This is a genomic window from Pseudoalteromonas prydzensis, assembly GCF_001661495.1.
Taxonomy (GTDB): Bacteria; Pseudomonadota; Gammaproteobacteria; order Enterobacterales; family Alteromonadaceae; genus Pseudoalteromonas; species Pseudoalteromonas prydzensis.
The window spans coordinates 57,124-105,058 of record NZ_BDDT01000014.1 but is presented as its reverse complement, the minus strand read 5'-3'; the positions used below and the strand labels follow the sequence as shown (position 1 = coordinate 105,058).

The window sequence follows — 47,935 nt, the reverse complement described above, 5'->3', positions numbered from 1 at the left end:
TAGCTGATAGCTGATAGCTGATAGCTGATAGCTGATAGCTGATAGCTGATAGCTGATAGCTGATAGCTGATAGCTGATAGCTGATAGCTGATAGCTGATAGCTGATAGCTGATAGCTGATAGCTGATTTTTTACCCACTCATCTTCTATAATCCGTGATCTGACCAAATAATTGCCCCCTACACTCGACTATCATAAATATTAGGTTATAATGCCGCGTCTATTGTTTAACATAGTGCCCGAAGGGCAGAGCAGCATTGGTATCTTATAGTGAATATGGCGTAGAGAAGTTGTTTAAATGACTTCAAACGTACCAAACCGCATAGTGATCACCGTGTTTGTAAGGAAGGCGAACAGTCGCCAAAATTGAAGATTGAGGTATATCATGCAAGTTTCTGTTGAGACGACTCAAGGCCTTGAGCGCCGTCTGACCATCACCGTTCCTGCAGAGAACGTTGAGACCGAAGTAAAAAAACGCTTACAACAACTGTCTAAAACCCAGCGTATTGATGGTTTCCGTCCAGGTAAAGTACCAACGTCTGTAATCAACAAACGTTACGGTGGCGCAGTTCGTCAGGAAGTAGCTGGTGAATTAATGCAACGTAACTTCTACGAAGCAATCGTAGCTGAAAAAATTAACCCAGCTGGCGCACCAACATTTGCTCCTAAAGCACTTGAAGCGGGTAAAGATTTAGAATTTGCTGCAACATTTGAAGTTTACCCTGAAGTTGAAGTTCAAGGTTTAGATAAAATTGCTGTAGAAAAACCAGCTGTATCAGTGACTGACGAAGATTTAGCAAACATGCTAGAAACACTTCGTAAGCAACATGCATCATGGGCTGAAGTTGACACAGCTGCTGGCGAGAAAGACCGTGTAACGGTTGATTTCGTAGGTACTATCGACGGTGAAGTATTCGAAGGCGGAAAAGCTGAAGATTTCCCATTAGAACTTGGCCAAGGTCGTATGATCCCAGGTTTTGAAGATAACATCGTAGGTAAAAAAGCAGGCGAAGAAGTTGTTTCTGACGTAACTTTCCCTGAAGATTACCACGCTGAAAACCTTAAAGGCAAAGCAGCTCAATTCACAATCACTGTGAAGAAAGTTGAAGCGCAAGAGCTACCTGAATTAAGCGAAGAGTTCGCAACTAAATTTGGCGTAACTGAAGGCGGCGTTGACGCACTTAAAGAAGAAGTTAAAAAGAACATGACACGTGAACTTGACCAAGCGGTTAAAGCGAACGTGAAAGACCAAGCAATCAAAGGTCTTTTAGCTAACAACGAAATCGACGTGCCTAAAGCGCTAGTAGATCAAGAAATTGATGCACTACGTCAGCAAGCTGCACAACGTTTTGGTGGCGACGCTAAAAACATGCCTGAGCTTCCAGCTGAATTGTTCCATGAGCAAGCGGTTACTCGCGTTAAAACTGGCCTTTTATTAGGTGAAGTAATTAAAGCGAACGAGCTTAAAGTTGACGAGTCAAAAGTTGAAGCGTTAATCGCAACAGTAGCTTCTGCATACGAAGATCCAACTGAAGTAGTAGAATACTACAAAGCAAATGATCAACTTATGCAGCAGATGCGTAATGTAGCAATGGAAGAGCAAGCTGTTGAAGCTATTTTAGCTAAAGCGAATGTAACTGACGTTGAAAAAGCATTTGATGACATCATGAATCCGCAGCAAGGTGCTTAATAAGTCATTGACTTAAGTCCTCGCTAACGATTAAATGGCTCGTGTTACTCTGTTTTATGCAGCGTGCCCGAGCCATTTTAGTTTGTGGCCTTCAATTTTGCCAAAAAGATAACTATGCTTTTCTTATAATAAGGATAAGTATAAGCGCATAAGGAATAAAATAAGTATGAACACTGGTATTACAGATCCTCTAAATGCATTAGTTCCAATGGTTGTTGAACAGACAGCAAAAGGCGAGCGCTCGTATGATATTTATTCGAGACTATTAAAAGAGCGAATCATATTTTTAACGGGCCAGGTTGAAGATAACATGGCGAATCTAATTTTAGCGCAAATGTTATTTTTAGAGTCAGAAAACCCAGAAAAAGATATCTTTTTATATATCAATTCACCGGGTGGTTCAGTGACTGCGGGTATGGCAATCTACGACACCATGAATTTTATTAAACCAGATGTAAGTACAATTTGTGTTGGTCAAGCGGCTAGCATGGGGGCATTCTTATTAACAGCTGGTGCAAAAGGCAAACGCTATTGTTTACCTAATTCACGCGTGATGATTCACCAACCATTAGGTGGTTTCCAAGGTCAAGCATCTGACTTTGAAATACACGCCAAAGAAATCCTGTCTATTAAAGACAAATTAAACCGTTTAATGGCAGAGCATACTGGCCAACCATTAGATGTGATTTCAAAAGATACAGACCGCGATAACTTTATGAGCGCAACTCAAGCCGTTGATTATGGTTTAGTTGATGCGGTATTTACTAATCGCGAAAGTAAGTAAATATAACAGCGAGTAGTTAACGCTACTTGCTGAAGTCGTTTACACTGTGAAAACCAAAGATTTTTGGTATAGTAAAACGTATTGAAATAGCTGCTAAGTAGTTTGGCAGCCAACGTATAAGATGAGGTAGCTGAATGTCTGACACTCCTACAGACGGCGACAAAAGTAATAAATTGTTATACTGCTCTTTTTGTGGCAAAAGCCAGCATGAAGTTCGTAAACTCATTGCAGGGCCTTCAGTATACATTTGTGATGAATGTGTTGAGCTGTGTAATGACATTATCAGGGAAGAGATCAAAGACATTGCGCCTAAGCACAATACCTCTGATAAACTGCCTGCACCAAAAGAAATTCGTAATCATTTAGATGATTATGTTATTGGTCAAGATCACGCTAAAAAAGTATTGTCAGTAGCGGTTTATAACCACTACAAACGCTTACGTAATCAAAGCACCAAGGTCGACATTGAGTTAGGTAAAAGTAATATCCTACTTATTGGCCCAACAGGTAGCGGTAAAACATTATTAGCAGAGACATTAGCGCGTTTACTTGATGTGCCATTTACTATGGCTGATGCAACCACATTAACCGAAGCCGGTTATGTGGGTGAAGATGTTGAAAACATCATCCAAAAGCTACTGCAAAAATGTGACTACGACGTTGAGAAAGCACAACGTGGTATTGTTTACATCGATGAGATTGATAAAATTTCACGTAAATCTGACAACCCATCAATCACCCGTGACGTATCAGGTGAAGGCGTGCAACAAGCACTACTTAAATTGATTGAAGGGACTGTGGCATCAGTGCCACCACAAGGCGGACGTAAACATCCACAGCAAGAGTTTTTACAGGTCGATACCTCTAAAATCTTATTTATCTGTGGTGGTGCATTCTCCGGTCTTGATAAAGTAATTGAACAGCGTAGCCACAAAAATACCGGTATTGGTTTTGGGGTAAACGTAAAAGAATCTGCGGCAAGTCGTTCTTTAAGTGATACATTTAAAGATGTTGAGCCAGAAGATTTAGTAAAATACGGTTTGATCCCAGAGTTTATCGGTCGCCTACCAGTAGTGGCAACGTTAACTGAACTTGATGAGTCAGCTTTAGTGCAAATTTTAAATGAGCCTAAAAACGCCTTAACAAAGCAGTACGGCGCATTATTTGGTATGGAAGACGTTGAACTTGAATTCCGTGATGACGCACTGCGTGCTATCGCTCATAAAGCGATGGAGCGTAAAACAGGTGCACGTGGTCTTCGTTCAATCGTTGAAGCGGTGTTACTCGATACTATGTACGAACTTCCTTCAATGGAAAACGTCAGTAAAGTCGTAATTGACGAAACCGTGATCAAAGGTGAATCAGATCCTATTTTGATTTATCAAAGTGCCAGCCAAGATAAAGCGGCATCTGAGTAAAATTTACTCATTTTGATATTAAAAAGGAGCCTAGTGCTCCTTTTTTTATAATTTATTTAATCCAGTTACGTTAAATTGTTGAACTTTACTTAGGTTATCCCCATATACTTGAGTAATCTTTAAAATAAATGAAGAGCGAAGAGAAAAATAATGACGCTTGAGAGAACAGATCGAGTCGAAATCCCGGTGCTAGCACTGCGCGATGTCGTGGTATATCCGCACATGGTGATCCCGCTTTTTGTAGGCCGTGAAAAATCAATTAAATGCCTTGAAGCGGCAATGGATAAAGACAAACAAATTTTCCTGGTTGCGCAAAAAGACGCGAGCGTGGATGAGCCTGAGCAAGATGATATTTACCGTGTCGGTACCATCGCCACCGTTTTACAACTGCTTAAATTACCTGATGGCACAGTCAAAGTACTGGTTGAAGGCACACAACGCGCGAAACTAGAAAGCTTTATTGATAATGAAGACTTTTTTGTTGCTAACGCCCAGTTTATTGGTTCAGAAGAAATCGATGAGCAAGAGCAAGATGTGTTTATACGCAGTGCTATTAACCAGTTTGAAGGTTATGTAAAGCTTAACAAAAAAATCCCACCTGAGGTGTTAACCTCGGTTAGTGGCATTGATGAAGCGCCGCGTCTTGCTGATACTATGGCAGCGCACATGCCATTGAAAGTGCCAGAAAAGCAAAAAGTACTCGAAATCACCAATGTCACAGAGCGCCTAGAATACTTAATGGCGTTGATGGAAGGTGAAATCGATTTATTGCAAGTTGAGAAAAAAATCCGTACCCGCGTTAAAAAGCAAATGGAAAAATCGCAGCGCGAGTATTACCTCAATGAGCAAATGAAAGCCATTCAAAAAGAGCTTGGTGAACTTGACGACGTACCCGATGAATTCGAAGCGCTGAAAAAACGTATCGAAGAATCAGGCATGAGCAGCGATGCACAAGAAAAAGCCAATTCAGAGCTTGCTAAGCTTAAAATGATGTCGCCAATGTCGGCAGAAGCCACTGTCGTGCGTTCATACATTGACACATTAATTAATGTGCCATGGAAAAAACGCTCGAAAGTGAAAAAAGACTTAGCGGGCGCACAAAAGATTTTAGATAGCGACCATCACGGTCTTGATAAAGTCAAAGAACGCATTATTGAATACCTCGCCGTGCAACAGCGCACCAATAAACTGAAAGGGCCTATTTTATGCCTTGTCGGTCCGCCAGGGGTAGGTAAAACATCACTGGGTCAATCGATTGCTCGCTCAACAGGGCGTAAGTATATTCGTATGGCACTAGGTGGGGTGCGTGATGAAGCGGAGATTCGTGGTCACCGTCGTACTTACATTGGTTCAATGCCAGGTAAGCTGATTCAAAATATGAGTAAAGTGGGCGTTAAAAACCCATTATTCTTATTAGATGAAATCGACAAAATGTCATCTGATATGCGTGGCGATCCCGCTTCAGCATTACTTGAAGTACTTGATCCAGAGCAAAATAGTCATTTTGCGGACCACTACTTAGAAGTTGATTATGACTTATCTGATGTAATGTTCGTGGCAACATCAAACAGCTTTAATATTCCCGGCCCGTTACTGGATCGTATGGAAGTAATTCGTTTATCGGGCTACACCGAAGATGAAAAGCTAAACATTGCTAAAGAACACTTAATTGTTAAACAAGTTAAACGCAATGGCTTAAAAGACGGCGAACTGATCCTTGAAGACAGCGCAATTATCGGCATTATTCGCTATTACACCCGTGAAGCGGGCGTGCGTAATTTAGAGCGTGAAATTTCTAAGTTATGCCGTAAAGCGGTGAAGAATATATTGCTCGAAAAAGGCACAAAAACCGTCACTATCAATGCTGATAACCTTGAAGAGTTTTTAGGTGTACAACGCTATGATTATGGTAAAGCTGAAGATGGCGACCGTATTGGTCAAGTAACTGGCCTTGCATGGACCGAAGTGGGCGGTGACTTACTGACCATCGAATGTGCTGCAGTACCAGGTAAAGGCAAGCTAAGTTACACCGGTTCACTGGGTGATGTGATGCAAGAGTCGATTCAAGCAGCTATGACAGTTGTGCGAAATCGTGCTGATGCATTTCGCATTAACAGTGATTTTTACGAAAAACGTGATATCCATGTACACGTACCAGAGGGTGCAACGCCAAAAGATGGCCCAAGTGCCGGTGCGGCGATGGTAACTGGTTTAGTGTCAAGCTTAACGGGTAACCCTGTACGAGCTGATGTGGCGATGACGGGTGAAATCACATTACGTGGTGAAGTTTTACCAATTGGTGGCTTAAAAGAAAAGTTACTAGCTGCTCACCGTGGTGGTATTAAAACGGTTATTATTCCAAAAATTAACGAACGTGACTTAAAAGAGATCCCTGACAATGTATTGGCAGGACTTGATATTCATCCAGTTACGTGGATTGATGAGGTTTTAAAACTGGCTTTAGTACACCCAGTTGAGAGTTTTTCGGTCGAAACACCTAAAAACCAGTAAAAAAGCGAAAAAAAGTGCTTTAAAGGGCTTTTCAAATCTAGATGATATGATAAGTTAAGCACTGGTTTTCAAGCCTAGGCCTTATGTGGCCTAGGCTTAAGAAAAATTACAATCGTATGAGCATGAAAAAGTTTGCTCTAAAATTTTCAAAATAGTGATGTTAGTTTAAAAAACAATCGCTCTTGATAATAACAATGAAAGAGGATGATATTGTGAATAAATCTCAATTAATCGATCAAATCGCAGCTGATGCTGACATTTCTAAAGCGGCTGCGGGTCGTGCACTTGATTCATTCATCGAGGCTGTTTCTGGCGCTCTTAAAGATGGCGATTCAGTAGCACTTGTTGGTTTTGGTACTTTCTCAGTACGTGAGCGTGCTGCACGTTCTGGCCGTAACCCACAAACTGGCGAGACAATTCAAATCGCTGCAGCGACTATCCCAGCTTTTAAAGCGGGCAAAGCGCTTAAAGACGCATGTAATAGCTAATCACTGCTCTTTAGTGAGTTAGTTTTGGCAGTGTAAGAAGTTAATCGCTTTTACAGCTTAATTAACTATCTTTCTCGCCAACTGCTTCAAGTGAAAAAGCGTATCTGGTAAGATACGCTTTTTTTACATAAGCAAGGCGATTTCTGCCTCGAATAGAATAGAGATAAATAAATGCTTGAGAAAATCAGAGAAGGTTCGCAAGGACCGGTAGCTAAAGTTATTTTAGGCGCGGTGATTTTATCTTTTGCCTTAGCAGGGATCGGTGGTTATTTAGGTCAAACCACAGAGCAGCCCGTAGCTGAAGTAAATGGAGTTAAAATTAGCCAAACCGAATTTAGCCGTGCGTTCCAAAACGAACGTGCACGTTTAGAGCAACAATTTGGCGAATACTTTGCACAAATTGCAGCTGATCCAAATTACATGGCACAAATTCGTCAAGGCGTTGTTGACCGTCTAGTACAACAAGAATTGCAAACACAACTAGCGGCAGAACTCGGTTTACGTGTTAGTGACGACAGTGTTAAAAAAGCGATTTTAGAATTGCCATACTTCCAAATTGGCGGCCAGTTCAACAACGATCGTTACTTACAAGTCATTCGCCAAATGAACTTCCAGCCAGATGCATTTCGTGAATATTTACGCGAAGAAATGACCCGTAGTCAGCTAATTTCAGCCGTTGCAGGTACTGACTTTGCCTTAAATAGTGAACTGGCCAGTGCTGTAGCACTACAACAACAAACACGTAGTATTGATTATGTTGTGATCAGTAAAGAATCGTTACAAGAAAATGTCGCTGTAAGCGAGCAAGAAATTGCCGATTACTATGACTTGAATACATCACAATTTTTAGCGCCAGAGCAAGTATCAGTAAGCTACATTGATTTAAATGCAGCTAACCTAACACTTGATAGCAATGTAAGCGAAGCAGACGTTAAAGCGTATTACGAGCAAAATAGCGCGCAATACATTGAACCAGAAAAACGCCGTGTAGCGCATATCTTAGTTGATAACAGCGAAGACGATGATGCCGCCAAAGCAAAAGCAGAAGACTTATTAGCACAACTACAGCAAGGTGCTGACTTTGCTGCATTAGCTGAATCATCATCTGATGATATCGTTAGTGCTGAAATGGGCGGTGATTTAGATTGGATCGAACGCGACATGATGGACCCTGCGTTTGAAGATGCGGCATTCGCATTAGCAAATAAAGGCGATTATTCAGATGTAGTACAATCTGAGTTTGGTTACCACATCATTCAGTTAACTGATATTCAAAGTGAACAGGTTAAAGCTTATGACGCTGTTAAAGCTGATTTACGAACTGAACTTGAGCGCACTGCAAAAGTAAATGCATTCTATGAAAAGCAAACAGAAATGGGCGCTATTGCATTTGAAATTTCAGATACCTTAGTTGATGCTGCAGAAGTTGCCGGTGTTGAAGTACAAACGACAGAACTTGTAGACCGTAATGCTTTACCAGCACCGCTTAATACACCAGCGGTAATCGCTGCTATCTTCTCGCCAGATGTGCTTGAAGATAAAATGAACTCAGAAGTTATCGAAGTGGGCGATGAGCATGTGGTATTAGTGCGTGTTAAAGAGCACAAACCAGCTGCAACAAAACCACTTGCTGATGTCTCTGAGCAAATTAAAGCACGCTTAGTTAGTCAAAAAGCATCAGAGCTTGCTAAAGAAAAAGCAACAACACTGTATGCAGAAATTGAAGCAGGCAAGAGCTTAAATGACCTAGTAACTGAGCAAGGCTTAGAACTACGTCAAGAAGCAGCACTGACTCGCCAAGCTTACACAGTATCGCCTGCTATCGTGCAACACGCCTTTAAAATGGCTCATCCAACTGATACAGCAGTGGTTGAAAAAGTTGAATTAAACAACGGTGATGCAGCAATTGTAGCCTTAAAAGCCGTGACTAACGCCACTGTTGAAGGTGAAATTGAAGCGCAACTTAAGCAAAATATTACCATGGCCCAAGTTAACAAAAACTACATGGTATTCATTGAAGCTTTAAAAGCAAACGCAGAATTAAACTTACCTAAGGCGCCAACCGCCACAGAGTAATAGTTAATTAAGCAAACCTAAAAAAGCGCCGAAAGGCGCTTTTTTTGTGGGTGCATTAAAAGGGGCTAGGCGCTAGGGGATTGGCTTGTAGGCGCGAGTTTACCTCGCGCAATGATTGTATTTTTTTAAGTACTGTAGTGATATCTTAATTGCGCGATTAAAAGTGTATCGTCTTGGTACTTGTATACGATTCTATGCTCATCATTTATGCGGCGAGACCAATATCCAGATAAACCATGTTTTAATGGCTCAGGCTTACCTAACCCTTCATGTGGGCTGCGTTGAATATCTTTAATTAATAAATTTATACGTTTCAGTACTTTTTTATCATGACCTTGCCAATAAAGGTACTCTTGCCACGCATGAGTTGAAAAGATTAACTTCACTCAAGTAACTCTTTTTGCGTGCCTTCACCTTGCTCAAGTTCGGCAATTGACTCTAAAAGCTTGCGGGCATTTGCAGGGGATCTAAGTAAATAAGTGGTTTCTTGCATGGCGTTATAATCTTCTAATGACATCATCACCACCGGACTTTCACTCTTGCGGGTAATAATAATCGGCGCATGATCATCGCACACCTGCGCCATGGTACTCGCTAAATTAGCGCGAGCAGCAGTATAACTAATAGCATCCATAACAACTCCAAAATGTTCATGTACGTTAATTTGTACAGTATAGCCTATGCACAAATAATAAGTCACTTTAAATTAAGACACAGGAGTTAGTTACAAGGCTAAAGGCTTAAAGGTTAAAGGTTAAAGGCGCTAGGTAACTAGGGACTAGGGGAGTGTGGCTTGTAGGCTCGAGTTTACCTCGCGCTGCTTTTATGTAACACGCGTAGGTTGGGTAGAGTGCAACGAAACCCAACGAAAAAATACCCTGTCAGTCTGCACCAATGCACTGCATTATCGAGTGTTTTTATTTCTTCGATGTATTCTGAATTTTGGGAAAGCCCTTTAAGTGATTTATTCACAAAGAGGTTAAGAGACGCTGCGCTTATGAGAGAATATTAAAAACATCAATAATTGAGGTGGAAATTAGACCGCCTAGTGTTATGAGCAACCGTTGATAACCTTAGTCTATTTTTCATAATTCTAATTTAACAAGTGCATCTTGCTCACCTTGATATAAATACACTGGGACGATTTCATGCTTCCCATTATTTTCTCTAAGCTGAAAGTAATTTTCAGTACACTCATAAGAATACGAGTTGTTTTCCCGTGGTATGATTTTTAGTTTATTTTCACCTTCATATTGAGAATAAAGTGTACCTTTTTCGAACGAAATGGTTAAAGTTTTTGAATCGGAAGAACGATAACTGCCAACTAAAGATGCTGCTATAGCCTTTATTTTTTGACTATTTACTGGCTTAGGGGATAAATTTAGTTGTAGTGCTATCATGTCTAATAAAGCGGGGCCTGGGTGTTTTGTGTCGATGTTGGTTAACGCTGTAGCGGTTAAATCTTCATTTGGAAAATAGACATGCCAAGCAAAAAATCCGGGAACCTGACCTTGGTGGCTAAAGCTATCTAATCCACTTATTTTGTATATATCTAAGCCATATCCATAATCCACATGCGCATTATTATTTAATAATGCCTTGGAGGTCATTAGATTATAGTTTTCTTTTGAAATTATCTGCCCTGACTTTAATGCATTTTGCCAAAGGTGCATATCAGCAAGTGTAGAAGCAATAGCGCCCGCAGAATAGATCCAACTACGATCAACATTCCATCGCCTTTCTGTTGAATCTTCCGGATTAATATACTTTTTAGGCTCATTGCGACTAGTAGTGTAGCCGTTTACTTCCCCAGCAGATGTTCCTTTAGTAATAACAAAAGTATTATCCATTTTCAGAGGTTTAAAAAATGTGTTGGACATGAACTGGTCATATGGAGTCCCAGAAGCAATTTCAATGACTTTTCCCAGAAAGACGTAACCCAAATTTGAATAACTATATTTTTTACCAGGCTCTGAGTTAAGAGGTTGTTTACTTATACTTTGTATAACTTGATCAATAGAAGCATATTTATCATAAATTTTACTTACTGAAGGGTCCCCTAAGTAATCTGGCAGACCAGAAGTATGGCTTAAAATTCTATCAATCGTTAAGTATCTAAACTCAGGGTTAATATCAGGAATAAATTTCGCTAATGTATCTTGTAACGATAGTTTTTTTTCTTCCGATAGTTTCAAGATTGCTACAGCAGTAAATGTTTTCGTGACAGAACCTATTTGAAATATATCATCTACGTTAAGAGGCCTCTCAGTATTAATATTTGCCAAACCAACTGCACCACTATAAATATGTTTACCTGACTGTTCTAACCTAACAGCCATACCTGGGGCTTCTGAAGAGTTATGGCACTGCATTAATTCAGCAAAGTTGTGTTGTTGTGCGATAGCTTTTATTCCATACAACCCTATACAAAGACAAAAAAATATATTTTTTCCCATAAACTATGTTCCCTTAATCATCTAGCATGCCTGTAAATAAAAAGTACGGTTAGATTACGCTTGTAGTCTGTAATATTGCATATATCACAGTTGTTTGCAATTTAATAAATAAAATTTCTATTATTCAATGGCTTATTTTAATTTTGATGAAAGTATACTTGCTCATAATGGACAAGTGAATGTAACAGCTTTATCAGAGAGCATTTTTTATCTTAACTTGGTAACATTCTTATTTTAGTATTTTCTATTAATAGTAAAGGGTAAGTTATTGCTAAATATAAGTATTATTAGAAGGGGAGGTTGTTTTTATATAAAAGCTTCTTTTATTATATTACTTAGATGGTACGAGTTAAATCAACTAGCCACTCAATGTCTACTTTATCAGGGGAAGCTCAGTTTCTAACCACTCAACGGAATACAAGTCAATAAGCACAAAAAGAAAGACTTCGATCATTATTACTAGATTGCGACTATGCTGATCAATCTCATCTTATTAGAGTTTCAGATCACACCGGCAAAATACAAAAAGTGATTAAAAGCTGCAGGCACAACGCTACCTGCAGCTCGATAAACTTTGCAACGACAAAGAATATAAAAACTGGGTTAATTCATTACTACTTATTCGCGCAACGTGCTACCAAGGTTTCGCTTAAAAATTGATTTACCTCAGTTTTCACTTTTTTGTTAAAACTGTAGTGACCCGAATTAAGTGCGATATGTTTAAATGGATGAGAGAAACTAGCTTCATGTAAACCAGCTTCTATATATCCAGCCATTCTGTACGATGGCCAAATTTCATCGTGTTTGGCAGAGACCAGTAGCACTGGCCCATTGGTTTTTTCAACCGGGATACGAGCGGCTGCAATTGCTTCAGGAGTTGCCTCAGCCAATGCAGCCTCAAAGGCAGGTGTAAACTCACCCGTTACATTCCCCTTTTGCATTTTCCATGACAGCAGTGGTGCATCAATGTAGTCCAGAGCATTGCCGCTGAGCGTCCAACTCGAGCGAGAAGACAAGGTCTTAACAGCATTCCAGCTTACGTGACTAGGCATGATGGACACAACATGGTTTATCTCATCAAAGTGCGCACCGAGTAACAATGCAAGCTCTGCTCCTTTAGAAAAGCCATATACCGCCACGCAGTTTTGGTTTATCTTTGGATCTGCACTCAATGCTTTTATCCGTTTGGCTATGTCATCCAAAGATAATTCAGCTGCACTGTTCGGTGTATTTTCAGTGCCATAATAACCAAGTGCCGCTACTGAGATACCAATATCATTAAACCCATCTAAAAATGGTTTCCACTGAGGATTAGCGAGTGTATTTCCCCCTTCGCTGCCACCTAACACCACAACCAGTGGGTGAGTCTGACCATCGTCGATAAACTGGCGCTTAACATCAGGAATAGTCGTATTTGAACAGGCCGCAAGAATCCCTACCAAAGAAAATGGCATCATAATTTTAATCATTTTATTACCTTTTTTTGAGTTAGCTGAGCCCTGTGTTGCTCAGTTGTTGTTTGAGTAGTTTTGCACCGCCCCGGCTGGTCACAACTTGCAAATTGCTATCACGCAATTTTACAAGGTAACCCCCTGTAACCCAGCGTTCAAACGCAGTTATCGCACTTTGGTTTACAATGGCATGACGGTGAACTCTTAAGAAATGTGTTGGTAATTGGTGTTGGATCTCCTCAAGGGAGCCATCAATGGGATATTGCTGTCCATTGCTAAACGCGATGGCTTGACCGTATTCCAGCTTTATAAGTTCGATATTACTGACATCAATTAGCGATGTTTTCCCCGCTATCTTACTCGTTAAAGTAGCGACTGACCCTGTCGTTATAACACGATTGACTCTCGATAAAGCGAGCGCTAGGCGTTCAGTACTATACGGTTTGAGCAGATAATCAACCGCACCGAGCGTAAAGGCTTCAACCGCAAACTCACTGTAAGCCGTGGTAAAAATTATCGCACCTGAAAACCCCACCCCTTGTAGTTCTTCGACCAAAGTGACACCATTGCATTCGGGCAAGTTAATATCTACAAACACAATATCTATCACAAATTCTTGATGTGCATCAAGAAATGCTAATGCCGTGTTACAAGTTAGTACTAGATTGTGCTTAGTGATCTGGCCAAGTTGTTCAGTTAACTTATCAATGGCAGGTTGTTCATCTTCCACAATCGCAATGTTCAACATTACTTTGTTCCTCGTGTGAGTGAAAAGCTGACAACTGCACCGCCAGTGTGCATGTCGTTACAAAGCCTAAGGTCGGCATTTTCTTCCAACTTTAACCTTGAGCGGGTGATCGAAAGACCGAGTCCCGCGCCTAACGAACCCAATATGTCCTGCTCCTTAAAGCCCATCCCATTGTCACTGATTTTGAACACTAACTGGTTCGCTAACTTTTTGATTAATACATCAATGTGAAGCGGCCTGCTGTTGCCATGTTTTACTGCATTTTCTAAAATCGGCTGTAAAATCATTGGCGGAATTACTTCGCTCAACAACGCGTCGTCGATATCAAAGTCGATGAGAAGCGCATCCCCAAATCGGCTCTGCTCTATCTCACACCATTGATTTAGTGCGACAAGCTCATCTGCAACGGATACTTTGCTCGGTATTTTTCCGTTTGTTACTGAATGCGTTAATGAATACCTTAATACCGCAGCGAGGTTATGAACCAAAGACTGTGCTACTTCTGGTTGTTTTGGTACAAAGGCTGCGATTGTGTTGAGGCTGTTGAACATAAAGTGCGGGTTTAACTGGCTGTGTAATAACTTAATTTCAGCAAGTTGGCGAAGCTGTTTTTCTTGTTTTAGCAACTTTTGGGAAAGGTAGAACTTAACCACCACAAAAATACCGCTAGACCAAGGCAGTGCGATTGTTAGCGCCTCAAACAGTGAAAATGCATGGGTATTTAACATTCCACTTCTGAGTACACCCCAATATAAGCAGCCCATTACCATCAACCCGTAAAAACCGATATATTGCAGCGGCCAATTGCCTATCTTGAAACGGATAATGAGTACGTAACTTATCATCATAGGTAGCCAGTAGATCAGCACAACAGCCAAAATAGAAGAAAGCGCGATATTCGCCGACAACAGCATGCCCCGCTGCGTCCAATCAGTAAGGCTGATAGCAAAGCTTATTGCGGCAACGATAGCTAAAATTGCGAAATATTCGTTTCGCTGCAATGTGAGATTGACCATAATCAAGACAAGTAGTTAATGAATATGTTCATGGTACGCATTTAGCGTCGAAAAGCACCCTGAATATTGCTGAATGGTCTCTTTTCAATGCTAAATGGTTATTTGCTTTAGTCGCACTGTTACATCCAAGTAAGCGCTAAAAAAAGAAGAGATTAACTCACTTTAAATCGTAAACACAGCTACCTGCTTGACTGGAACTTTCTAATGGGTGACCCCATTTTATTCCCAAGGTTAAAGGTGCTAGATAACCAGGTGCTAGGAGCTAGGTAACTAGGCACTAGGGGAGTGTGGTGTTGTAGCCTCGAGTTTACCTCGGGTTCTTTTGTGTAAGACACGAAGGTTGGGAAATGTGCAACGAAACCCCAACGAAATTGCTTTTATAACTTCAGCAACCAGTGTTCAACTTCACTTATATCATTACTACCAAACACCATTAAACTTGAATGTGAGCGATTTTTAAATACAACTTTCTCTACCTGTTCGTTTTGAATTGACGAAAAATAAGCTGGAGGCGAAAGAGTGTCTATATTTGAGTTTATTAGCAGTACAGGCTTCTCAGTCCCTTTGAGCTTATAAAGCAAGTCAGTTTCCTGAATCGTTACTTTTGCGTTAATCATCGTTTGATTAACAATATCACCTAGCTGATTTTGAAACAGTTTGTTCAGTAGAGGAGATTTGTAAGGTAAGTATTCTCTGGCGGCCAGCTCAAAGCTCATCATGGGTGCCAGTAAAATAGCTGCGTTAATGTATTTTGAAGATAACAGGTTTGTAGCTGTAAGCGCCCCCATAGAATGACCTACTGCAATAGTACGTTTATCTGTTTGTTTTAAAGATAACTGTGTAAGTAGTTCGTTTAAAATAGTATGTTCTTTTGCAGCGAAGGCAAAAGCTTCTGTTGATTCCCCATGACCAAACAGGTCTGGGATCACAACGTCCATGCCAAGAGCTCTAAAATAGATAGCCGTAGCCATCATTACCTCTTTGCTACCACCGTAACCATGTAGTAGCAATGCGGTGCCTTTAAACCGATTAAATGTAGCAGGTAGCATTCTATGTGAAATAGTATTTTCAACACCATTACCTGTTGCATGAAGGTTGTAATAGGGTGCACTTCCAGTTGGAAAATCAGCAGCTTGATAAGCTGAAGCAGCCAAGTATGTAATGCACTGCGAAGAATTAGCGGAGCAAAAAGTATGTTTTTTAAAACCAATTTCACTTGGCTTTACTTTTATAAATTCAGTCTCAGAAAGATACACGTCAGGGTTAGACATGACGTAACTCCCCATTGAAGTGCATCCTGACAAAAAGAAAATACAAAGCACTAGCATGAATAGGTGTGTTAAATTTTTCATTATTTTAAATTTGAGTATAAAGATCGAAATAGCATCGAGCTAAAAGCAAAGAATGGGGAATGCTATTCATGATGCATTATTTCCATTATCCAATTTACATAACTTGAAATCCTTACTTGGTAAGCGGTAGTGTCATACAATCCAGCTTTAAAATCGGAAATGTCACCATATGCAAATTGCCAGCTAGAAAGCCCCACTAAAAAAGGTTTGTTCTCTCGATAGATTATAGAAGGCCCACCACTATCCCCTGAGCCATGCATTCCTTCTAAAGCCAATACTTTGGGTGGTTTGTCAAACTTGAATGTCAGCCAATTTGCTTGCGCGCCATCTACAATATTCTGAAATTGATTTAATTGTTTTGATGATTTAGTTTCAAGCACTTCGCCTTTGAGTCCATCACCAGTAGCGCCTTTACCAAATACAGTGATTACTTTGCCTGCCTCATTTGTATTTTTATATAGACTAACAGGCTGAACACTGCTTACTGGGCTCGATAACTTGATTAATGCGATGTCGCTTCTAGCTTTTAAAAAGCTCATTAAAGGTGCTAAATCACCACTTAATAGACTTTTACTCGGTTTTTTAAATTCAGGGTGAATAAACACGTTTTCTATTTGATAGTGGTTTAAACCAATTTTTAACTCTTTACCTCTATAGTCATAAAAAATAGTGTGTGCCACAGTGACAACCCATTGTTCATGAATTAATACTCCGTGCCCCTCGTGAGGCAAGTCAATGAGATATTTCGGTGCATCATTTAATAAGTAGTTTTCAGCGGGAACATCATGCCTTTTGATAACAGCATGACTAGCAATAGAAAAAATACACAAAAAGAGGAGAAGCCAAGCTTTCAAAATTCGTCCATGATTATTTAGGATGGAGCTTAATGCTATCTTTCAGTCGCACTAAAAGCAACTCGATTAAGATGTAGAAATAATTCACAAAGAGATTAAGAGACGCTGCGCTTATGAGAAAACATCAATAATTGAGATGGAAATTAGACCGCCTAGTGCATTGATGCGGCCATTCAAAAAGAAAGTGGCAAAACGCAAGAGGCGACCACATATCCCTCTTACGGAAGATGAACCTCCCATTGCATTTTCAGTTAATAAAAAGCGCATGATGGGGGGCTGGAGGCTGGAGGCTAGAGGCCTCAGGCCACCCGATTATATGTAAACTTACACCAAACTAATTATCTGGCCATCCTGGATATCGTAGTTTAACTTTATCTATAAACTGCCAAATTGGTGTTGTTAATGGAGCAACTAAATCATCTTTAAAATAAAACCTTAATCGCTCTTCTATTTCAGTGATATTTTGCCAAGTAACATTATGAAAACAAGTTGAATCAGAGATAACTAGCGGCTGACCATCTGGATCCGGTTGAATTATATTCAGGATTAATTGAACTTCACGCTGCCTTACATTAACTTGAGTTTTATCTCCATTTTCAATATTCATCACAAATCCATGTTTAACATATAACAGCTTATTAGTTGCCTTTTGCGAATTGCCAAAAGTCTCTGTTTGCGTATAAAACCCAATTTAAACTTTTTGGAACCATATAGAAATATATAATTTCAGTAGAGCTTTGAAACTTATCAAATTTAGACCATTTTAAATTTAGCTGTACGCTTAACCTTTTAGTTAAACCTGAGTGTTTATATTTACGTTCAAGGGTCTCAAATACAAACACCGTTTCGCCATATTTAGATTCAGAAACACTTGAAAATATGAGATTGAATTGTTCTTTAGATAACCAATTATGCACTTCGGAGTTAGAGTTTTTAATAATTTCCCAAGAATTAGAAGTAAGACTTAATTCTTGGTCATTTTCAGTATCGATAATCGATTTTAATTCATCAAAGTGCAACTGATACTCCATAGGCAACTAACGCCGTTGTAAATTACAGTTTTGGAGGAGCCCGTTGTGCTATTAAGCACAAAAAGGAGCGATGGAAAAACTGTCAATTTGACAACTTTGTGTACGCCCGACATGGGCATTGACTTATGAGGTGAAAGTCCTCTGTAGGAAGATCACCGTTTAAATAACATACTGTTATTAAACGATAACTACTAGCGAATGGCAAGGGCTAAATCGCGAGAGATAGTCTGAAGGAAGCCGCTAGCAAATCTGTGAGCTGATGAACAAAAACATCATATGAGGCGTAGGCTGGAGACGAGCTAGCACAAGATAGCGAAGTCATGTGATCTAACGGCCACCGTAAATGATGCAGTTGTGCAGAGAAAGTCGATGCATCTTATTCGGGGAGATCTGATAAACACGCATCCGCGCTAACGCTTGGAGATTACCAGTTAGGGACTGGTTGTTCAACCCTTGGCGCTTTGGTTGCTGCGACCTACAGCGAGCGAAATAGCAGTAAACAAGCGTTAGTTTTAGACGCGCTTTATCGAGTAATCGCTAGAGTGATTTATCAGAAGTCAGCAGACGGCATAGTAGCCAAACGCCCATCGTAATGGAGGGGACACGGTGAAGGCCTGAACATCTTAACCAGAGGAGACACTACAAATGAACTTGAATTCACATAGATCACCGTGTTGTGATAGTGATGAACAGCGTTCGACTGTGAATAATACCTCGAATGAATATAACCAAATAGATCATGACCTTATGGCAAAGGTACTAAGCAACCACAATATTAGCGCAGCATGGCAACATGTTAAGCGCAATAAAGGGGCTGCGGGTATTGATAATATGAGTATTGAGGAATTTAATGACTTCGCTAAGTTACATTGGCTGGGTATTAAACAACAATTACTTAACGGCACTTATCAACCCTTGCCAGTCAAACGCGTGATGATACCCAAACCTGATGGCGGTGAGCGAATGCTTGGGATCCCTGCTGTTATCGACAGAGTGATCCAACAAGCCATTGCTCAAGTGATCAGCCCTTACTTTGAGCCTCAATTTTCACCACATAGTTATGGTTATCGCCCTCATAAAAGAGCCAGTCAAGCAGTGAACCATGTTCAGTCTTGTGTTAAACAAGGTTATAAAACAGCGGTTGATATCGACTTGTCTAAGTTCTTTGATGAAGTAGATCATGACATGCTGATGAATCGTGTTAGCCGTAAAATCAAAGACAAAGCACTCATGCACCTACTCGGTAAATACTTACGAGCGGGGATCGCAGAGCGCGAAACAGGTCTGTGGTTTGAGTCAACCAAAGGAGTCCCTCAAGGTGGGCCATTATCCCCTTTGCTTTCCAACATCTTACTCGATGAATTAGATAAGAAGCTAACCTACAAACACCTTAAGTTTGCACGTTACGCTGATGACATAATCATTTTAGTAAAAACGAAAAGCGAAGGATTAATAATCCAGCGGGAAATTACTGCGTTCATCACTAAGCGATTAAAGCTCAAAGTGAACGAATCGAAAAGTCGGGTAGGTCCTGTATCAGGCTCAAAATTTCTCGGGTTCACATTCCGTTACGGTCAAGTGCAGATCCACGAACAGGCACTAAAGAAATTTAAAGTGACTCGCCATATCGTGTGGTATCACCAGTACCAAAAGTAGGCGCTTGGAAGCGAAGGCCCTTGTAGAAGCTCAAAAACAAAAGGTATTAACATTGCGCTAGGCAATAACTACTTAGCTTCACAAGGTTTAGTGTCATTGAGGGATATTTGGATCAATATTCATTACGGGAGATGAACCGCCCATTGCACTTCCTACTAATAAAAGGCGCATGAAGGGTGGTGTGGGGGCTGGAGGTTAGAAACCTCCGGCTACTCGATTAGCTTTTTTACCACGGGTGCTTTATTGGAACATCTATATCATTGTCCATGATAAATGAAACCAATTCTCGATAACTTGCCAGTAAGCTTCCACGATTGCCCCAGTTATTTTGTTCATCAGACACGTTTGGATTAATAAACGTAGCATTAGGTGAAATATAATAGTTTAAATATTCAGGGTCTAGCGATTGAATAGTATGCTCCCAATCAGCATCAAAAACCAAGTCAAACATACTTAAAAATCTTGAGATTAAAGAATTAAAATGTTGAGATTTATCATCATTAAGCTTCAACTTGTCTGCTTTTAGAATATTGCGAGATAAACCAAGTATTTCTTCTAATAGCTCACGCTCACTTCGAGGATGTGATTCATTATTCGAAGTGTCACGAGCTAAGAGTTCCATCACACGTGTTTCAAGCTTTGGCCAAAAAGCTTCAAATACATCACGAAGTACGTCATCAGCAAGTACATTATCAGTATTTGAATTATTAATTGTAGTAACAAGAGCATACATGTCTGACTTATTAAAAAGCGTTGTTTGAAATTGAGTCAGTGGCCCTGATATATCAGCATTACCTAAGCCAAAGAGAATTGGGCATACTAGAGAAGCATCAACTTTTTTTGATATAGCTCCTGCCTCAAACATTATCCAAGGGCTATTTAAATTCTCTTTTGTTATACAAAAAATACCAACCGAAGAATTGTCTAACTCATCTGCAATATCAGATGACCAGCGGTTTCCCTTATCTATATCGCTAGGAGTAAAATATGGTTTTACCGTTTGTAATACACTTGGTAACCAAGCTCGTATAGCTTGTGCTATATCTTTACTTTGATCTCCTGACCAACTAATAAATACTTTCAAAACAACTCCATATTTGAGAAAAAGCGAACAGCTTAATGAACACCATTTTTGTGGTTTGTAACACCCTAAACGGCGTGTATTACATATGCTGATAATTCCACCAATAATTACTTTTGTAAACAAGTAATTAAAATAGCTAGGAATTAAGCTTGCCATTGTGTACCCAAATGTTGGTTAATAATGCTATCGGACAAATTAGATTCTTACTCATCACAATATGAGTAAGTTTAACCTTTTCAATGACTGGTTATCGCTCTAATCCGTCTACCAATTCACAAACTAAATTTTGGGTTTCGTTGCTCTCTACCCAACCTACAGTGATAAATTCAACGCCGGGCTGCTCTGGCTTTTCCTAGGACCTTTCACCTAGCACCTAGAACCTTTTTCTTCAACATACAACCATAGGCAAAATTTAACGCCGGGCAGCTCTAAAACTGATAGCTTACGGCTTACAGCTTTTTCTTTTTCAACAACTCAACAATTTCTGGGTGACTTTTGATTTTGGATTTTGAAATATATCTCTAGTTTTACCGTATTCAACGATTTCACCGTGATCAAGTACCACCAGTTGGTCGCTAATATGACGTACAAGACTTAAGTGATGGGTGATGAGAATATAGCTAAGTCCAGTGTCTTGTTGCAGCTTAAGTAATAAGTTTACAGTTTGTGCGCGCACTGATGGGTCTAGTGAGGAGAGGGCTTCGTCGAGCACCACCACTTTAGGGTCGAGGATTAACGCGCGGGCGAGGGCGACGCGTTGTAACTGACCGCCGCTGAACATGTGAGGGTAATAATGTTGATGGTCATTCAGCAAGCCAACCTTATTCAAGGTGGCTCTAATTTTTTCAGCGCGACTTGGTTTGTCTAAGTTGGTGTTATATTGCAGGCAGTCGTTGAGCATTTCGCCGATGGTGAGGCCTGGGTTTAATGAGGCTTCAGAATCTTGGAAAATCATCCGAATATGGCGACATTGTTGATCCCGTATGCCTTTGTCTTCAATGATAGTGCCATCAAGCAAGATTTGCCCTGTGTCGGCACTGTCAGCACCGGCTAACAATTTTGCGAGGGTACTTTTCCCTGAGCCTGTTTCGCCGATAATGGCCAGCGTTTCACCTTGCTCTAAGCAAAATGAAATGTTCTTTAGTACGTCAAATTTTCTACGTGAGAACAGCCCCGCTCTAAGATTAAAACTTTTTGATAGGGCTTGAACTTTTAACAGAGGCTGCATTATTTCATCGCCTTAATCAACGGAAAATGACACGCATAGCTGTGGCCATGCTGCTTAGTTATAGGCGGTGTGACCACGCAAGCTTTTTGTGCTTTTGGACAACGAGGGCCAAGACGACAGCCGATCGGCAAATGCTGCAAAGTGGGTATGGTGCCTTTAAGTGCATAGAATGGTTCTTTATGGGCAAGCCCTTGCTCGTAATCGGGCAAGCTTTTTAGCAGCGCTTGTGTATATGGATGACGCGGGTGGCTAAAAATACGTTGAGTTGGACCTGCCTCGACCATTTGCCCGCAGTACAGTACATGCATACCATGGGACCAATTGACGATTTCTTCGAGTTCGTGGGAGATCATTAAAATAGACATATTTTTAAGCTGATTTAAACTTTTTAATAATCTAAATACTTGTGCCCGGGTGGTGCTTTCAAGCGCTGTAGTTGGCTCATCAGCAATTAACAGCTTAGGTGTACGGGCAATGGCCATGGCTATCATTACTTTTTGACACACGCCTTCTGAGAGCTCATGAGGGTAGCTTGACAGTACTTTTTCGTGATCTTTGATACCTACTTTGTGGATCAAGGCTTTTACGCGGTCTTTACGTTCGCGGTTACGCTTTAAGAAAAAGCCCGAGCCTGACATTTGGGGTAAGGTTTCGGCAATTTGCTCAAATATTTTCGCAGTAGGATCAAGGCAGCGGCTGGGATCTTGATAAATCATAGCGATATCGCTGCCAACAATTTTCCGTCGTTGTTCGCTTGATAAGCGCATTAAGTCAACCCCGCGCCAGTGCATGCGGTCTGCGGTTATGTGCCAGCGCTTATTTAAAACGCCAACAATGGCTTTGGCGATTAAGCTTTTCCCTGAGCCGGATTCGCCGACTAATGCATGAACTTCGCCTTCTTTAAGGCTCAAGTTTACTCTATCAACGGCGCGGATCACGGTATCTGAGGTACGCAGCTCTATGGTTAAGTTTCGTATATCAAGTAATTGCATTTAGTCAGCCTTACGTGCTTTGAGCACTTGGCGTAGTCCGTCACCCACTAAATTGGTCGACAGCACCGCTAAAAAGAGTAATACCCCAGGCAAACCAACGGTCCAAGGAGCCAAATAAATTAAACCTAGGTTTTCAGCTAAAATTGCCCCCCATTCTGTGGTGGGCGGTTGTGCGCCAAGTTTTAAAAAACCCAATGCTGAAATATCTAGAATAGCGGTAGACAGTGCCATAGTAAAAATAACCACAATGTGCTCATAAATATTGGGGAAGATCCCCCGCGAGAGGATATGCCAATTAGAGGCGCCATCGAGTTTAAAGGCGGTGATGTAGTCTTTACTTAGCTCCGTCACAATCAAGTTACGTACTGAATGAATAAACTGCGGCAGCAGCGCTAAAATAATCGCCCAAACGGTATTCATCAGACCGGGGCCTAATATCGCAATAATAATAATCGCCAATAATAAAGACGGTATCGATAAGGTGATATCGAGCAGGTGATTTAAAAAGCTTGAACGAAGACCACGGCTAATACCGGCAAAGGTGCCAACTAAAACCCCGATGATAGTAGTGATAAGTGCTGCAATCACTGATAAACCAAAGGTATAGGTTGCACCATTCATTAATCGTGATAATACGTCGCGACCTAAGTCATCTGTGCCGAGTATAAACCGCACGTCGCCCATTTCATGCCATGAAGGGGGGATCAATAAGGCATCACTGTGTTGCTGGTTTACGCCATAAGGTGCAATCAGTGGTGCGGCGGCAGCCAAAATTGCGAAGGCGATAAAAATCCATAACCCAACTAAGGCGGGGTGATTGGATTTAAACTTGCGCCAAAATCGCGCCAGTGGCGATTTGTTTGACTCTTCTGAAAATAAATTAAACTTTGCCATGCGCTTGATTCCGTGACAGCGGGTCGAACAAGGTATAGGTTAATTCTGCAATAATCGTAGCCAGAATTACAAACATCGATACCGCTAATAAACCACCTTGAATTGCAGGGTAATCGCGCTGGTAAATGCTATCAATCAACCAACGGCCAATGCCTGGCCACGAGAAAATCACTTCCGTGATCATGGCTAGGGTGATCAAGGTACTAAATTGCAAACCAATTTGTTTTATTACTGGTAACAGCGCATTACGCAGGGCGTGATGAATAATTAATTGGGCACGGTTTAAGCCTTTGGCTCGCGCGGTTTTAATATAGCTTTGATCTAGTACGTTTAACATTGAGTCGCGGGTAAAACGCACTAATACCGTGGTTGGGTACATTGCCAGTACGATGGTGGGTAAAGTTAAGTGATGCAAGGCATCCACTATTGCCATACCTGAGTAGGGGAAATCGGCCAGTATAATATCTAATAAAATAAAACCAGTTTCAAAAGGTATCTCGTAGAGCAGCCCCATCCGCCCAGACATGGGAAACCAACCTAGTTGCAATGAAAACACCATAATTAATAATAATGCCAACCAAAACACAGGCATTGAGTAACCCACTAAAGTTGTCGAATTAACCAGTTTATCTGGCCAGCGGCGGTGGTATGCAGCTGCAAATATTCCTGCTGGCACGCCAACTACTACCGAGATAATTAATGCATAAATACTCAGCTCTAGAGTTGCTGGGAACAGATCAATAATATGGCTAAAAACGCTATCACCAGAGGCAAACGATACGCCCCAATCGCCTTGAACAATACGCGCTAGAAAAGCAAAGTATTGGATCAAATAATTATCATCAAAATGATACTTTTCTTGTAGTTCACTGGTTTGTGAAAAGCTGGTATTACTGATGCCACTTAAATTACTGAGCGGATCACCAGGAAACAAATAACTCAGTGAGAAAGTAAATAAGCTTAAGGTAAACATCATAAATAACAGTAAGCCTAAGCGACGTAAAATATAATGTAAAACCATTATTTTTTCCTCGCGTTAGCTAAGGAAATTGCACCAAATGGGCCAAGTGGAATGCCTTCTACATCGGCACTGCTGGCTTGAAAACGCATACCATGGGCAAGGGGCAGTAGTGGCAATTCACGTATCAGCATAGCTTGTACTTGCTGATAATAGGTTTTACGTTTGGCTAAATCGGTGGTGTCGAGTGCCTGTGTGAGCAGTAAATCAAACTCAGGGTTGCACCAATTTGCAGGGTTTTTACCACTAAAAGCTGCTGTGCAACTTAGCAGTGGGCTGAAAAAGTTATCAGGATCCGGTGTATCTGCAGCCCAACCTAATAACACGCTATCGTGGCGATGCTCACCAATACGCTGAATAAAGGTATTCCATTCATATTCAACAATACTGACATTTACACCAATTTTACGTAAATCGCTTTGCATTAACTCAGCCATTTTACGTGCATTAGGATTATAAATACGACTCACCGGCATTGCCCAAATGGTCATATTAAAACCATTCGGAAACCCGGCATCAATTAATAACTTTTTAGCCAGATCCGGATTAAAGCCTGGTAACTTAGGTTGTGCTTGATACGCCCATGATGTGGGCGGTAATAAAGATTGTGCACGGATACCATTGCCGTAATAAACGGCCTGCATGATTTTTTCAATATCGATGGCATGGGCCAATGCTTGGCGCACACGTAAGTCATCAAAAGGCGGGCGCTGGGTATTAAACGCCCAATAACCTACGTTTAAGTTGGTTTCTTTTTGCACGTTGATGTCGTCACGTTGCGCTAGAATACTCAGCTGCGCGCTGCTTGGATGCGCAGTAACATCGCACTCTTTTGTCAGCATTTTTGCAATTCGCGTTGTACCATTCGGGGTGATGTCGTAAACCAACTGCTCAAGTACCACTGGGTGCTTCCAATAATCTGGGTTGCGGTAATAACGCACTAAATGATCGCGACGATACTCTTTATAAATGTAAGGGCCAGTACCAACAGGGTACTGATCAAACAAATTAAGCTGCTCACGTTGTTTTAACTGCATGGCGTATTCGCGCGATAACACCACGGCAAAATCTGTCGCCATATTGGCTAAAAAGCTGCTCTCGGCATTAAAAAGCTCAAATCGTACTTGGTAGTCAGACACGCGAACAATTTGGCGGATCAGTTGATCAATACCCACACTTTGAAAATAAGGGTAATTGGCATCACCAACAAAGTGATAGGGGTTGTATACATCGAATAAGCGGCTAAAGGTGAAGATCACATCATCAGCGTTAAAGTCTCTACTGGGGGTAAAGTAAGCGGTGGTATGAAATTTTACCCCTTTACGTAAGGTAAAGGTGACCGATTTACCGTCTTTACTTATTTTCCAATCAGTGGCCAGCTCGCTTTTAAATTCAGCCGTAACCGGGTCAATACTGATCAAACGGTCATATAATTGATTAGCAATAATATCAATGGTAGAGCCTGTGGTCGTCACTTGGGGATTAAACGACACAGGGTTAGCCTCAGCGCAATAAACTAAGCCCTGATTCTTTTCTTCTAACGTTTTTTCTTTGGTGTCTAAGCAACCTGTTAGGCATACCGTTAAGATACCAAGTAATAATTTATACACTCGTTTAGCCTCTGACTATTATTGTTGATCTAACAAGTTGTATTTTTTCAAATAGCCTCGTAGTTGATGATACGTCAAACCAAGTACTTCTGCAGTTTTCTTTTGATTAAATTGACTATATTCCAGCGCTTTTTTTATTAAATCTATTTCAAACTCATTGGATAGGTCTTTTAAACTACAAGGAAACTGAAATTGCGGGCGGCTTGTTGCAACAATCTGCTCATCGCTGACAACGGCAATAGGCGCAGCTTCTACAGCTTTTGTAGGCAGTTTTTTAATTCGCTGTTTTGGCCTAAAACGACTTTCAAATGGGTCTAAAATAATCTGGTGAACGGGAATATGTTCGCTGCCATGACGATATAAGCTACGCTCAACCACATTTTTAAGCTCACGAATATTACCCGGCCAGTCATAGCCTTGCAGTATTTCCATGGCGCTGCGGGTAAATCCGCTGAATAGTTGCCAGTCTAAATCTCGGGCCATATTCATCGCAAATTGCTCGGCCAGTAACATGATGTCTTCCTGACGCTCGCGCAGCGGCGGTAAGGTAATAACATCAAACGCGAGCCTGTCGAGTAAGTCGCTTCTAAATTCGCCTTGCTCGGCTAGATAAGGGAGATCTTCATTGGTTGCGCAGACTAAGCGGGTATCAACCTTGACGGTTTGCTTGCCACCTACGCGTTCAAACTCTCCGTACTCAATAACCCGTAGCAATTTTTCTTGCACCATGGCGGAGGTATTTGCTAATTCATCCAAGAACAGGGTGCCGGCATTAGCGCGCTCAAATCGCCCTTCGTGGCGTTTACTTGCGCCAGTGAATGCACCGCTTTCATGACCAAATAATTCACTTTCGAGTAGGTTTTCATTCAGTGCGGCGCAGTTGAGCTTAATGTAATTTTGCTCCCATCGCTTTGATAAAAAGTGCAATCGCGCGGCAATTAGCTCTTTACCAGTACCGCGTTCACCAATAATCAGCACTGGTTTATCTAAACTTGCCAGTTGTGAAACCTGATCAAGCACCGCTAAAAAGCTGTCTGATTGGCCGAGTAAATTATCTTGTTGGCGAAATTGGCTCATATTCCCTAACTCTTAGTCATTTTTACTAACAGTTAGTGTATTTCATAATCAAGGAGAACTAAAGGAATTTGTATTTTTAGTTTAACATTATGAAATTATTACTGTATTTTGTGTTTTATAAAGTTGGCAAGCATATTGTAATAGTAACTGCAGACCAATTAAGTTAAACACTACAGAGGTAAATGTTATGGGAATTTTTTCGCGTTTTGCAGATATTGTTAATTCTAATATCAATGCCATTTTAGATAAAGCAGAAGATCCTGAAAAAATGGTACGTCTTATCATCCAAGAGATGGAAGACACGTTAGTAGAAGTACGTTCAACCTCTGCAAAAACATTAGCAGAGAAAAAAGAACTCGTACGTCGCGTTGACACACTTAAAGAGCAAGTTGCACAGTGGCAAGATAAAGCTGAGCTGGCGCTGAGCAAAGATCGTGACGATTTAGCCCGTGCTGCACTACTTGAAAAGCAAAAATCAGCGCAAGCGGTAACCGCGGTTGAAGAAGAGCTTAACCACGTAGAGTCGCACATTGATAAGCTGCAACAAGAAGTAAGTACGTTACAAGACAAGCTTGCCGACGCTAAAGCACGTCAAAAAGCGATTATTCTGCGTCAACGCTCAGCTGAGTCGCGCCTTGAGGTGAAAAAAGCACTCGACAGCTCTAAAGTTGAAGATGCATTAAATCGCTTTGAACGTTACGAAACTAAGATTGATGGACTAGAATCACAGGTAGAATCGTACGACTTAGGCAAAAAGTCATTAGCTGATGAAATTGCTGATTTACAGCAAAATGAAAAGATTGATGACGAACTAGCAGCGCTTAAAAAGAAGCTTGCTGATAAATAATAATAAATGGGGGCATAGCCCCCAGTGCTTAAACATATAACGGATTGATAGGAGAATATCATGTTCGATGCAGAAGTTTTAATGCCACCAATCATAATTTTTATGGTTATTGTCGCTCCGCTTTGGCTTATTCTACATTACCGTAGTAAAAAGCAAGTTAGTCAAGGTTTGAGCGAGCATGAACATCGCCAACTTGTTGAGCTTGCACACAAAGCCGAAAAAATGGCGGAACGAGTTGAAACATTAGAAGCCTTACTTGATCAAGAGGCCCCACAGTGGAGGCGTAAAGTATGAGTACTAAACGTGAACTGTTAAGAGACCCAGTACGTGGCAAAATAGCTGGTGTATGTGCCGGACTCAGTGATTATTTTAATATGGAATTGTGGTTAGTACGTATTATCGTAGTAACGGCAGTGTTATTAGCGGGTGGCCCGCTGTTTGTAGTTGCTTATATCGCCGCTTGGTTTATTTTAGATAAAAAGCCAGCTAATACTCATGGTAAGACTGATACACAGCAACACGAAGATCCACTTGAAGTAAAATTTAAAGTATGGCAAAAAGGTGAGCCACCACGTCGTGCTTTACAAGATTTAAAAGACCGTTTAGGACGTGTTGATACGCGTTTACAAGAAATGGAACGTTATGTTACTTCAACAGAGTTTACGGTTAGCCGTGAAATCAATAAGCTATAAAGGATTTAATAGCACTTTAGACTAAGTAATTATGTAGCTGAAGTGCTAGCTCATTATGATAAACACTTCATCTGCAAAAAACGCCTTTAATAAGCTTAAAGGGAAGGCTGAAAAAGCCGTACACCGTAGCTTAGACCAACATGTGAAATTAGCGGTTACTGGCCTCAGTGGCAGTGGTAAAACCGCTTTTATTACCGCCTTAGTGAAGCATTTGACTAGCCAAGCGACTGATAAAAACTTACCGTTTTTTGATGTGATGCAGCAACAGCGTCATATCGCTACAAAAATTGTACCGCAGCAAGCGCTAACCATTCCGACCTTTGATTATACAAAGGCTTTGAGTGCATTATTACCGCTAGAAGGCCAGCCACACTGGCCTGCCTCAACTGAACGTATAAACACTTTACGCCTTGCCATTAAATACCGCAGTGACAGTGGTTTACGGGGCCACTTTGCACCGCAATCAACCTTGTATTTAGACATTATTGATTACCCTGGTGAGTGGCTGCTTGATTTACCTATGCTAGAGCAAAACTATCAACAGTGGAGTGAGCAGCAATATGCACTGTTACAGCGCGCTCCACGAGTTGAAAAGGCACAGGCATTTTTAACTGCGCTTAGTGAACTTGATCTAAATGCCCCCGTTGATGAACACGCGTTAAGCGAGATTGCCGCGCATTATCAAACGCTGTTAATCGGTCTTAAAAAAGACACTAAGCTTGCCATGTTGCAACCAGGGCGGATGTTGATGCCTGGTGAATTACAAGGCGCGCCACTGTTGTTGTTTTTTCCTGTTGCCAAGTTTACTGATGAAATTATTGCGGGCTCGAACTTTGCGCATTTAAAGAAACGCTTTGATGCGTATGTCAAAGAGGTGGTTAAACCGTTTTATAGTCAACATTTTCGCAATTTTGATCGGCAAATCGTGTTGGTTGATGTGCTTAGTGCGCTCAATGAAGGGCCAGAGACATTACAAGAGCAAGGTGATGTGATCAAACAATTACTTGCCCATTTTAACTATGGCGAAACGGGCTTTTTAAAACGTTTATTCAAACCAAATATCGATAAGCTGTTATTTGCCGCTAATAAATCGGATCACATCAGTAGCGCGCACCATAAAGACTTAGCCTTGCTGCTTGATTCGTTAGTGCATGAGCAAAGTAACCATTTAAAATTTGATGGTGTTAAAATTGAAACCATGGCGATGTCATCAATTGCTGCAACGATGCCAAAGCAAGTGGTTGAACAAGGCAAAACCCTTAATTGTATTTATGGTAAGCCGTTATTAGAGTCGCAATGGTTGACTTATTTACCGCCGCAGCCACCACTGCGAATTCTGGGTAAAGACGAGTGGCCAAGTCATGGCTTTGAATTTTTATCCTTTGCGCCAATGCCAAGCCCAGATAAGCAGTTAAAACACATTCGTTTGGATCATGTCATGCAGTACCTGTTAGGAGACAAATTAACATGAGCGAGACCACATCAGGATTTCAAGCTGGTAGACGTATTGATACCAGTGAACAGCCTTTAGAGAATGAACTCACCTTGACCCCAGCAAAAGTAATTGATCAAGGTGACTATGAAGATCAACACGTAAATGACGCGCCGCTGGACGAGGAAATTGATTTAGCGCCAGTTTATAAAAAATCAAAATGGCAAACGCTTAAAGCTGTCTTTGTTATTAGCTTTATAACTTTAGTGTTAGCTGAATTTATATTTTCTATGGTTGTGACATTTCAGCAATCTATCATCTTAGGCAGCGTATATTTAATTGCAGTGCTGAGCGGGGTGTTGTTATTAGGCAAGCTATTATGGCGTGAGTATAGAATGTTGCGTAGTTTAAAGCGCAATCAATTGCATCGCCATGAGGCAGATAGACTACTGAATAGCGAACAAGTGGGAGGCGCATTACCTTGGCTTGAAAAGCTCAATAAACATCAGCAATTAACCGGCTTTGACGAGTTTAAAGCCAGTATTGATAGCCATCATAGCGATAAAGAGATCATGACCTTGTACGCCGATAGCTTGTTAGTGAAACAAGATACCCAAGCGAAAAAGCTGATCAACCGTTTTGCTACTGAGTCTGGTTTATTAGTGGCGCTTAGTCCTTTGGCACTGGTGGATATGATGGCGGTGCTGTGGCGGGGCACTAAACTGATTGAGCAAATCGGTAAGATATACGGTATCGGATTTGGTTATGCTAGCCGGATCAAGCTTTATAAAATGCTGATCAAACAAGTGATGTTTGTTGGCAGTGCTGAGTTAGTATCTGATTTAGCGGCAACAGCGCTCAGTGCGGAATTATTAGGTAAACTATCAGGGCGCGCAGCACAGGGCTTGAGTGCAGGGATATTTACTGCACGTATTGGCTATAAAGCCATGGAATTAAGCCGTCCATTACCGCGACTTGAACATAAGCGTAGTTTACTCAAAGGCACCGCGCAGTTGATTGCGAGTAAAATTGTATCTCGTAAAAAAGCGACAACAGAGAGTTCAGCAAGCACAAACTGACAAGATATCTGTACAGTGACTTTGGGTCACTGTACAGAAGATAGCCATCTGAGCATCCGGCATGCTTGTGATCTAGAAGCTGATACGCTTTGATTATGATATTAATAATAATCAAAAAGATCAGACAATGAACACACTCCACATCGACAGTCAATGTATCCACGGACCAGAAAAAGCCAACGATCCACATGGCGCGCTAACCGCACCCTTATACCAAACATCAACGTTTCACTTTAGCAGTGCCGCGCAAGGGGCTGCGCGTTTTGCCGGTGAAGAGCCCGGCTATATTTATACCCGTTTAGGTAACCCAACCACCACAGAGCTTGAACAAAAGGTTGCCCAACTGGAAAGCTGCGAAGCCGCAGCCGCCACCGCAACGGGAATGGGCGCTGTATCAGCATCGGTATTAAGTTTTCTCTCACAAGGCGATCACTTAGTGGCATCAAGCGCTTTATACGGCTGTACGTTTGCGTTCTTCGCGCATATGTTACCGCGTTGGGGAATTGAGGTGACCTTTGTGGATATGACCGATGAACAACAATTACGTGATGCAATTAAGCCAAACTCAAAAATGATTTTTGCAGAAACACCAGTCAACCCAACCATGGCAGTGATTGATTTAGCGTTAATAGGCCAAGTGGCAAAACAGCATAACTTGATTAGCGTAATAGATAACACCTTTCTTACCCCGTTACTGCAAAAGCCAATGGATTACGGCATTGATTTAATTGTTCACAGCGCCACTAAATATTTAAATGGCCATGGCGATGTGGTCGCAGGGTTAGTGTGTGGCTCAGATGAACATATTAACTTAATTAAAATGACGGTACTTAAAGACATTGGTGCAACCATTAGTCCCCATGATGCCTGGCTAATAAACCGTGGTTTAAAAACATTAGCCATACGAATGCAGCGCCATTGTGAGAGTGCGCAAGTGATTGCTGAGTTTTTAGAGCAACACCCACAAGTGAATACCGTTTACTATCCGGGGCTTGCCTCTCACCCTGGGTTTAAGTTTATTGGTAAGCAAATGAAAGCGGCCGGTGGCGTGATTGCTTTTGAGCTAAAAGGCAACTTAAAAGATGGCGAACAGTTCATTAATAATACTCAGCTGTGTACGCTTGCTGTGAGTTTAGGTGATGCTGAAACACTGATCCAACACCCTGCATCGATGACCCATTCTCCGTATTCACCAGAAGAAAGAGCCGCAGCAGGTATCAGCGATGGCTTGATCCGGTTATCCGTTGGTCTTGAAGATGTTAACGACATAATTAACGATCTTAACCATGCCTTTACTTGCATTGGTTGATTTGTAATTTTAAGTTTACACCTCAGTCGCTTTTAAGGCCTTTAAAATAAAGACTGTAAACTTTTCGAGCTTTAACTGTAATTAAATCTATACAAAAGTCAGGTCGGTGCCAATTGTTGATATTAGCCCAGCTATTAAACTTTGTCTTACATTTGCTTAGTATCCCCTTAACACGTTGACACCGATACCGGTTTAACAGCAAGAAGGTTATTATGGCTAAAGCAAGTAAATACACCTCTAGGACACCAGATGAAAATGGCGTGATCCATTGGAGCGAAGAAGAAAATAAAATATGGTCAGAATTAGTCGCACGCCAATTAAAATGCATTGCAGGCAAAGCGTGTAATGAGTATATGGAAGGCCTTAAAAAAATAAACCTTCCTCATGATCGTATTCCGCAGTTAAGTGAACTTAACGAGGTATTATTAGCGACAACGGGTTGGCAAGTAGCACCTGTGCCGGCGTTAATTGATTTTGATGAATTTTTTCGTCTGTTAGCGAACAAGCAGTTTCCCGTTGCTACGTTTATTCGAAGCCGAGAAGAGTTTGATTACTTACAAGAGCCGGATATTTTCCATGAAATATTTGGTCACTGCGCTATGCTTACCAACCCTGATTTTGCTGAGTTTACTCATAAGTATGGTCAGTTAGGGTATGCGGCTGAGAAAAAAGATCGTGTTTATTTAGCGCGTATGTATTGGTTTACTGTTGAGTTTGGCTTAATGCAAACAGATGAAGGTTTGCGCATTTATGGCGGCGGCATATTATCAAGCCCTGGGGAGACACAATATGTGTATTCAGATAAGCCTGAGATCAAGCCAATGAACGTACTAGATGTACTACGTACGCCGTATCGAATTGATATTATGCAGCCTTTGTACTACACCATTAATTCTATCCATGATTTATTTGATATTTCACAGTTGGATATTATGGCGTTAGTTGCGCAAGCAAAAGAATTAGGGTTACATGACCCAAAGTTTCCTCCTAAAGAAAAATTAGCAAGTTAAGGATTTAAGATGTCATCACTAAGCGCACAAAAATGCGAAGCCTGTCACGTAGACGCTCCAAAAGTATCAGATGCTGAGTTAGCTGAACTAATTAAGATGATCCCTGATTGGGTGCCTGAAGTACGCGACGGTATTATGCAATTAGAGCGTGTTTATAAATTTAAAAACTTTAAACAAGCTATCGCATTTACTAACAAAGTAGGTGATATGGCTGAAGATGAAGGTCATCATCCCGGCCTATTAACAGAATGGGGCAAAGTAACAGTAACCTGGTGGAGCCACTCAATTAAAGGTTTACACAAAAATGATTTTATTTGTGCGGCTAAAACGGATGACGTTTTCGCTGCTCTATAAATAAAACACAGCATATTGTTCTGCCCAAAGAACATAAAAGGCGCTTAATTAGCGTCTTTTTTATTATTTAAACTAGTGACCAGAGTGCGTAAATAGGCAGTAAGCCAGCCCAAACACTGAGTATTATGACTAGTAACGCACTCTGCCAAAGTGGTAGTTTTTCCGGCTTAGGTTGTTGCCAGTTTTTATCAACTAATATGATCGATTTAAAATCAGCTTGAAAATTTTCTTCCACGCTGTAAATACGATTATCAAGCGTGTAATCAATGGCATCTCTTAAAGTGGTTAAACCGGCTTTATTGCCTAAAATGCAATCGGAGTCGACTTCATTATAAATTTTGATCCAAGGTTTATCTGACATTTATAGTCCTTTCCAGTGCCACGAAATTATTTAATGGTTTTAATAGTATTACATTATCAGAAAATCCCTACAGTCTGCAGCTTGAACATTTATATTATTTTATATCGCAGCAACGTTAACCCTCGCGGCGAAGTTTGCTACAATCGTGCGTCTTTATTCAAATTTTAGAAGGTAGTTGCGGGTGGTTAACCTAGGTCAATTGTTTGGTGAGCTAAAAACGTGTTTAAGAAAAGATCAATTCATCTTTAAAAAACGCCTTCACGGCATAAAAAAAATAACCGATGCAACAAAACAAGCCGCTGTGATTGAAAAAATCACTGCCGATATTGCTCGTAGCCAACAATTGCGTGAGGTGCGCTTAGCCCAGTTACCTAAAGTTACTTACCCAGAGCAACTCCCTGTCAGTCAGAAAAAAGACGATATTAAAGAGGCTATCGCCAATAACCAAGTGGTGATCATCGCCGGTGAAACTGGCTCAGGTAAAACCACGCAAATTCCAAAAATGTGTTTAGAACTTGGTCGTGGTGTTGATGGCTATATAGGTCATACTCAGCCAAGACGACTTGCAGCGCGCAGCGTAGCGGATCGGATTGCCCATGAAATGCAGTGTGAGCTTGGCCAGCAAGTCGGTTTTAAAATTCGTTTTAGTGACCAAGTATCTAATAACAGCTACATAAAGTTAATGACTGACGGTATTTTACTGGCGGAAATTCAACAAGACCGGTTTTTAAACCAGTACGACACCATCATTATTGATGAAGCCCATGAGCGCAGTTTAAACATTGACTTTATTTTAGGTTACTTAAAAAACCTATTGCCAAAGCGTCCCGATTTAAAAGTGATTATTACCTCGGCGACTATCGATCCAGAGCGATTTTCAAAGCACTTTAATGATGCGCCAATTATTGAAGTATCAGGGCGAACATTCCCCGTTGATGTACGTTACAGGCCACTTGTTGAAATTGATAAAAATGACATGGAAGCCGAGGGCGATCAGCTGCAAGGCATATTTGATGCTGTTGATGAACTTTGCCAAGAAGGTCCCGGTGATATACTGATCTTTTTAAATGGCGAACGTGAAATTCGTGATACGGCTGATGCATTAAGCAAACGTAATTTAAAAGGGGCTGATGTATTACCGCTTTATTCGCGATTATCAAATGCAGAACAAAATCGAATTTTTGCCCCGCACAGTCGCCGGCATATTATTTTATCGACCAACGTTGCTGAAACCTCACTGACCGTGCCAGGAATTCGTTACGTAATAGACCCAGGTACCGCGCGAATTAGTCGTTACAGTTATCGTACTAAGGTACAGCGCTTACCTATTGAGCCGATATCACAAGCCAGTGCCAATCAGCGAAAAGGCCGCTGTGGTCGTGTTGAAGCGGGTATTTGTATTCGCTTATACGCTGAGGATGATTTTAATTCACGCCCAGAATTTACCGATCCAGAAATACTGCGCACTAACTTAGCGTCGGTTATTTTAAAAATGTTGGGTTTAGGCTTAGGCGATATGGCGCAATTTCCATTCGTACAAGCCCCAGATAGCCGTAATATTAACGATGGTTTAACTTTGCTGGAAGAGCTTGAAGCGGTTAAACCAAGTCGCAACAATAGCAATACGCAACTTACTAAATCGGGTATTGAATTGAGCCGTTTACCGGTTGACCCGCGTTTAGCTAAAATGGTGCTGACAGCGCAAAAACTGGGAGCACTGCGCGAAGTTATTATTATTGTGGCGGCTTTGTCGATTCAAGACCCTCGCGAGCGTCCGCAGGAAAAGCGCGCTGCAGCCAATGAAAAACATGGCCGTTTTGACGACCCTGATTCAGATTTTATCGCCTTTTTAAATTTGTGGAACTACCTAGAAGAGCAGCAAAGCGAGTTGAGCAATAGCCAATTCAGAAAGCTGTGCCAAAAAGATATGCTCGCTTATATGCGTATTCGAGAATGGCAAGATATCGTTTATCAGCTCAGTACTGTGTGTAATGAAATGGGCATGAAAGCCACCACCAATGTTGCCGATGGCGATAAAATCCATCAAGCGCTACTGAGCGGCATGTTAAGTCACATTGGCTTTAAAGATGATAAGCAAGTTTATAAAGGTGCGCGTAATAGCCAGTTTCATATTTTTCCAGGCTCTGGGTTATTCAAGAAAAGCCCTAAATGGCTGATGTCGGCAGAGCTGGTTGAAACCAGTAAACTATATGCGCGTATTAATGCGAAAATTAATATTGATTGGGTTGAACCACTTGCGCAGCATTTAGTAAAACGCAGTTACAGTGAACCCCATTGGGAGAAAAAGCCCGGTGCGGTCATTGCGTTCGAGCAACAAGTGCTGTACGGGCTGATTATTGTCTCTAAGCGCCGCTGTGTGTATAGCAATATCGACCCAAAAGTGAGTCGCCAGTTGTTTATCCGCAGTGCTTTAGTTGAGCAAGACTTAGGTCAAAATGAAGGTTTTTTACAATTTAATCGTGAATTAATTGAAGACATTCAAACTTTAGAAAATAAGAGCCGTCGTCGTGATATTTTAGTTGATGAGCAAACTTTGTATGAGTTTTACGATAGGAAAATTCCAGCTCAGATCAACAGCCGCGCGGCATTTAACAAATGGTACAAAACACAAAAGCAGCAGGATAAACAGTATTTGCACATGACCCGTGATGAGCTAATGCAACACGGCGCCAATAGCGTTACTGAATTTGATTACCCAGATGTATGGCAACAAGGTAATTTGATGTTGCCGCTGAGCTATCACTTTGATCCCGGCCAAGCGGTGGATGGTGTGGCAGTGCAAATTCCGGTGGCTTTATTAAATCAAGTGGAAGAAACAGGCTTTGATTGGCATATCCCGGCATTTCGACATGAGTTGATCACTGGTTTAATTAAGTCGTTACCAAAATCGTTACGTCGTAACTTTGTGCCAGCCCCAAATTATGCGGATGCCGTACTGGCTGCCATTGAGCCAATGCAAGGTAGTTTTATTGAGGCGTTAAGTACGCGATTATTACGTATGACGGGGGTGAAAGTGGAGCCGGCGGCATGGGATCTCACTACATTGGCAACACATTTACGCTTACAGTTTGAAGTGCGAGATGATAAAGATACTGTACTTGCACGAGGTATGGATTTAGCGAAACTCAAAACGCAATTACAAGGTAAAGTAACGCAAACCTTGTCTAAAGTTGCGGATAAAGGCATTGAGAAAAGTGACCTGCTGCAATGGGACTTTGGTAAGTTACCGGTATCCTATGTGAAAAAACAAGGTCAGTATGAAATCAAAGCATACCCTGCGCTGGTGGATAAAAAGTCGTCTGCGGCGGTTGAATTATTTGATAATGAGGTTAAAGCCCAAGCCGCACACCAACAAGGTTTGCGCCGTTTAGTGTTACTAAATGTACCGTCGCCGATCAAATATTTACAACAAAACTTACCCAATAAAGCAAAATTAGGTCTATATTTTAACCCGTTTGGTAAAATTGCTGATTTAATTGATGACTGTATTGCCGCAGGCGTTGATAGTCTATTGGTAAAATTAGGTGATGTTCGTACCGAGCAGGCGTTTGAGCAAGTAAAAGAGCAAATTCGCGGCGAGCTGGGTGATGTGGTTGTGGGCATTGCAACTCAAGTTGAACAAGTACTCAGCATTGCCCATGCACTGCATAAAAAGATGAAAGGCCGTGTTGATTTAACCATGATCACTGCGCATGGTGATATTAAAAGCCAACTTGAATCGTTAATTTTTAAAGGTTTTGTTTCAAGCCATGGGGCTGACAAACTCAGTGACCTAATTCGTTACTTAAAAGCGATAGAAAAGCGTCTAGAAAAGTTGCCTGTTGATCCAAATCGTGACAGATTATGTGTACTTGAATTAGATAAAGTTGCGCAAGAGTATCAAAAACTGCTGAAAAAAGTGCTAACTGGGATGCCTGTACCACAACAATTACAGGATATATTTTGGATGCAACAAGAGCTAAGAGTATCTCTTTTTGCACAAACGTTAGGCACACCGTATCCGATTTCAGCAAAACGTGTGCTAAATGCTTTGCAAGAAATTGATTGAGTTAGATATCACTGAGTTTATCTAAAAGGAAACATTCGTAAGATGAGAAGGAACTGTATTAATTATGCGCTCATCCGCTAACAAACCTCCGCGTTTACTGGTTGTAGACGACGAGTACTTTAATTTTGAGATGCTCAAAGTTGCTTTATCAGCAAACTTTGAGCTCAGTTATGCTGAATCAGGTAAAAGCTGTTTATCGTCAGCAATTGCTAATCCTCCGGATGCTATTTTACTGGATGTATGTATGCCCGGGTTGGATGGCTATGATACTTGTAGAATGCTGAAAAACACCCCTGAAACGCGGGATATTCCAATTGTGATGGTGTCAGGCTTAGAATCTGCACAAGAACAACAAGCTGGCTTTGAGGCCGGTTGTGATGCGTATGTAGTAAAACCTTTTTCTGTAGTGGGGTTGTTGGAAAAAATAAATACTGTGGTGTAGGAGGTCAAATGCTCAATGAAGATAAACGTAACTTTAGACGTATGCAGTTAAATGCCCGTGCCAAACTAACGACTCTTGAGCCTATTGCTGATCAACAATTTGATGTCGTCTGCGTTGATTTAAGTGCAACTGGCTTATCAATACAGTTAGATGAATTACTTGAACTGGGCACCATAGTAAAGGTTAATATTGACTCTACTAGCCCCGCTATTGCACCACTTAATGCCACTGCTAGAGTAATTCGTGCCAGCAAAGAAAGTGATGGCACGGTGACCGCAGGGCTTGAAATAATGCAGTTTAACTAGCGAGACTAGTACACTTTACAGATCAAGCCTTTTAAGTAAAAACCTTCCGGGTAGCTACCTGCAATTGGGTGATCCGCTGCTTGATTTAAGCGTTCCATGATCAATAAATCTTTGCCAGCATCGAGCGCCGCATCGGCAACCACTTTTTGAAACAAGTTTTGATCCATTAAGCCCGAGCATGAGAAGGTTAACAAGGTGCCACCAGGTTTTAAAATTTGCATGGCAATCATATTGATGTCTTTATAGCCACGACATGCACCAGTTAGCTGCGCTTTATTATCAGCAAATTTTGGTGGGTCCATCACAATTGTGTCAAATAGCACGCCGTCTTCACGATATTGACGGAGTAACTTAAAAACATCTTGTTTAACAAAATCAACACGGTTTAAATCTAACTCGTTGTGTTCAACATTACGTTTTGCGGTATCCAGCGCTGGTTGTGATACATCGACGTTGGTTACATGTTCACAGCCGCCGCGCAGTGCATATAATGAAAATGTGCCGGTGTAACTAAAACAGTTAAGCACTTTTTTATCTTTTACAAAGCGCTCTAACGCTGCTCGGCTATCACGTTGATCAAGGTAGAAGCCAGTTTTATGGCCTTCAAGAATATCGACTTCAATTTTAAAGCCGTTCTCTTCGATTAATACCGGCTGTTCTGGTTTGTCACCCCATAATACGCCCATGGTTGGCTCTAAACCTTCTTTGCTACGTACATCGACATCAGAGCGCTCATACACGTTACAACCTGGGAAAATAGCGAGCAGGGCACCAACAATTTCACCTTTATGGCGCTCTGCACCGGCACTTAATAACTGACACACTAAAAAGTTGTCAAATTTATCAATGGTTACGCCTGGTAAAAAGTCAGACTCGGCGGCACATAAACGAAACCCGGTTAAGCCACCCTCAGCAATTACTTGCTCGCGAGCAGCTAATGCGCGACGTAAACGACGCTCAAAAAACGCTTGGTCGATGACTTCTGTTTCATCAAAGCTCCACACACGCGCACGAATTTGTGAGTGCGGGCTGTAAGCTGCGGTGGCTAAATATTTACCATTGTTATCGTGAATGGTTACTGTGTCACCTAAACTCGGTTTACCTTTTATTTTTTTGATGGCTTTTGAAAACAACCAAGGGTGTTTTCTTTTTAGTGATTTTTCACGACCAGCTTCTAGGTATACGACAGATGACATTAGGCTTCTCATTACGGATAAATAAGAGCGTATTTTAGTGAAGCAGGCTCGAACATACAATGAATGTTTTGCACAACCCCCTATAACCGCGGTAAAGTAATGGTAATTCAATGCATTAATTTGAAATTACAGAATTTATGGAACAACGTTTGCCCGTTTTAGCATTATCTGAGCCGTTACAACAGCTAGAAAATCATTGTCGTGCCTTCATTATGTCGTTAGTAAGTGCTGATGTCGCCCACGATATAACTCATATTGAGCGCGTGGTAAGAGTCGCTAAGCAATTATGTGTTGCTGAGCAAGCGGATATGAACATTGTTTTACCTGCTGCATGGTTACATGATTGTGTTGCTGTGGCTAAAAATCATCCCGATCGTGCCAGAGCATCGACAATGGCTGCTGATAAAGCGATCACCTTCTTAACGACGATTGACTATGATCCGCAATTTTTTAAAGCCATTCATCATGCTATTGCTGCTCACAGTTTTAGTGCCAATATCGCGATTGAAAGTGTTGAAGCGCAAATAGTCCAAGATGCCGACCGAATGGATGCACTTGGCGCGATTGGGGTTAGCCGCTGTATGAAAGTAGGGGGCTCAATCGGGCGCAATTTATATCATCCGGACGATCCATTTTGCGAGCAACGCAGTCCAGATGATACTTTGTATACATTAGATCACTTCTTCATCAAGCTGTTGCATATTGCAAAAAGTATGAATACACCGTCAGCAAAGGCAGAAGCGGCGCGTCGTACTGAGTATATGCGGGTGTTTATTGAACAACTTAAATCGGAGATAGGCTAATGGCAATACCTGCTTTATCTGGTGTCGACCATTGCCACTTAAATGTGGTGGATCTTAAGCAAGCTGTGAGCTGGTACAAAACGGTATTAGGCTTTGATATTGTGCCAGAGCTGGCTTTTTGGGATGAAGGGAAAGGGCCGTTAACTTTAGAAGATGCACAGGCGACCATCCGTTTAGCGCTGTTTGAGGCCGAAGGCAAAAGTAAAGGTATTGCCTTTGCTGCATCGGGTGAGCAGTTTATTGCCTGGTTAAAGCACTTACATGCGCTCAATATTAAAACCGTAATTGCAGATCATCAGGTGACCTATTCGGTTTATTTTCAAGATTTAAGTGGCAATAGCCATGAAATTACCTCTCATGACCATGTTTACATCGCTGCGAATATATAACCGCTCTACACCGCTAATTTTGATAGAGAGAATACACTTCTAAAATTGCATCTAGTTGGCCCTCAAATAAAGCTACCAGTTGCGGATCAAAGTGTTTGCCGGCTTGTTCGCGCATATGTGCAAATGCTTCCTCAACGCTCCAAGCTTGCTTGTATGGGCGTTTTGATGTGAGGGCATCGAATACATCAGCAATCGCAACAATTCGCCCTTCAATAGAAATTTGCTCGCCTTTTAGACCCTTTGGATAACCAGAACCATCCCATTTTTCATGATGCTCCATGGCAAGTAAGTGTGCCAGTTGCAATAATGGCGATGGTGAGTTGGCTAATATTTTTGCGCCAATTTGCGCATGCTCTTTCATATACTCAAACTCTTCACTGGTTAATTTACCTGGTTTGAGTAGGATTGCATCGGGTATACCAATTTTACCTACGTCGTGCATCGGGGCGGCTTGTCTTAGTAGCTCAGCGTGTTGTTCATCCATACCGTAAGCCAGGGCTAAAATTTTACTGTATTTACTCATCCGCGCAATATGTTCGCCGGTATCGGTATCTTTGTATTCAGCGGCGCAGCCTAAGCGATGAACCAAGTCAACATGGGCTTGCTTTAATTGTTCTGCTTGTACTAAGGATAAGTGAGTTTTAACCCGGGCGCGCACGATTGCTGGGCTGATAGGCTTGGTAATGTAATCTACCGCACCAATTTCAAAGCCTTTAAATTCATCACTCTCATCGGCAAGGGCGGTGACAAAAATGATCGGAATATGTTGTGTTTGCGGGTTTTCTTTTAAACGCTGGCATACTTCAAAGCCGCTCATGTTCGGCATCATAATATCGAGTAGAATGAGTTTGGGTAGCTCTTTTGCAACGAGTGCAAGCGCGGCATCCCCCGACTTTGCAAAAGACAGGCGATATTGATCCCCTAAAACTTCGCGCATTACTTTAAGGTTTGCGGGCTCATCATCAACAACTAAAATACGTGCACGTTCAGTGTTAAAATCCATCAGTTAGCCTCCATCATTTGCAGTTTGGATAAGGAGCGAAATTAACGACTCTAAGTTGGCTTGAGCAGCATAAAAATCAAACTGGTCAAAAAGCTCAATGATATCGTCAATATCGCTTTGATAATTGAGCGGAGCGTGCGTTTTAATTGTTGTTAATAGCTCATCATTCAATTCTGCATTTTCAGCATGTTGATGTAATTGCTCGCATAGCGTTTTAAATTCAGTTATTGAAATCAGCTGCGTTTTTTGTTCGTTATCTTCAAGTGTAGCTGGTTTACAGGCTAAGGTGTTTTCGCGCAGTAATACGTTTACGCTGCTCAGCTCTGTCTGCAGTTGTGCAATAATTTCAGCTTGTTGTTGCGCTGATGGTGCTTTTTCTAGCGCAGAGAATAATTTCATCATGGTGGGCAGACCTAAATTACCTGTTAGCCCTTTTAACGTATGCAGGCTACTTTGTGGATCACTCAATGCATTAACTCCGCCGCTAAAAAGGGTATCACAGAGTATTTTCTGCTCATCAACAAAGCGTTGTATTTGCGTTAACTGCTTACATTTACTCCCCCAAAGTTGGCTGCCTTTTTTGAAATCAATGTGTTTTGCTTTGGGATCACTTTGTTCAATTAGTACTGCTTTTTTTAGCCCGAGGCCAAGCACTTGCGATATTTCTTGATTGAGTTGATTAATATCAACAGGCTTATTTGCAAAGCCATTCATCCCTGCTTTTTTTGCGGTGAGTTTATCTTGTTGTAAAACACTAGCAGTGAGGGCAATGATCGGTGTGTTTTTCAATTGTCGTTGTTGTTCTATTTCGCGTATTTTTTGGGTTGCAGAAATGCCATCGCATTGTGGCATGTGTATATCCATTAAAATAACGTCAAAATCGTGCTTTTCAAACGTATCTAGGGCTTCAAAGCCGTTACTGGCTGTGCTTATTATGTGATTATCACGAGCAAGCAAGAGTTGTAATAACTCGACATTTTGCTCAATATCATCAACCACTAAAATACGCAGTGGCGGTAACTGTGTGTGTAAGCCATTAAAATAGTTTATTTGAGTTTCATCACCGGGCTCTAGCGGCACTGAAAAGTAAAAGCAGCTGCCTTTATTTTCTTCACTGACGACGTTGATCATGCCACCCATTAATTCAACTAATTGTTTGCTAATGGTGGTCCCAAGGCCTGTACCACCAAAACGCCGTGTTGTTGTGCCATCAGCTTGTTCAAAAGGCTGAAATACCGCTTGAAGACGATCTTTGGCGATGCCAATACCGGTATCTTGCACTTCAAAAAATAACTGATTGTTTTGCGTGGTACTAACCGTGACATTCACAGCACCTTGGGCGGTAAACTTCACTGCATTACCAATTAAGTTAGTTAACACTTGGCGTAAGCGATCAGGGTCGCCGTAATAGGTGCTTTGTACAGATTCTTTAATTGTAAGAGTTAACTCAAGATCTTTCTTTTTTGCTTCTAACCAGAAAGTGGAAATAATGCTATCAAGAACCGCTTGCAGATTAAAGTGTACTGGCTCAACGGTGAGCTTACCTTTTTCTAGTTTTGCTGAGTCGAGAATTTCATTTAACAGTCGTAACAGTGAGCGTGCAGCATTATTAACGGTGATTAAATGTTTTTGTTGGTTTTTATCAAGTGGGGTATCCATCAGTAAGTCACTAAAACCAATGATTGAATTCATCGGTGTACGAATTTCATGACTCATATTCGCCATAAAAGATTGTTTAGCTTGGGCTGCTTCTTCAGCGGCTAGTTTGGCAAGCTTTAACTTGTCTTCGTATTCACGGCGCTCACTAATATCAACAATAACACCATCTATCCAAATGGCTTCACCATGCTGATCAAATTCAAAACTGCCTTTTTCAAGTACCCAGATAAGCTTGCCATTACGGTGGCGTAATCTGTACTCAATTGAGTACTGTGATTTACTCGCAATGGCCTCTTCAATTGATTGATTAATGCGGGCTATATCGTCATTGAAAATTAAGTTGCCAAACTCGATATGCTTATCTATAAATTCTGATGGCTGGTAGCCTGTCACCTCATTAATGCTGGGGCTGATAAAAATCATGCTCCAGTTTTGATTCAGTTCGCAGCGAAATACCACGCCTGGCATATTATCCATAAGCGAACGATATTGCTGTTCTTTATCAATCAAGTTCTTTTGTAGTTTACGTTGTTCGGTCAGGTCGGTAATAAAACCAACAAATATCGAATCTTGGCCAGGCTGGGTTGCTTCACCAATCCCTAAGCGAATAGGAAATAAATGGCCATCTTTGTGTTTCGCAAGTACATCACGATTGATGCCAATAACTTTGCCTAAATTGATGTGACCTGCCTTCGAAAGGTATTCATCATGATCGGCTGCGATGTCATCTGCCATCAGCATTTTTACGTTTTTACCTTTTACATCATCGCTATGCCAGCCGAAAATATTCTCTGCTGCATTATTAAAACTTAAAATATGGCCGCGATTGTCAATGGTTACAATGCCATCTATGGCGGTTGATAAAATAGCTGCTAAGCGAGATTCATTGCCGGTTTTTTCTTCCAATAGCATGCGATAGCGCACCATGCCATTAATAATCGCAACGATGGCAGTTAGAATAATGGTGGCGAATACTACGCTAATAGCTACAAATGTAAGCTCTGAGCTATCACTGTCATCACCAATTAATGGTGAAGTTGCAACAAACCGTGTGGCGGCCATACCCATGTAATGCATGCCTGCGACAGCAAAACCTAATATAGTGGCACTGAGTAAGCGGGTTTTAGCCGCGGTTAAGGATGGAAAATGTTTACTGATATTAAAACGCGAATATAAAGAAATAAATGCCAGTAACACAGCAACTAAGATTGATAGCCCAAACATAATTGGGTCATAGCGTAATAATGGACTTAACTGCATCGCGGCCATACCACTATAATGCATAGTGCCAATGCCAGCGCCGAGTAATATGGAAGGCACCACTAAACTTACTATGGTGCTATTACTTTTTACGAGTAGTGAGCCGGCTGTTAAACAGGCGAAAAATGCCGGAATAAAAGATAACAAAGTCAACGCCGGATCATAGCTAATATTTGTACAAAGTGAGAATGCAAGCATGCCAATAAAGTGCATACTCCAAATACCGCCAGCCAGTACCAAAGAAGCTGTGGAGTTGGCAAGTTTTTGATAACCTTTAAAATGTGTTTCTTTTGCAAGATCGATCAAATAAGCGGCAAAGTAAGCGGCAAAAATAGCCGTTAAAACCGACAGTGTTACTAAAAATGGGTCATACACACCATTGATAATAAGGCTCGGATCTTGATCAGTGATAAAAAAAACAGACAGCATAATGACTCAATACATTGTAATTTCAGTCGTAATTTTGGGGCCTGAAATTGTGGTTAATACAAATAATTAATTCTCAAGCAAGATGTCTACGGTCCATTTACACATTTGGCTACAAAAGTTAACAAGATTAAATTCTTTTTAAAATCAGATTACTAAGTTTTGTTTAAAGCAATAGTAGCATTATTTATAACCAATTTTATAGTCGCTATTTATCGGCTACTATTTATTAATTTATACACTAAACGTATGACGCAATTATCGCGTCATACGTTTTACAAACACCACCACGAATAGCGCAAGGGAGAAACTGCCACAAAATGCTTCGATGGCGGCAATAAAGCGCGAAAACCCTACTGGCGTAATATCACCATATCCTAAGGTTGTGAACGTAACCACGCTAAAATAAAAGCTATTTAGTAGCGCTGATAAATTATCGCTCAATGATGCCGCAGTATTTAGTTGCATTAGCTGCCCTGCATCCATCACCCCAAAAATAAAATAGCACAGGGCACAACAGATGATTAATGACAGGCTAAAGCGGATCACGTTTTCAGGTTTTTCGCCGTAGCCACATAACATATCAATAAAGCTAGATGCTAATCGTTTTTTTGAGCCTTGTGGATACTGGGCATGGCGCATTCTGAGTTCTTTGTAAGTAAAATTACCGGCAAGTTCAAATAAACCTTGTTGTTCAGATGCTTTGCGTAGATTACGAAATATCTCTTCAGATTGTTCAAATAGGTCAAGCGCCGCGGTTTTATCTTTTTTCTTTAGTGCTGCTTTGGCTTGTTTTTCTTGTAACAACTCGGAGCCTAAAGCAATATTATCAATACGCGTATTATGGAGTTTTATACCCAAGAGGTTGGTGTCGTGAAGATTACAGTAATGCAGACTTGCATCATGCAAATTGGCTTTCATTAGTGAGCTGTGGGCAATTTTATTATTAAATAGGTGGGCATGGGTTAATGTTGCTCGATAAAAATTACTGTAGGATAAATCAAATCCCTCTTCATCATCTTGTTTTATTAAGTTAAGCCCTGTGAGATTGGCACGTTGTAATTGCAGCCCTTGTAATAATCCTCCTTTTTTTGCATAGCGTTCTAACTTTTGGGTTAGATCTAAGCCTGACTTATCAAATTTTCCGTCATGCCAAAAGCAAAAGCCTGAGCCCATGTCTGTTTCTTGGCATTGATGGCCGTCAGGAGAGGTATAGCTACAACAAGGCTTATCAGGCATCTTTGACGTCGCTTTATTTAATTCTACTTAGTTATAGATTAGCAGTTATTTTGCAGGGTAATATAGCCACCTATTAATTTGTTTAATAACTGCTGGCCAGTTGCAAGAGTTAGGTTTGTTTGAATATACATTAAAACGTAGTCGTCGCCGCAAAACTGTGGCTATCAAAGTGCAACAACAAAGTGTCACTGTTTATGCGCCAGTAGGGGTCGCTAAACAGGAACTTGAAGGTTGGTTATTGAGTAAAAGTGACTGGATAACAGCACAAATTCAGAAGCAAAGTCAGTTACTCGATACTCGTCAATATCCTTTAAAAGATAATAGTATTCTCGTTTTTGCACAGCCAATGGCGCTACTCTATGGAACTAACTCACGCTGTGAATGGCGTCAAGTTAAAAATCAGCCACAGCCAACGCTGCAGTTAAACTTGTCTGGGCGAGTTAAACATAAGCAAGCTATGTATCAAAGCTTGCTTGAACAGTTTCTTCATGAGCAGCTAGAAAGTTATATCGAAATGCGCGTACATCATTACTGTATGAAAATGGCTGAGGCACTACCTAGCAGTATTCGTATTCATACTTATAAACGTCGTTGGGGCAGTTGTAATCGACGCCGAGAGCTGACTTT

General features: G+C 41.1%; 42 protein-coding genes and 1 pseudogene (1 of these 43 cut by a window edge). 21 read left to right on the top strand and 22 right to left on the bottom strand.

Annotation, left to right across the window (positions count from 1 at the left end):
- Positions 1-384 precede the first annotated feature (384 nt).
- The 6 genes from tig (at position 385) to ppiD (ending at position 8,966) form a co-directional block, all read left to right on the top strand.
- Positions 385-1,689 (top strand): trigger factor, encoded by a 1,305-nt coding sequence (gene tig / locus A7968_RS19065; RefSeq protein WP_064668128.1) that lies wholly within the window; start codon positions 385-387, stop codon positions 1,687-1,689.
- Positions 1,690-1,855: 166 nt separating this feature from the next.
- The gene (clpP, locus tag A7968_RS19060) at positions 1,856-2,473 is read left to right on the top strand and encodes an ATP-dependent Clp endopeptidase proteolytic subunit ClpP (protein WP_064668127.1); all 618 of its coding nucleotides are present in this window, start codon (positions 1,856-1,858) and stop codon (positions 2,471-2,473) included.
- Positions 2,474-2,607: 134 nt separating this feature from the next.
- Positions 2,608-3,891: an ATP-dependent protease ATP-binding subunit ClpX gene (gene clpX / locus A7968_RS19055; RefSeq protein ID WP_064668126.1), complete on the top strand. Its 1,284-nt coding sequence runs from the start codon at positions 2,608-2,610 to the stop codon at positions 3,889-3,891.
- A gap of 150 nt (positions 3,892-4,041) precedes the next feature.
- The gene (gene lon / locus A7968_RS19050; RefSeq protein WP_064668125.1) at positions 4,042-6,402 is read left to right on the top strand and encodes an endopeptidase La; all 2,361 of its coding nucleotides are present in this window, start codon (positions 4,042-4,044) and stop codon (positions 6,400-6,402) included.
- Between the two features lie 185 nt (positions 6,403-6,587).
- The gene (locus A7968_RS19045) at positions 6,588-6,890 is read left to right on the top strand and encodes an HU family DNA-binding protein (protein ID WP_301562686.1); all 303 of its coding nucleotides are present in this window, start codon (positions 6,588-6,590) and stop codon (positions 6,888-6,890) included.
- Between the two features lie 171 nt (positions 6,891-7,061).
- Positions 7,062-8,966: a peptidylprolyl isomerase gene (gene ppiD, locus A7968_RS19040; protein WP_064668124.1), complete on the top strand. Its 1,905-nt coding sequence runs from the start codon at positions 7,062-7,064 to the stop codon at positions 8,964-8,966.
- A 125-nt stretch (positions 8,967-9,091) separates the two neighbouring features.
- On the opposite strand, the gene A7968_RS19035 is transcribed toward ppiD, so the two are convergent.
- The 10 genes from A7968_RS19035 to A7968_RS18985 all read right to left on the bottom strand — a co-directional run bounded on the left by A7968_RS19035 (position 9,092) and on the right by A7968_RS18985 (position 17,862).
- On the bottom strand, positions 9,092-9,352 hold the full coding sequence (locus A7968_RS19035) for a Txe/YoeB family addiction module toxin (RefSeq protein ID WP_064668123.1): 261 nt from the start codon (positions 9,350-9,352) through the stop codon (positions 9,092-9,094).
- Positions 9,349-9,600, bottom strand: coding sequence for a type II toxin-antitoxin system Phd/YefM family antitoxin (locus A7968_RS19030; protein WP_064668122.1), 252 nt, complete (start codon positions 9,598-9,600; stop codon positions 9,349-9,351). Before A7968_RS19030 ends, A7968_RS19035 begins: the two co-directional genes overlap by 4 nt.
- Before the next feature lie 451 nt (positions 9,601-10,051).
- Positions 10,052-11,422 (bottom strand): serine hydrolase domain-containing protein, encoded by a 1,371-nt coding sequence (locus A7968_RS19025; protein ID WP_064668121.1) that lies wholly within the window; start codon positions 11,420-11,422, stop codon positions 10,052-10,054.
- A gap of 614 nt (positions 11,423-12,036) precedes the next feature.
- On the bottom strand, positions 12,037-12,891 hold the full coding sequence (locus A7968_RS19020; protein WP_064668120.1) for an acyl-CoA thioester hydrolase/BAAT C-terminal domain-containing protein: 855 nt from the start codon (positions 12,889-12,891) through the stop codon (positions 12,037-12,039).
- A 19-nt stretch (positions 12,892-12,910) separates the two neighbouring features.
- Positions 12,911-13,621, bottom strand: a complete 711-nt coding sequence (locus tag A7968_RS19015; RefSeq protein WP_064668119.1) for a LytR/AlgR family response regulator transcription factor — start codon at positions 13,619-13,621, stop codon at positions 12,911-12,913.
- Entirely contained in the window at positions 13,621-14,637 is a 1,017-nt protein-coding gene (locus tag A7968_RS19010; RefSeq protein ID WP_064668118.1) for a sensor histidine kinase, read from the bottom strand. Before A7968_RS19010 ends, A7968_RS19015 begins: the two co-directional genes overlap by 1 nt.
- A gap of 377 nt (positions 14,638-15,014) precedes the next feature.
- The gene (locus A7968_RS19005; protein ID WP_227008895.1) at positions 15,015-15,908 is read right to left on the bottom strand and encodes an alpha/beta hydrolase; all 894 of its coding nucleotides are present in this window, start codon (positions 15,906-15,908) and stop codon (positions 15,015-15,017) included.
- A gap of 143 nt (positions 15,909-16,051) precedes the next feature.
- Positions 16,052-16,843, bottom strand: coding sequence for a trypsin-like serine protease (locus A7968_RS19000; protein WP_064668116.1), 792 nt, complete (start codon positions 16,841-16,843; stop codon positions 16,052-16,054).
- Positions 16,844-17,177: 334 nt separating this feature from the next.
- Complete coding sequence (locus tag A7968_RS18990) at positions 17,178-17,450, bottom strand: hypothetical protein (RefSeq protein ID WP_064668114.1); 273 nt, start codon at positions 17,448-17,450, stop codon at positions 17,178-17,180.
- A 31-nt stretch (positions 17,451-17,481) separates the two neighbouring features.
- Positions 17,482-17,862 (bottom strand): hypothetical protein, encoded by a 381-nt coding sequence (locus tag A7968_RS18985; protein ID WP_064668135.1) that lies wholly within the window; start codon positions 17,860-17,862, stop codon positions 17,482-17,484.
- A 657-nt stretch (positions 17,863-18,519) separates the two neighbouring features.
- On the opposite strand from A7968_RS18985, the pseudogene ltrA reads away from it, so the two are divergent.
- Positions 18,520-19,665 (top strand): annotated as a pseudogene (gene ltrA / locus A7968_RS18980) (group II intron reverse transcriptase/maturase).
- A gap of 91 nt (positions 19,666-19,756) precedes the next feature.
- Here the strand turns inward: ltrA and A7968_RS18975 are convergent.
- The 7 genes from A7968_RS18975 to pspF all read right to left on the bottom strand — a co-directional run bounded on the left by A7968_RS18975 (position 19,757) and on the right by pspF (position 27,433).
- Positions 19,757-20,770, bottom strand: coding sequence for a toll/interleukin-1 receptor domain-containing protein (locus A7968_RS18975; protein WP_227008897.1), 1,014 nt, complete (start codon positions 20,768-20,770; stop codon positions 19,757-19,759).
- Positions 20,771-21,080: 310 nt separating this feature from the next.
- Positions 21,081-21,842, bottom strand: coding sequence for an ATP-binding cassette domain-containing protein (locus A7968_RS18970; protein WP_064668113.1), 762 nt, complete (start codon positions 21,840-21,842; stop codon positions 21,081-21,083).
- A complete protein-coding gene (locus A7968_RS18965) occupies positions 21,842-22,834 on the bottom strand; it encodes a peptide ABC transporter ATP-binding protein (RefSeq protein ID WP_064668112.1) in 993 nt (330 codons plus the stop codon). Before A7968_RS18965 ends, A7968_RS18970 begins: the two co-directional genes overlap by 1 nt.
- Positions 22,835-23,728 carry an ABC transporter permease subunit gene (locus A7968_RS18960; protein WP_064668111.1) on the bottom strand — a complete coding sequence of 298 codons (894 nt, stop codon included), beginning with the start codon at positions 23,726-23,728 and terminating at the stop codon, positions 22,835-22,837.
- A complete protein-coding gene (locus tag A7968_RS18955; protein WP_064668110.1) occupies positions 23,715-24,749 on the bottom strand; it encodes an ABC transporter permease in 1,035 nt (344 codons plus the stop codon). Before A7968_RS18955 ends, A7968_RS18960 begins: the two co-directional genes overlap by 14 nt.
- Entirely contained in the window at positions 24,749-26,356 is a 1,608-nt protein-coding gene (locus tag A7968_RS18950; RefSeq protein ID WP_064668109.1) for an ABC transporter substrate-binding protein, read from the bottom strand. Before A7968_RS18950 ends, A7968_RS18955 begins: the two co-directional genes overlap by 1 nt.
- Positions 26,357-26,374: 18 nt before the next feature.
- Complete coding sequence (gene pspF, locus A7968_RS18945; protein ID WP_064668108.1) at positions 26,375-27,433, bottom strand: phage shock protein operon transcriptional activator; 1,059 nt, start codon at positions 27,431-27,433, stop codon at positions 26,375-26,377.
- A gap of 187 nt (positions 27,434-27,620) precedes the next feature.
- Here pspF and pspA point away from each other — a divergent pair, with 187 nt between their 5' ends.
- The 8 genes from pspA (at position 27,621) to A7968_RS18905 (ending at position 34,156) form a co-directional block, all read left to right on the top strand.
- Complete coding sequence (gene pspA, locus A7968_RS18940) at positions 27,621-28,280, top strand: phage shock protein PspA (RefSeq protein ID WP_064668107.1); 660 nt, start codon at positions 27,621-27,623, stop codon at positions 28,278-28,280.
- A 60-nt stretch (positions 28,281-28,340) separates the two neighbouring features.
- Positions 28,341-28,574 carry an envelope stress response membrane protein PspB gene (pspB, locus tag A7968_RS18935; RefSeq protein WP_064668106.1) on the top strand — a complete coding sequence of 78 codons (234 nt, stop codon included), beginning with the start codon at positions 28,341-28,343 and terminating at the stop codon, positions 28,572-28,574.
- Complete coding sequence (pspC, locus tag A7968_RS18930) at positions 28,571-28,972, top strand: envelope stress response membrane protein PspC (RefSeq protein ID WP_064668105.1); 402 nt, start codon at positions 28,571-28,573, stop codon at positions 28,970-28,972. The genes pspB and pspC overlap by 4 nt, the downstream gene beginning before the upstream one ends.
- A gap of 55 nt (positions 28,973-29,027) precedes the next feature.
- Positions 29,028-30,443 (top strand): YcjX family GTP-binding protein, encoded by a 1,416-nt coding sequence (locus A7968_RS18925; RefSeq protein ID WP_371850154.1) that lies wholly within the window; start codon positions 29,028-29,030, stop codon positions 30,441-30,443.
- Positions 30,440-31,483: a TIGR01620 family protein gene (locus A7968_RS18920; RefSeq protein WP_064668104.1), complete on the top strand. Its 1,044-nt coding sequence runs from the start codon at positions 30,440-30,442 to the stop codon at positions 31,481-31,483. Before A7968_RS18925 ends, A7968_RS18920 begins: the two co-directional genes overlap by 4 nt.
- Before the next feature lie 127 nt (positions 31,484-31,610).
- On the top strand, positions 31,611-32,792 hold the full coding sequence (gene megL, locus A7968_RS18915) for a methionine gamma-lyase (RefSeq protein ID WP_064668103.1): 1,182 nt from the start codon (positions 31,611-31,613) through the stop codon (positions 32,790-32,792).
- A gap of 212 nt (positions 32,793-33,004) precedes the next feature.
- A complete protein-coding gene (phhA, locus tag A7968_RS18910; protein ID WP_064668102.1) occupies positions 33,005-33,802 on the top strand; it encodes a phenylalanine 4-monooxygenase in 798 nt (265 codons plus the stop codon).
- Positions 33,803-33,811: 9 nt separating this feature from the next.
- Entirely contained in the window at positions 33,812-34,156 is a 345-nt protein-coding gene (locus A7968_RS18905; protein WP_064668101.1) for a 4a-hydroxytetrahydrobiopterin dehydratase, read from the top strand.
- 67 nt (positions 34,157-34,223) lie between these two features.
- Here the strand turns inward: A7968_RS18905 and A7968_RS18900 are convergent, their stop codons facing one another.
- A complete protein-coding gene (locus A7968_RS18900) occupies positions 34,224-34,517 on the bottom strand; it encodes a hypothetical protein (protein ID WP_064668100.1) in 294 nt (97 codons plus the stop codon).
- A 181-nt stretch (positions 34,518-34,698) separates the two neighbouring features.
- On the opposite strand from A7968_RS18900, the gene hrpA reads away from it, so the two are divergent.
- The 3 genes from hrpA (at position 34,699) to A7968_RS18885 (ending at position 39,333) form a co-directional block, all read left to right on the top strand.
- Positions 34,699-38,586, top strand: a complete 3,888-nt coding sequence (gene hrpA / locus A7968_RS18895) for an ATP-dependent RNA helicase HrpA (RefSeq protein WP_064668099.1) — start codon at positions 34,699-34,701, stop codon at positions 38,584-38,586.
- A gap of 64 nt (positions 38,587-38,650) precedes the next feature.
- Positions 38,651-39,028: a response regulator gene (locus A7968_RS18890; RefSeq protein ID WP_064668098.1), complete on the top strand. Its 378-nt coding sequence runs from the start codon at positions 38,651-38,653 to the stop codon at positions 39,026-39,028.
- Positions 39,029-39,036: 8 nt separating this feature from the next.
- Positions 39,037-39,333 (top strand): PilZ domain-containing protein, encoded by a 297-nt coding sequence (locus A7968_RS18885; RefSeq protein ID WP_064668097.1) that lies wholly within the window; start codon positions 39,037-39,039, stop codon positions 39,331-39,333.
- A 5-nt stretch (positions 39,334-39,338) separates the two neighbouring features.
- On the opposite strand, the gene A7968_RS18880 is transcribed toward A7968_RS18885, so the two are convergent.
- Positions 39,339-40,529 carry a class I SAM-dependent methyltransferase gene (locus A7968_RS18880; protein WP_064668096.1) on the bottom strand — a complete coding sequence of 397 codons (1,191 nt, stop codon included), beginning with the start codon at positions 40,527-40,529 and terminating at the stop codon, positions 39,339-39,341.
- A gap of 137 nt (positions 40,530-40,666) precedes the next feature.
- Between A7968_RS18880 and A7968_RS18875 the strand changes: the two genes are divergently transcribed.
- Both A7968_RS18875 and A7968_RS18870 read left to right on the top strand, forming a co-directional pair.
- On the top strand, positions 40,667-41,332 hold the full coding sequence (locus A7968_RS18875) for an HD domain-containing protein (RefSeq protein WP_064668095.1): 666 nt from the start codon (positions 40,667-40,669) through the stop codon (positions 41,330-41,332).
- A complete protein-coding gene (locus A7968_RS18870; RefSeq protein ID WP_064668094.1) occupies positions 41,332-41,721 on the top strand; it encodes a VOC family protein in 390 nt (129 codons plus the stop codon). Before A7968_RS18875 ends, A7968_RS18870 begins: the two co-directional genes overlap by 1 nt.
- 13 nt (positions 41,722-41,734) lie before the next feature.
- Here A7968_RS18870 and A7968_RS18865 read toward each other — a convergent pair whose 3' ends face one another.
- The 3 genes from A7968_RS18865 to A7968_RS18855 form a co-directional block, all read right to left on the bottom strand.
- Positions 41,735-42,724 (bottom strand): response regulator, encoded by a 990-nt coding sequence (locus tag A7968_RS18865; protein WP_064668093.1) that lies wholly within the window; start codon positions 42,722-42,724, stop codon positions 41,735-41,737.
- A gap of 3 nt (positions 42,725-42,727) precedes the next feature.
- Positions 42,728-46,072, bottom strand: a complete 3,345-nt coding sequence (locus A7968_RS18860; RefSeq protein WP_064668092.1) for a PAS domain S-box protein — start codon at positions 46,070-46,072, stop codon at positions 42,728-42,730.
- 255 nt (positions 46,073-46,327) lie between these two features.
- Positions 46,328-47,308: an ion channel gene (locus tag A7968_RS18855; protein WP_064668091.1), complete on the bottom strand. Its 981-nt coding sequence runs from the start codon at positions 47,306-47,308 to the stop codon at positions 46,328-46,330.
- Positions 47,309-47,423: 115 nt separating this feature from the next.
- On the opposite strand from A7968_RS18855, the gene A7968_RS18850 reads away from it, so the two are divergent.
- Positions 47,424-47,935: the 5' portion of a M48 family metallopeptidase gene (locus tag A7968_RS18850; RefSeq protein ID WP_227008898.1), read on the top strand. 190 nt of this gene lie beyond the right edge of the window; only the first 512 of its 702 coding nucleotides appear in the window; the start codon lies at positions 47,424-47,426; its stop codon lies beyond the right edge, outside the window.

What these genes read in the sequence shown, in the direction of transcription:
- A7968_RS18990 (WP_064668114.1), bottom strand. Translation starts at nt 17,450, where the DNA reads ATGAATATTGAAAATGGAGATAAAACTCAAGTTAATGTAAGGCAGCGT.
- A7968_RS19025 (WP_064668121.1), bottom strand. Translation starts at nt 11,422, where the DNA reads ATGGGAAAAAATATATTTTTTTGTCTTTGTATAGGGTTGTATGGAATA.
- A7968_RS19020 (WP_064668120.1), bottom strand. Translation starts at nt 12,891, where the DNA reads ATGATTAAAATTATGATGCCATTTTCTTTGGTAGGGATTCTTGCGGCC.
- A7968_RS19030 (WP_064668122.1), bottom strand. Translation starts at nt 9,600, where the DNA reads ATGGATGCTATTAGTTATACTGCTGCTCGCGCTAATTTAGCGAGTACC.
- A7968_RS18955 (WP_064668110.1), bottom strand. Translation starts at nt 24,749, where the DNA reads ATGGTTTTACATTATATTTTACGTCGCTTAGGCTTACTGTTATTTATG.
- phhA (WP_064668102.1), top strand. Translation starts at nt 33,005, where the DNA reads ATGGCTAAAGCAAGTAAATACACCTCTAGGACACCAGATGAAAATGGC.
- A7968_RS18905 (WP_064668101.1), top strand. Translation starts at nt 33,812, where the DNA reads ATGTCATCACTAAGCGCACAAAAATGCGAAGCCTGTCACGTAGACGCT.
- A7968_RS18860 (WP_064668092.1), bottom strand. Translation starts at nt 46,072, where the DNA reads ATGCTGTCTGTTTTTTTTATCACTGATCAAGATCCGAGCCTTATTATC.
- A7968_RS18875 (WP_064668095.1), top strand. Translation starts at nt 40,667, where the DNA reads ATGGAACAACGTTTGCCCGTTTTAGCATTATCTGAGCCGTTACAACAG.
- A7968_RS18920 (WP_064668104.1), top strand. Translation starts at nt 30,440, where the DNA reads ATGAGCGAGACCACATCAGGATTTCAAGCTGGTAGACGTATTGATACC.
- A7968_RS18890 (WP_064668098.1), top strand. Translation starts at nt 38,651, where the DNA reads ATGCGCTCATCCGCTAACAAACCTCCGCGTTTACTGGTTGTAGACGAC.
- megL (WP_064668103.1), top strand. Translation starts at nt 31,611, where the DNA reads ATGAACACACTCCACATCGACAGTCAATGTATCCACGGACCAGAAAAA.
- pspB (WP_064668106.1), top strand. Translation starts at nt 28,341, where the DNA reads ATGTTCGATGCAGAAGTTTTAATGCCACCAATCATAATTTTTATGGTT.
- A7968_RS19010 (WP_064668118.1), bottom strand. Translation starts at nt 14,637, where the DNA reads ATGGTCAATCTCACATTGCAGCGAAACGAATATTTCGCAATTTTAGCT.
- lon (WP_064668125.1), top strand. Translation starts at nt 4,042, where the DNA reads ATGACGCTTGAGAGAACAGATCGAGTCGAAATCCCGGTGCTAGCACTG.
- A7968_RS18870 (WP_064668094.1), top strand. Translation starts at nt 41,332, where the DNA reads ATGGCAATACCTGCTTTATCTGGTGTCGACCATTGCCACTTAAATGTG.
- pspF (WP_064668108.1), bottom strand. Translation starts at nt 27,433, where the DNA reads ATGAGCCAATTTCGCCAACAAGATAATTTACTCGGCCAATCAGACAGC.
- tig (WP_064668128.1), top strand. Translation starts at nt 385, where the DNA reads ATGCAAGTTTCTGTTGAGACGACTCAAGGCCTTGAGCGCCGTCTGACC.
- A7968_RS18970 (WP_064668113.1), bottom strand. Translation starts at nt 21,842, where the DNA reads ATGCAGCCTCTGTTAAAAGTTCAAGCCCTATCAAAAAGTTTTAATCTT.
- pspA (WP_064668107.1), top strand. Translation starts at nt 27,621, where the DNA reads ATGGGAATTTTTTCGCGTTTTGCAGATATTGTTAATTCTAATATCAAT.
- A7968_RS18880 (WP_064668096.1), bottom strand. Translation starts at nt 40,529, where the DNA reads ATGTCATCTGTCGTATACCTAGAAGCTGGTCGTGAAAAATCACTAAAA.
- clpP (WP_064668127.1), top strand. Translation starts at nt 1,856, where the DNA reads ATGAACACTGGTATTACAGATCCTCTAAATGCATTAGTTCCAATGGTT.
- A7968_RS18865 (WP_064668093.1), bottom strand. Translation starts at nt 42,724, where the DNA reads ATGGATTTTAACACTGAACGTGCACGTATTTTAGTTGTTGATGATGAG.
- ppiD (WP_064668124.1), top strand. Translation starts at nt 7,062, where the DNA reads ATGCTTGAGAAAATCAGAGAAGGTTCGCAAGGACCGGTAGCTAAAGTT.
- A7968_RS18975 (WP_227008897.1), bottom strand. Translation starts at nt 20,770, where the DNA reads ATGGCAAGCTTAATTCCTAGCTATTTTAATTACTTGTTTACAAAAGTA.
- pspC (WP_064668105.1), top strand. Translation starts at nt 28,571, where the DNA reads ATGAGTACTAAACGTGAACTGTTAAGAGACCCAGTACGTGGCAAAATA.
- A7968_RS19015 (WP_064668119.1), bottom strand. Translation starts at nt 13,621, where the DNA reads ATGTTGAACATTGCGATTGTGGAAGATGAACAACCTGCCATTGATAAG.
- A7968_RS18855 (WP_064668091.1), bottom strand. Translation starts at nt 47,308, where the DNA reads ATGCCTGATAAGCCTTGTTGTAGCTATACCTCTCCTGACGGCCATCAA.
- A7968_RS18925 (WP_371850154.1), top strand. Translation starts at nt 29,028, where the DNA reads ATGATAAACACTTCATCTGCAAAAAACGCCTTTAATAAGCTTAAAGGG.
- A7968_RS18900 (WP_064668100.1), bottom strand. Translation starts at nt 34,517, where the DNA reads ATGTCAGATAAACCTTGGATCAAAATTTATAATGAAGTCGACTCCGAT.
- A7968_RS18965 (WP_064668112.1), bottom strand. Translation starts at nt 22,834, where the DNA reads ATGCAATTACTTGATATACGAAACTTAACCATAGAGCTGCGTACCTCA.
- A7968_RS18885 (WP_064668097.1), top strand. Translation starts at nt 39,037, where the DNA reads ATGCTCAATGAAGATAAACGTAACTTTAGACGTATGCAGTTAAATGCC.
- A7968_RS18960 (WP_064668111.1), bottom strand. Translation starts at nt 23,728, where the DNA reads ATGGCAAAGTTTAATTTATTTTCAGAAGAGTCAAACAAATCGCCACTG.
- clpX (WP_064668126.1), top strand. Translation starts at nt 2,608, where the DNA reads ATGTCTGACACTCCTACAGACGGCGACAAAAGTAATAAATTGTTATAC.
- A7968_RS19005 (WP_227008895.1), bottom strand. Translation starts at nt 15,908, where the DNA reads ATGTCTAACCCTGACGTGTATCTTTCTGAGACTGAATTTATAAAAGTA.